Below are 57,671 nucleotides of genomic sequence, written 5' to 3' on the forward strand. Positions count from 1 at the left end.
CGCAAAAAGTAGAACCTACAACACAAGCCAGAACGATTAGCAGTCTGAGAAATTTCTTTGCCTACCTATTAATGGAAGATTATCGCAAGGACAACCCTATGGAATTGATTGAGGCACCACGATTGGGCCGCAAGCTACCGGACACCTTGAGCATAGAAGAAATTGACCAGATTATATCTACCATCGATCGATCCACTGCTCATGGTGAGCGCAACCGCGTGATATTGGAAACTTTATATGCCTGCGGTTTGAGAGTTTCAGAACTGGTAGAACTTAAGATAAGTGACCTGTATTTCAATGAAGGAGTAATTCTGGTAACCGGTAAAGGCAACAAGCAACGTTATGTCCCAATAGGAGACTCTACCATAAATCTAATACAAGTCTACATCGACCAGATACGTGTTCATATTCCTGTAAAACCAGACTCTACAAATACATTATTTCTCAACCGTCGTGGTCGTGGCCTTACCAGAGCAATGATTTTTACCATCATCAAGGATTTAAAAACACAGGCTGGGATTCATAAAAGTATAAGTCCGCATACGTTTAGACATTCCTTTGCAACCCATTTACTGGAAAACGGTGCAGACTTGAGATCCATACAAATGATGCTGGGCCATGAAAGTATTACCACTACAGAAATCTATGTCCACGTGGACCGCTCCTACCTTAAGGGAGTGCTGGAAAAATTCCACCCTCGATCGTCCTATTAAAGTTATGGTAAAGTAGTGCCGTTGTTTTGAGCACGCTTTCGCGAAAGCTAACTTTAGGACAAATAAAATAACAATGAAAAAGCTAAAGTTTAAGAACGGCGACGAGATGGACGCCATAGGACTGGGAACGTGGAAATCAGGAAAGGGCGAGGTAGGAAAAGCCATTAAAATGGCACTGGAAGCTGGTTATCGACACATTGATTGCGCAGCGACTTACGGGAATGAAGCTGAAATAGGAGAAGCTTTCAATGAGGTTTTTAGTAAAGGAGACATAAAAAGAGAAGATGTGTGGATCACTTCAAAATTGTGGAACAACGCACACCTCAAGAGTGATGTTAAGCCTGCACTTCAAAAAACATTGAAGGATTTACAACTGGATTATCTAGACCTTTATTTAATCCACTGGCCAGTAGCCTTCAAACCAGACGTTGCTTCACCCGAAAAACCAGAAGATTACCTCACACCTGAAGAGGCACCTATAACTGACACGTGGGAAGCTATGGTTGCTTGCAAAAAGGAAGGTCTTGCTAAACACATAGGAGTTTCAAATTTTTCTATTAAGAAATTAGAGAACCTCATTTCAAAAACGGATGTAGTTCCAGAAATGAATCAAGTGGAATTGCATCCTTTATTGCAACAGAATGACTTGTTCGAATTCTGTAGCAAGCATGGAATTCACCTGACTGGATATTCACCATTAGGTAGCGGTGATCGTTCCCAGGGTATGAAGCAGGATGATGAGCCTAACATGATGGAACTGGATGCGGTAAAAGCTCTTGCTAAAAAGCACAATGTAGAACCAGGTCAGATTTTGATTTCTTGGTCTTATCATAGAGGAAATGCTGTAATTCCTAAATCTACCAGCGAGGGTCATATTAAAGACAATCTAGCAGCTGCAGCAGTGAATCTAGATGAGCAGGATCTAAAAGATCTCGCAAATCTTGACCGTCATTATAGGTATGTCACTGGAAAGTTCTTTGAAGTTCCAGAAAAAGGATATCCCAACATCTATGATGAGTAGGTTTTAGACTTTAACAGTTTTACCTTAAAAATACCCCATAGAGGGTATTTTTTTATACTCAAAACAGTTCGATCTTTACAATGTCTTGTAGAAGTTATTAGGGGTAATATTTTTACAAGACAGTTTTGAGTAAAGGTTGCTGTAGTTCTAGAATGAATCTCTAAAGAGGATTTCAAAATTTCAGAAACCGAAAATAGTTTCTGATATTAGGGACATTAGAAACAAAAAAGCCGCCTTTCAGGCGGCTTTTTAGTGTTATAAAATTTCTAGATTTGAGTTGGAATCGGGAGATTCCAACTCAAATCTAAAATGTAATTAGTTATTCCTCTTCTTCAGCAACAGAAGCGAGCAGGTCATTTTCCTGTAAGATGTTATACCACTGCAAGACCTTTTTAATATCACTTGCGTACACACGCTCCTCATCATAATCAGGAAGAACCTCCTTAAAATAATCAGCTAGTTCTTTTTTATCTGCCTTGTGGCTTATTGCTGCTCCCTTATCTTCCTTTGCGGCTATCTTACTAAAAACTTCCTTCAAGGGCATTTCTGCTTCATGAGTGTAAATGGAAATATCTTTAAGGACACTTACATTGTGATTCATTCCTATGATAGATGTTTTATTATCAATCAATGACTCTACTACAAAGCCACTTCTAGCTTTCGTTTTTAATTTATACAATCCAGGTTTTCCTGTGATGGATAAAATGCTATCTAAACTCATATTTATATTTTAAGCGGTCGCAAATATATAAAACCGCAATTATCTGCGTCCTTTTACATCAGGAAAACGCATGCGATAATCCACATTAGTTTTTCCCTTTGAAATATTACTCAATTTACTTTTAATCAAACGTTTCTTAAGAGATGAAATTTTATCGGTAAATAAAATTCCCTCAATATGATCATATTCATGCTGCACCACTCTAGCTATTAAACCGGTATAGGTATCTTGATGCTCGACAAAATTTTCATCTACGTATTTGATCGTGACCGTTTCTGGTCTAAAAACATCTTCACGCACGTTAGGAATGCTCAAACAACCTTCATTAAACGACCATTCTTCACCGGTCTCTTCAACTACTTGCGCATTGATGAATGCTTGTTTGAAGCCAGCAAGTTCCTTTTGCTCATCACTAGATAAATCTGGATCATCACTAAAAGGTTCTGTATCCACCATAAACATGCGTATGGGAAGACCTACTTGTGGTGCGGCAAGACCTACTCCAGCAGCATTATACATGGTTTCCCACATATTATCAATGACTTCCTTTAACTTAGGATAATCGGTTGTAATGTCTTCAGCTTCTTTTCTCAGTACGGGATCACCGTATGCAACTATAGGTAAAATCATATAAAATGATTGGTGTTTTTAATTAAAACTTTCGGTCCATATAGGACTGCAATATAATGGTCGCGGCAATCTCATCCACCAGCGCTTTATTGCGGCGCTGTTTTTTATTCAAACCGCTATCAATCATGGTTTGAAACGCCATTTTTGAGGTAAATCTCTCGTCCACGCGTTCCACTTTTATACTGGGGTATTGTAGGTGTAACGCTTTCGCGAAAGCGGTAATCACGCCACCCAGCTCACTATCTGTATAATCCATTTGCTTAGGCTCCCCTACAACGATCGTTTCCACAGATTCCTTGCTCAAATAATCTTTCAACCAGTCTCCCAAAGTCTTAGTTTCTACCGTGCACAGGCCTGAGGCGATGATTTGCATAGGGTCAGTAACGGCAATGCCGGTTCTTTTCTTCCCATAATCGATAGCCATGATCCGTCCCATAATTTGCAAAAATAGGAATAAAGGATCAGTCATCAAGTAGAAAGCGCTCTAGCCTGGATAATGAACCCCTAATTCCGATTTTAGGTTTTATCTTTGAGATTCAAAAATCAGGAAATTGGAACAAATAAAGAATGTCATAGAGAACGCTTGGGAGGACCGTAGTTTGTTAGAAAACTCTGTTACGCAAAGTGCAATTCGCAATGTTATTGACTTGCTTGATACTGGTGAGTTGCGCGTGGCAGAACCTACTGATAAAGGATGGCAGGTGAATGAGTGGGTAAAGAAAGCAGTGGTTCTATATTTCCCGATTCAGAAAATGGAAACCCTGGAATGCGGTCCCCTAGAATTCCATGATAAGATTCCGCTTAAAAAAGGCTATAAGGAGCGTGGCATTCGTGTGGTTCCTCATGCAGTTGCACGACACGGATCCTATATTTCTAAAGGAGTAATTTTGATGCCTAGTTTTGTAAACATAGGCGCTTATATAGGAGAAGGAACCATGGTTGATACCTGGGCCACAGTGGGAAGTTGCGCACAAATAGGATCAAATGTCCACTTGAGCGGTGGTGTGGGAATAGGTGGTGTTTTAGAACCGTTGCAAGCGGCTCCTGTGATTATAGAAGACAATGCTTTTATAGGTTCTAGATGTATTGTTGTTGAAGGCGTGCGAGTAGAGCGAGAAGCCGTATTAGGCGCTAACGTTGTTTTGACAGGTAGTACTAAGATTATTGATGTAACAGGTGATGAGCCTAAAGAAATGAAAGGTATAGTGCCCGCAAGATCTGTAGTGATTCCAGGAAGTTATGCTAAAAAGTTTCCTTCTGGAACTTATAATGTCCCTTGTGCCTTAATTATAGGAACTCGCAAGGAAAGTACCAATAAGAAAACGTCACTCAATGAAGCGTTGAGGGAATATGATGTAGCGGTGTAGTGAAGATTTTGCTGATTCAATATAAAATGTTAGGTGATGTTCTGACCACTAGCGTTCTTCTTGAACCTTTAAAGCAAAAGTATCCCACAGCCACTATCGATTATTTGATTGATGAACCTGCACTCCAGGTCATGAAGGGAAATCCTTTTGTAAGTAATTACATAATCACTGCAAAGGATTTCAACGATTCCACACTCGCTGTTTTTAAATTAGCAATGCAGCTGAGAAAGTCAAATTATGATGTCGTCATAGATGTCTATGGCAAACTGCGCAGTCAGATTATAGTCGCTTTTTCTAGCGCGTCCCGTAAAATCGCCTGGAAGAAAAGCGCCACCTCATGGCTTTACACCCACAATATTACTCGGAATGTAGCATCTAAAAATGGGTGGAGTCTTGCGATTGAAAACCGGATGAGGCTTTTAGCGCCATTAGATATTTCTACAAATCCTAAATCTCCTGAAATCTATTTAACGGAGGATGAGAAAATCAATGGAGCTAAAATCTTAACCCATCACGGGATTGATCAGGAAAAGCCTGTTTATATGATTTCAGCTTTGGGCAGTAGTATGGAGAAGACCTACCCTCTGGATTACATGGCACAATTAATAGATTTCATAGTACAGGAAAAGCCAGAGTCTCAAATACTATTTAACTACTTGCCCAGCCAATCTGATGATGCTTTAAATTTGTATGAATCTTTAAGCGAGGTGACAAAAAAACAAGTGTTTTTTGATATTTACGCCGATAGCTTGAGGTCGTTTTTATCAATAACCTCGCAATGTGATGCGATGATAGGCAATGAAGGTGGCGCTGTGAATATGGCAAAAGCCTTGAATATTAAAAGTTTTATTTTGTTTGCTCCTTATCTACAAAAGAAGAATTGGTTTAGTGAAAAGGAATTAAATCATAAAGCAGTTCACTTAGCAGATTACATCACTTATGGACCTGAGGATTATGTAGAAGCTAAAAAGAATTCCCAAACATATTACCGCAATTTTGAGCCTAGTCTTATCTTTAGCGATTTGAGAAACTTTCTTGCATCACTTTAATGCCCTATAGATTCCTGATTTATTTTTCTTATACCTATGCGATTCCTATCGCAGAACCTTTGGAACGGGAGATTGAAAGATTGGGTTATGAAGTAAAATGGTTTGCAGATCATAAAGAAGGTCAGGAGGGGATTTTGCAAAAAGAAAACGTCCTCCACACTATAGAGAGTGCTCTAGAGTATGCGCCTCATGTAATTCTTTGTATCACAGACAGCTGTCCCGATTTTTTCAATTCTCTCAAGGTTCAAGTCTTTCATGGATTTAATGCAGAGAAACGAAAATCAACTATAGATCATTTTAATATTAGAGGTCTTTTTGACCTTTATTGTACACAAGGCCCATCCACCACCAGCATTTTTAAAGAGTTAAAGAAACAATACAATCACTTTAACGTCATAGAAACAGGCTGGTCTAAGGTAGATCCCATGTTTCCTTTACAAAAGGACAACAACAATCCAGTCCCTAGAATATTTGTTGCGTCTACTTTTTCTTCTAGACTTAGCATGGCGCTAGATCCAGAGGTTTTTTCAGAGATTAAAAAACTTTCTCTAACCGGTAAATACCATTTTGACATGGTGCTTCACCCTAAATTAGAGGAATCTGTTAAAGAAAAATGGAAAACTTTAGAAGGAGCTTTTTTTACATATCATGATACCACATCATTTATCCCTCTTATGAAAAGAGCAGATATGATGATGTGCGATACGACTTCTGTAGTACAGGAATTCGGTTTGTTAGAAAAGCCTATTGTTACTTTCAGACATAGAGTTCCTAGACCACATCATATTAATGTAACAATAATTCAGGATATAGAACCAGCTTTGGACAGAGCGCTTACTAAATCTCAAGACCTTGTTGAAAATCTAAAAATATTCAACGCTGCATTACATCCTTACCAGGATGGTAAATCGAGCGGTAGAGTTATTCAAGTTTGCATCAACCAGCTGCATGCCACAAAAAACGACCTGAAAAAGAAGCCTCTCAATCTGGTTAGAAAGTGGAAGGTTAGAAAAACGCTTCAATACTTTACCTTAAAGAGTTACAATAAACCATTTCATCTTCCCGACTGGAGCAATAGACAGCCCTTGACTGCCATATTACCCGTAGGCAATGAAATAGACAATATTCAAGAGGTCATCGATTCGGTTTCTTTTGCAGATGAGATTCTGGTCATCGATAGTATGAGTACTGATGGTACTCATGACATTGCGCAGACTAAGAACGTGAGAATTATAAGAAGACCTTATGAATACAGTTCTTCCCAGAAAAATTTTGCGATCCCATTAGCTTCTCATGAATGGGTTTTACTAGTGGATGCTGATGAGCGAGTCACTCCTAAATTAAAGGATGAAATTTTGATCAAGCTCATCAACCCTAGTGTTAATGGAAATGTAGCTTACTGGATAGGTCGTACAAACCACTTTATGAATAAAAGAATACGTCATAGTGGTTTGCGCAATGATAAGGTAATACGCTTATTCATGCGTGATAAATGCAGGTACGAGGATAAAATGGTTCATGCAGAGATCGTTGCAGACGGCAAAGTGGGTACATTGAAAAATAAATTCTATCATAATACCTATCGAGGAATTGATGAATTTATTGAAAAGATGAATCGTTATTCGGGATGGCAAGCGGTAGATTATGACAAAACTACAGGAACCTTAACTCCGTTTCATTTTGTATTGAAGCCTATTTATAGATTTACTAAGCATTATGTGATTCAACTAGGTTTTCTAGACGGAATGGTAGGACTTTTCATAGCGTACTTGCACGCTTATATGGTTTATATGCGCTATCTAAAACTGTGGTTGCTGCGTAGAAACTTGAAATAAATCATCAAGATTTACCCATTAATTCGCGGACTTTCTTTTTCAGCCGTTTCTTTTTGTGAAATTTTTCTTGGAATTTTTGGGTATAGCTCCACATGGCATCTATTGTCGTTTCAGAATCTTTATCCATAAGTGAGGCATATTCTGCTCCCATAATGTCATACATCCACTTCTCTGGTGATAAACGTTCAAAGTTTTTCAATCGATCTTCGAAAGGAATATCATAAAATTTCATTCGGTTCAAATCAACCAAATAAAAATCATACGATCCAGCCGTTTTGGAAATCAAAGTGTTGCCGGGCGAGTTATCTAGAAAATAAATATTTGCTTCATGCAGCTTAAATATGAATCTGGTAAAATGTATTAGGATTTTTTCTTTATCAGTTAATTCCTCATCATTTATAATCTCGCGGTAGGTAAAATCGTGTTCTACATAGTCACTTATATAATAACTTTCCTGAAACTCAACGGCAGTCATTTTCTCCAAATAACCTAATGGCGCTGGGGTTCCTATACCATTTTCAATTAAATATTTAGCGTTTTCATAAGAGCGTTGAGCCTTAGAAGGCCTAAAAAACCGATAGACTAATTTGTTAATAAGATTAGGTGATCTAAACGATTTAACCACCAGCTTTTTGTTTTCAAAGTTGACCACCTTAATGGTATTGCGCGGATTGCCCAAAGTCATCTCAGAAGCATGGAATAGATCAAGAATGTTTTGAAACCGCTTTCGCGAAAGCGAACCACTCACAAATTTTTCACTACTCATAACTCTTGATAAATTGAATTGCAAAGTAACAATTTTAAAACAATGGAAAGGTGATGGTAACATAGTAGATTGTCCGGTTTCTCCATCTAAAGCGAAAATTAATTTCTATCATTGCAATCATTTCACTCGTTAAAAACTGAGAATTGGATATCACCTGTAGTCTTATTATCCCCACCTATAACTGGCCAGAGGCATTAGAACTGGTATTATTGAGTGTTTTGGAACAAACGGTGATGCCACAAGAAATAATTATAGGTGATGACGGTTCAACCATAGCTACTAAAGAATTAATTGAGTCCTATAGAGGTAAGTTTTCCATTCCATTGACTCATTTATGGCAAGAAGATCAAGGAAACCGCAAGGCTACAATGATGAATAAATCAATTGCCGTAGCCTCCCATCCATACATCATTGAAATTGATGGCGACGTAATTCTTCATCCAGATTTTGTCAAAGACCACCTTTCACAAGCTGAGCAAGGAAACTATCTCTACGGCAGTAGGGTAAATATTCAGAAATCGGCATTGACCCACTTATTTAATAAGAAGCAAATTAAATTTAATTACTTCTCTAGTGGAATTAAAAAACGCAATCGGACGTTGCGTATTCCTTTCTTAGCAAACCAAAAGAAGTCAGTTTTAGGGCTGAGCAAAAAATTACGTGGGTGCAATATGTCGTTTTGGAAGACTGATTTTATTAAGGTAAATGGATACAATGAAGAATTTACCGGGTGGGGAATGGAGGACAGCGAGATGATCCTGCGCATGGTGAATGCCGGCATCAAGGGTAAAAGGCTTCACTACCGAGCTATCATCTATCACATTTATCATAAGGAGCAAGATAAATCCAGTGTAAAACGCAATCGTTCATTAGAAGCTCAGACTAAGGATGATGGTTTGATACGCTCAAAAATGGGTGTCGACCAATATTTGTGATTCACCTGTTCAAGAACCTTCTTAATTTGATTAAGACCATTGATCTAACGCTCATATGCTAAAATACCTCGATTGTTTCTATCGATCAAATAGGGGTTAGTAGAATTTAGTAATTCTCCATTTAAAACCTTTTCATATAACTTTAAGTAATTCTTTGTCATCACCTCTGAATTAAAAAGATCTCGTGCATATTCGTGACAGTGTTTAGGTGAATAATTAGCTTGATTCACAGCATTTATAAGTTCGTTTTCATGAAAACTAGTAAATCCTACATCTTCATTTATTAGTTCTTTTAAAGCACCATAAGGGGTTGCAAAGACTGGACTCCCGCAGTAAAAACTTTCTATGACTGCCAGACCAAAAGGCTCATGCCACCTCACAGGAAAAATAAGACCTTTAGATTTGCTGCATATATTCATTTTCTGATCATTATCTACCATGCCTAAAAATTCAATCTTAGAATTAAATAAATATTTGAATCCTTTTTTGAGGTTGTATTCACTCCATTTCTTTCCACCTAAAACTTTAAGATTCAAATTACCTTTATGAGCGATGGAGTAAGCTCCAAGCGCATTTTTTACTTTCCAGGTCGCTTTCCCCAAGAAATGATAGTGCTCCCTATCAAGATTAAGATTCACCTTAGGATAGTCGTCCCAATCAAGCCCGTTATAGACGAAAACATTTGAATTGTTGCGGGCTGCATGATCTTTTGATAAGAATACTGATTGTTTATCAAAAGGTTCTTCATCATCATAATTACCGTGAATAGTGATCAAGTAAGGTTTTGATATGTTTTCTTTTAACTTGAAATGCACATGGACTAAATCAACATCTTGTGGTATTTGTTCATCAAGTGATTTGAGCGGGTCGTAAAACAAGACCTCCGCAAAATCGCAGTAAGAACCTTCTGGAACAAGAAATATTACGGTATGATTTAAACTGGAAAGCATTTTTCCCAACCCCCATATAACGCGCTCTGTACCACCGTACTTTATCGCAGGAATTTTTCCTCCATTATCAACTAAAACTATTTTCATGATCTCAGGATTTGCACTTTGATTTGAGTAGTAGAACTATATCAGAATATACATCGCTCCACTTTACAACTGGATTATAATATTCTTTCTGTTTTTTACTCGTAAAAATAACTTGTTTATTTTAGCACTTACCAACCCAACCAGTAAGATTCCTATGAATTTAATGAACGGATTAGCAAACGGTTTTACAGCAATAAGCCGAAAATTGCCAAAACACCGGAAAATCAATCAAATTTACAAGCATTTTAATTGGCTGTTTCTAACATTAGGTACGCAACCCATTGTTATGGCTACAATGGATGACGGTACGAGGATCAAAGTTGATTTGACAACCAGAACCGAAAGAATGGCTTATTATTCTGGAGGTTATGATTCTGAATTACTAGAAATTATTATTAAATTACTGAAGCCTGATAACGTTTTTTTAGATGTAGGAGCAAATATTGGGTTTTATTCCGTTGCTGTTTCTGAGGTTTTTAGAAAAATGAAAAGCAAAGGAAAGGTTGTTTCTTTTGAGCCTTTTAAGGGTAATTATGAACGACTTAAATTCAATATAAAGACAAACGGGTTAGAGGATTATTGTTTGATAAACACCTATGGATTATCTGATGAAGCTGGAACAAATGTTATCACGTTGAGAGAGGATTTTAAACATGGATCCAGTACTGGGAATGCGGCTATTCCTACGAGTGAATCCATGGATGAAGGTTTTAAAAAATCTACTATTGATCTCAAAAAATTAGATGACGTCTGGAATACTGACTTTAACCAACTTGGCAAAATTGAAATCATTAAAATGGACATTGAAGGACACGAGGATTTCTGTTTAAAAGGTGGATTAAAAACCATTGAAGAGAGCAGGCCTACCCTATTAATGGAAGTTAATAAGCCTTATTATAAATCACGTGGAGTCGATCTTGACAATACATTTTTTCCATTGATACCTGTTGACTATAAAGTATTCAGAAAGGTAAACAATGAATGGATGGAGTTATCATCGCTCGAAGAATGTCGTAAACTTGACAACGTATTCATAATACCCGTGGAGAAATTAAGTACGAGCGCATATGCTATGTTTAAAGCTTCCATTTGATAAAAGGTTTTATCACGCCATAACTTCAAAACTATAAAGAGACGAGAAACTAGGAATTTCTTTTATCCTCCTCTAATATTATGATTCCAGACTCTAGATAGTTAGTCGTCATAGAATTTCTCAAGATTAGAATCCCTAATTTTGCACTATGAGTAAAAGCGATAGAAGTACTAATAGAAAAGATCAGGTTAGAGGTCGCCCTTCTAAGAAAAGAGAAGAGGCACCACTACAGGTACCTAAATCCTTTGTCATAGAGGCTGTAGCCCAATTGAAAAAAGGCAATACCATTCTCTATCCTACTGATACCATTTATGGGATAGGTTGTGACGCCACTAATTTTGAAGCGGTAGAAAAGATTTATGCAATAAAGGAACGCGATCCTTCAAAATCATTACTGATTTTAGTGGATAGTTTCCCTATGCTAGATCAATACATTGAAGAAATACCAGAGATGGCATGGGAAGTTTTAAAACTCAATAAAAACCCCTTAACCATCATTTTTGACCGTCCTAAAGGTGTAGCAGAAAACCTAATTGCCAGCGATAATTCCCTAGCTATTAGAGTGACAAACGATCCTTTGTGTCGGGAAATCATACGTGGATTGCGCAAACCCATTGTTTCTACAAGTGCTAATATTAGCGGGCAGCCATCCCCAGTTCACTTTGAGGATATTTCTAAAGATTTGATCAGTCGCATTGATCATGTAGTGGACTTGCCACTCCCCTCAAAAAATGTCAAACCCAGTGCCATTATGAAAATTTCAAATGATGGTATTATTAAGATTATTAGAAAATAAACCCATGGCCGATTCCTTTTTTAAAGAAGCCCTGAAATCAAGCGTATTTAAAACATTGAGTCAAGCGGCACGAGAAATCGATGTGGATGCTTATGTAATAGGTGGGTTTGTTCGTGATTTTCTCTTGGAAAGAGGCAACAAACAAGACATTGATATTGTTGCTGTTGGTAGCGGCATAGCCCTTGCTCAAAAAACAAAAGATCTCCTCGCTCAAAGCACAAAAATCAGCATTTTCAAGAACTATGGTACTGCCATGATCAAAACTAATGATCTGGAACTTGAATTTGTGGGCGCGAGAAAAGAAAGCTATGATCGCGACAGCCGCAATCCCATTGTTGAGGACGGTTCTCTTGAGGACGATCAGAATAGGCGTGATTTCACTATTAACGCCATGGCTTTTTCACTTCAAGATAGTGATTATGGAAGATTGTTAGATCCTTTCAATGGCATGGAAGATCTTGAAAAAAAGATCATACGCACGCCCTTAGATCCAGATATTACCTATAGTGACGATCCATTGCGCATGTTGCGAGCGATACGATTTGCAAGCCAGCTGGGTTTTGTAATTGAGCCAGAATCATTTGCAAGCATTAAGAAAAACGCCTACCGAATCAATATTATCTCTATCGAGAGAATCGTTACTGAATTAAATAAAATAATGATCTGCGATCAACCATCGCAAGGATTTTTATTGTTGGAAACCTCTGGATTATTAGAACTTATTTTACCAGAACTAACCGCACTGAAAGGAATTGAAGAAGTTGAGGGACAAACGCACAAGGATAATTTCTATCACACCCTAGAAGTCGTTGACAATATATCTAAAAATACAGATGATCTATGGTTACGCTGGGCGGCCATGTTTCATGATATAGGCAAGGCACCTACAAAAAAATTCAGTCAAAAAGTGGGGTGGACATTTCATGGACATGAATTCAAAGGTTCTAAAATGGTGTATCATATTTTCAAACGACTGCGCATGCCGTTAAATGAAAAAATGAAATTTGTGCAAAAAATGGTACGCATGTCCTCGCGTCCCATTGCTGTTATTGATGAGGCTGCCACAGACAGTGCGGTGAGACGACTAGTCCACGATGCTGGCGATCACATAGAGGATTTAATGACCTTGTGTGAGGCAGATATAACCACTAAGAACCCTAAACGCTTCAAGAAATACCATAGTAATTTCCAAAAGGTTAGAGATAAAATTGTAGAGGTAGAAGAACGCGATCAAGTGCGTAATTTCCAGCCGCCAGTTACTGGTGAGGAGATTATGGAAACCTTTAATTTGAAGCCTTGCCGAGAGATAGGCATCATAAAATCTGCCATTAAGGAAGCCATTTTAGATGGAGATATTCCTAACGAACATGATGCCGCCTATGCATTAATGGTGGATAAAGGGAAGAAATTGGGGTTGAAGCCTTTTAATTCATAGAAATTCGCTTTCGCGAAAGCGAACAATTTTATAAACCCTGTAGCAATTTTAAGATCTTGCTAATAATAAGGGTAAGTTGATTTGCTATCTTTCCATATGCGTCGGAAACTTCTCTTTTGCCTAGTCATCTTTACGGGAGCATTGGGATTTTCCCAAATAGTCCCCATAAATAACATTTCATCAGATTCTTTGAATTTTCAAAATCAGGGTTTGATTTTGAACAAGATCATTCCACTGAGCAAATCTGTATTTTTAGATGTTGCAGCAAAGAGTTACAAAATTGATCTCGCTTATCGCCCTGAGTATAAAGTTCAACAATCCATTTTGAATTACGATATAAAGCCGATTCCAGAAAAACCCTATTTTGACTTTAGCGATCGCAATAATTTTGAAGCTATCTATAAAACAAAAAATCGCGCTTTTTATGAAGCGGTAAAGAATACAGCACTTTCACAACTATACAACCCATTTTCTCTACACAAACAATTATGACTCCACAAGAAATAACCGACAGATTTATAAGTTACATTACCATTGACACAGAGTCAGACGCAGCCAGTGACACCACTCCCAGCACAGAAAAACAATGGGATCTTGCTAGAAAACTACATCAACAATTAATTGATTTTGGAATGCAGGATGTGACTATTGATAAAAATTCTTATGTGATGGCAACCCTGCCCAGCAATGTAGATCACGAGGTTCCCGTCATAGGTTTTGTCTCTCATTTTGACAGTACGCCAGATTTTACCGGTAAGGATATCAAGCCTCAAATTATAAAAGATTACGATGGTGGAGATATTCCATTAAAGGGAAGCGATCTCATTTTATCACCAGATTATTTTGAAGATTTAAAACAATACAAGGGTCAAACGATTATAACAACAGACGGCACAACGTTGCTTGCTGCTGACGATAAAGCGGGAATTACTGAGATCATGACCGCAATGAAGCATTTAATCGACAACCCTCAAATCAAACACGGTACTATTAAAGTAGGCTTTACACCGGATGAAGAAATAGGTCGTGGCGCGCATAAGTTTGACGTTAAAAAATTTGGTGCAGATTGGGCTTATACAATGGATGGCAGCCAGATAGGCGAGCTGGAATATGAAAATTTCAATGCCGCAGGAGCAGTGGTTACTTTTCATGGGAAGATAGTTCACCCAGGATATGCTAAAGGTAAAATGGTCAACTCTATGTATATCGCCACTAGCTTTGTTGAATCTTTACCCAGATTAGAAACACCAGAACATACGGAAGGGTACCAGGGGTTCTTTCATTTACATAATATGAATGGAGCTGTTGAAAAAACCGAATTGCACTACATCATTAGAGACCATGATAAAGATCACTTTCAAGCCCGAAAAGAAGTAATGCACAAACTTGTTGCAGACATGAATGCACAATTTGAAAGTGAGATCGTGACTATTGAAATCAAAGATCAGTATTTCAATATGAAAGAAAAAGTGGAGCCTGTCATGCATATTGTTGATTTTGCAGAACAAGCTATGAAAGATGTAGGCATTGAACCGTTGATCAAACCTATTAGAGGAGGAACGGATGGTGCTCAATTGAGTTACATGGGATTACCTTGCCCCAACATTTTTGCAGGAGGGCATAACTTCCACGGTCCCTACGAATATGTGCCGGTTGAAAATATGGTCGCCGCGACTAAAGTTATTGTTAGAATAGCTGAATTAGTAGCATTACCAAAATAATTGACCCTGCTATCAAGTTATAATATCTGGACGGATAAATAGAAAGGTGATTTATCAATAAAATTTTAGCGTTTCAGTTTTTCGTATATATTTGTGAGACAGTCCGTTTAATTTTAACTGACTGGTTTTTTTGTTTTAACGCAACCATTGGGTTAAAACGGTATCTATAAACAAACCACCTATCATGAATAAATTATTCATTACCGCAGCGGCACTTTTAGTAGCTGCCACCTCCTATTCTCAAGAGGAAAGTCTAACAGATAGCCAGCAAAGGCTCGATAAGTTCAACGAGGTCAAAAAACATGAGGTAAGTATTGATGTGGTGGCGGGTATTGCAGGCCTGGGAATTAACCCTAGATATGAATATGTTTTAGGACGCTATTCTGGTGTGGGAGTTGACATCAACATAGGAATCGCTGACGATGATGAATTTGATGATATCGAAAAATTTAGCATCACACCTTATTACCGTCAGTACTTTTTTTCCAAAGAAGATTATGGCGCAAAGGGATTCTATGGAGAGGGATTTTTAAAAGTTCATTCCTTTGATTATGATAGCTATTCATATAACTCAAACGACCCCACTTTTAGTAGCGATACGTATACTGATGTTGCTTTGGGTGTAGGAATAGGATGGAAATGGGTAAGTGACAGCGGGTTTCTAATTGATGTAGGATTTGGTGTAGGCCGTAATCTAGGATTAGCAGATGAACCTGCAGACCGGTCGTTGCCAGCGGTGGTAGGTCGTGGTGGTGTAAATTTCGGATGGAGATTTTAAATACTATATTTTGTTACGATGTAAAAAAAAGCGAGCCTTTGGCTCGCTTTTTTACTATCAAAATTCCAGATTTCCTAAGCCATTGCTATTCGCGATCCTCTCTATCTCGAGCTTGATAAGTGGAGACCTCATCAGCATCTTTATCAGTGTATACTTTCTCTTCATCATCTTTATTAACCACAACCTTCTCTTTTTCATCATCCTTTAATAGTTCTGCTTTAGACCTATCTGCTCTTTTTTGAGCTTGTTTTACATCATAAGCATCCCTTACTTGAACTGTAGTTGGGAATGGAAGGTTTATTCCCGCATCGTCAAGCGCATGTTGTGTCTTTCCTATGACCTCGCTAAAGGTTTTTACTACATTACCGCGCTTAGAATCTGTCCACCAGCGTATTCTTATCGTCAACCAGCTATCTGCTTGATCCCAATTTAAAACATCAATAGGCTTATCGTGCGCGATTCCTTCAATACTATCGAGAGTTTCTCTAATTACTTTAACCGCTTCATTATAGGGTTGATCATAACCCAATCCTATATCATATTGAGACCTGATAAATTCATGAGCCGTGATCACCTTCACCGCATTTGTATAGATATCATTGTTAGGCACCACAATATCAACTCCATCGTAGGTAGTAATTACTGTTGCTCGCGTTTCAATACGATCCACCCTACCTTTCATTCCATTAACTTCGATTTCATCTCCTATTTTAAAAGGCTGTCTCGTCAGAATAAGTATACCGGCTAACCAGTTTTGTAATATATCTTGAAATGCAAAACCTATAGCAACACTACTCACTCCCAGACCGCCTATCAAATCGCCAAAACTCAAACTAGGTGCGATTATCGTGATACAAACTGCAAACCCAAAGATGATCATGATCCATTTTGTGAAGCTGCCTAGAACTTCGCCGAAATTTGACCTGTTTCGTTTTTTAAGTTGTTTACGTATCGTTTTGCCCAACCATCCTGCAACATAAAAAATCAGTATAAAAATTCCAATGGCAATTAGAACATTTGGAAGGATTTTTACAAATCCGTCCAGCCAGGAATCAATTTTTTCTAAGAAATTTTTCGGATTGATATCAATCTCGCCTTGCACATCCGGTTTCATTTCTAAAATATCTTGTAATAGTGCTATCATCTATGGAATTTTTGCACAAAAAATATCCTACTGATTCCTAAAACGTTAAGAGCAATGGAATAAACATTATTTTAACTCTGTCTTTGAGGTAAGTGATACCATGAAATGTTGTGTAACACTCATGTGAGATATTAAAATATTTACCGCTTTCGCGAAAGCGAAATATATCAAGAACTCGCTATTTATCAATTATCTGGTGATCTGAAGATTTAAACATCAAACGTACTCTCTTGAAATCAAAGCATAAAAAAAGCCGGTAGAATAAACTACCGACTTCCTAATGAGTTCATGTACTTCAATTATTAATCAAGGGGTATTCTTCAAAAATGGCGTTGACTAAATTAGTTAAAGCCACGGTGTCGCCACTATTATAAATGCTGGTACTACTAATTCCCTTCCATACGGTTTTCTTAGAATTACGATCTACCAACTGTACTATTAATGTACCATCCTTATAATTATAAGTGTCCGTATCATAACCTACAACATTAGAATAAGAAGCATATCCATTGTAGTAATAATTATTATAATAAGGATTTATTTGCAAACCTGGACGGTTATAGTTACCATAAGTTGCATAAACCGGTTCTGTTGAAGTTTCGGTCTCCTTCTCAATTTTAGTACTTACTAGGACTAAAAGATCTGGTTGAGAACGATCCAATTTATAACCGGCAGTTATCATTTTATCATTGATTTGCTGTATGACCATAGTATTTACGGTATCTGAACTAAATGATTTATTAGGCATTTCAATCGTGGAATTAGGCAAATACGAAAATGTTGAATATTTGTTCAGGTTATCTGTCGTAGGTTTTGTAGTTGTGACTGCCGGGCCACAACTGTAAATACTGACGGATAAAGCTAGCAATACCACTATTTTTAAATTTCTCATAACTTCTCTTTTCCATGAATATACCTTGAGGAAGCAGAGTTTTATCTTACAACAACGCCAATTTATAGAACCTTAACATTGTGAGAAGTACTCTGATAACAACTGATTAAATTCAAAATTTTGTACAGTATAGAAGATTTTATTTGAGATGATTTTATAAAAAAAGCCCGCCAGGTGGCGGGCTTTTGTAACCTAATAATCAGTTTTAAATCGCTCCAGCACCAGCAGATGCAACGATATGATCATTTTCCACAGAACTACCACTCACGCCTATCGCTCCTATGATATTCCCTTCTGAATCTTTTAGAGGAATTCCTCCTGGAAAGGATATTAAGCCACCGTTTGAATGTTCAATATTAAATAGGGATTCTCCGGGTTGCGATAATTTTCCGATCTCACCGGAAGGCATATCAAAATACCTTGCTGTTTTAGCTTTTTTCAGAGCTATGTCTGCACTTCCTAACCATGCACCATCCATACGGACAAATGCAACTTGGTTTGCACCGGCATCAACAACGCTGATGTTCATTTTTGTATCTATTTCATTTGCTTTCGCCTTTGCTTTTTCTATTATGGTTTCGGCTTGTTGTAGTGTAATGTTCATTGTTATTTATCTTTTGATTTTATTTAGCTGATAATATGTCGATTTTCTTAATATCTGGAGCTTGAGTTAATAGCTCGTCTGCCTTACCCATCAAGGCTTTGGCAATTTCTCCATTCAAGTGAGCTTCACGACCAGACTCATCTTCAAACGTGTCGAAGATCCCAAAAGTAGTTTCATCCATTTGAAAGCTATACCAGGTCAGTGTCTTTTCTTCTTTCTTAGCTAGATCGATTGCTCCTCTAATAAAGTCGGATACCGTTTTTGCTTGTTCTGGTTTTGCGTGTAATATCGCTAATAAGCCTAGCTTTTTCATTTTGTATGTTTTTTCTAAGGTAATTAATTGTGCTAGTTCGTTAGGAATGCTTGTGCGAAGTTTAACGTGGAACATGATTGGTAGATTGATAAGATCAAAGTAGATTTCAAAAATGCACTCACGGAGCAGTCCTAATTTAAAAAGGGAAATTGGTAGAGAGCTGGATCTCTATCATGAAGCATTGCCTTTGACTTAGGAACCAAGTATTATACAAAGATTATCCATAAATCATTTAGGCATTGTTATTTTATTTACGCAACTAATTAAGGTAGCAACAATGCACTACTTCAATTCGCTTTACCTTTATAAAAAAAGTAGTGCCTGAAATCATTTTACATACAACCATAAATGCACCTATTGAATTAGTCTTTGATCTCGCACGCAGTATTGACTTGCATCAAAGCTCGCTAAAACACACTAAGGAAAAAGCAATTGCAGGACGTGTTTCAGGACTAGTAGAAGAGGGTGAAACAGTAACTTGGCAAGCACGGCATTTTATGATCACCCAACATTTGACCAGTTTGATAACCGACGTGAAACCACCACATTTTTTTGCGGATGAGATGGTTAGTGGTGCTTTTAAAAGATTCCGTCATGAACATCATTTTTCGGGATCAGAACCAGGTGTTACAACCATGAAAGACATTTTTGATTATGATTCTCCACTAGGAATATTAGGAAAGCTAGCAGATAGGCTTTTTCTGAAAAGATACATGACTTCACTATTAGAACACCGAAATAAAGTGCTCAAGAAAACCGCGGAAGATGGAAGCTGGCGGGAATTACCGGGACTTCGACTGCGCTCAGCCACCTTATTACCATGATAAAAACTTGAGTCTAGAAGTCAAAGCACACTTCTTAATTGAGAAGAGAAAATTTTTTTAGTAGCTATTTAGTCAATGGAATCATCAACCGTAGAATTCTGAATTATACGCTTATGAGAGGTTTGATTGAAGCATTAAGACAATCTTTTCAAATTGTCTGTGAGCCCTTGTATAAGAGCTTCTTTTTTGACCCTAGACCAATCTTGAATTTGTTTTTCTCGATAAAATGCCAAATGAATTCTTTCAAATTCTTCAAAATATAGTAAAGTAACGGGTAACCTTTGTTTAGTATGATTTGCACCTAGTCCAGATTGATGCTCAATCAATCTCTTCTCTAAGTTATTGGTGCTGCCTGTATAATAACTTTCATCGGAACACAATAATATATACATCCAACCTTTCATAATCTTAAGGTAGTTGAAATAACTTAGAATAACCTAAACGCCCTGATGGTTATATTAAGACAACGAGATATTCATCTTTACATCAATCAGAACTGCGGTGGCTGAGCGCAGTCGAAGCCACAAAAAAACCCTTGATCGCTCAAGGGTTTTGTATTAAAAAGATAATTAATCTATTTCTTAACTTCTACTGGTGCATTAATCTTTTTGGTCATTTCTGCTGAAATTGCAGAACGTTCAAAAAGCATTTTACCTGCTCCTGTTTCTACCATCACAGTTCCTTTGTCACCGTTAATCTGGTTGACTTTCCCGTGAATACCGCTACTCATGATTACACGGTCTCCTACTTTCAAGGATTCTGCAAACTGTTTTTCTTCTTTGCGACGTTTAGACTGTGGTCTGATAATCAAAAAGTAGAAAATCACAATAATTAATATATAAGGCGCAAACCCTATAAGCTGATTCATGTCCATAATAATTAATTAAGCGTTAGGAACTGCTCCTGACTTTCCAGAAACAAAACCTTTAATTACGATTATTTCCTGACCAGATTCTGTATTGGTTTTAATAGTCACAGATTTACTTTGAGCATCTGGCTTACCACTGGTGTTAAATTTCACAAGTAATGTACCTTCTTCTCCTGGCGCTACTGGCTCTTTTGTCCATGTAGGAACAGTACAACCACAACTACCTTTAGCATTTACAATAATAAGTGGTGCTTTTCCCGTATTGGTAAAAGAATATTCTTTCTCCACAACAGTTCCTTCAGAAACAGTACCGAAGTCATACTCTGCTTCATTAAAAGTCATTACCGGGAAGTCAGCTTTTACAGATTCTCTATTTGCAGCTGCAGTAAGGTTCGCCTCATCAATTTTAGCTGATGCGTTTTCATTGCAACTTGTTAGCGATATTGCAGCAACTGCTGCAAATAATAATACGATTTTTTTCATTTTCTTGATATTTTTAAGCTTTGCAAAGATAACCAAACCCACTGTCCAAAACAAAGTTAACGCTAGGACTCTATTGTTCCTCTTCCTATCTTATTAATCATATCGTCCTTCTGGAACTGCTTGAGTAGATTGTCTAAAATTCCATTGATAAACACACTACTTTTAGGAGAGCTGTAGTCTTTAGAAATCTCTAAATATTCGTTCAAACTTGCTTTAACGGGAATGCTGGGAAAGTAAAGAAATTCACACTGCGCCATTACAATCATAACACTGTCAATCTGTGCGATGCGTTCAGAATCCCAGTTGGGCGTTTTACCATCCACACGCGCCCATAGTTCTTCATGATTTAAAACAGTTCTTCTAAAAAGATCCATGGCAAACTTAATATCGTCCGGTTCTTTTACCAGTTCTGGCAATTTAATTTCCTTATCAACTTTAATTTTCCGGATAAATTTGATCATTTCCGTATTAACCAGTGGATAATCATCCACCCAGGTAATATTTTCATCCTCTAGAAAGTCAAGTAGTTCATCGCTAGGTGCAATGATTTCTGCAAAAATGTTATTTATGAATGACTGATCCTTTTTAATAGAATCAGAATCTACACTTGCATAGGTTATAAATTCCTTACTGTTGATGATCTTATCATAAAGCCGCTCTACATATGCAGAATCTAAATGCCATGGATTCAAATTACGCTTTTGAAGGGCTTCTTTAATCAAAGGGCTTTTGGCCAGTTCAACAAGCACTTTATTTTCAATGAGCGCTCGACTGGGGTTTTTGACAGCCTCAGATCCAGTGAATCTCACTTGCGCGAGATTATAGCGTTTTTCAGCAAGTTTGTGAATTTCAATGAGCAATTGAACCATATAAAGGAACAATACAAACGTTTGCGTCATGCTGGTGTTCAGGAATTTTTCTAATTCCTTAAGATCGTCAGGGCGTTGTCTTTGAAAAGCAAAAACGGCCTGCATAACCTTAATGCGCAAATGTCGACGGGTAAGCATAAGAACTATTTTTCTAAGTGCTGCGCGAGCTGTGGTTGAGTCAGCTTTCGCGAAAGCGAAATTATTATAAACCCTATTGCTACAAAGCAGCTTTTAGGGATGGCAAAAATACTTTTTTCCTAGCTATTATCCTTGCTGTTCTGCACGTCTTGCATCGATGCGCGCCTGAGCGATCTGCAATGCCGCAGAATGTGTGGTAATACCATTTTGTTGAGCCTTGTTCAATATCTCAATGGTAGTGGTATAGATATTTTCTGTCTTACGCATGATTTCTGCACGGTCATAACCTTCTAACTCTGCATAAACATTAATGATTCCACCGGCATTGATCAAGAAATCGGGAGCGTAAACAATACCTCGCTGTTGCAACAACATACCATGTTTGTTTTCATCTGCAAGTTGGTTATTTGCAGCCCCAGCAATAATACTTGCCTGTAATTTACTAAGCGTATTATCGTTAATGGTAGCACCCAGAGCACAAGGAGCATAAATGTCCATAGGCTCTGCATGAAGATCTGAACCTTCATAGATTTTAGCGCCGTATTTAGCACTTACTTCTTCCAGGCGGTCGCGGTTAATGTCAGCAATAGTAACCTTTGCTCCTTCTTGAGTAAGGTATTCCACTAGCGCTTCTCCTACATTTCCTATTCCTTCTACAAAAATAACCTTGTCTTCCAGAACATCACTTCCATACTTAAAATGTGCTGCGGCTTTCATACCATTGAAAACACCATAAGCGGTAATAGGAGATGGATTTCCTGCGCCACCCTTGCTTTCTGAAATTCCAGTAACATATGGCGTCACTTCCCGAACGGTGTCCATATCTTCTGTAGTCATCCCCACATCTTCTGCAGTGATGTATTTACCACTCAAGCTATGAACAAATTCACCGAATTTGCGCATCATCTCTGGAGTTTTCTGGGTTTTTGCATCACCTAGAATAACGGCCTTTCCACCGCCCAAATTCAATCCAGTAATAGCACTTTTATAGGTCATTCCACGGGAAAGACGCAATGCATCATTCAATGCAGACCACTCGTTACCATAGTTCCACATTCTAGTACCACCTAATGCTGGTCCCAATACAGTATTGTGGATACTGATGATGGCCTTTAAACCTGTATCTTTGTCGTTGCAAAAAACAACCTGTTCATGGTCGTTAAATGACAGTTGCCCGAATACCGGATCTTGATTTATTAACTGCTCTATAGCATTCAATTCTTTAGACATATGATAATCATTTGTGCCGTTTTAGGGCTTAAAAAACGTGCAAAAGTAGCGTGATTTTACATACCGAACAACGACTTGCAACAAATAGTATATCGCTCTTAAAAAATACCAAGCGACCGCAACATTTATGAAAGAACTCAAGAAGCTTAACAGACTGTTTATTAAATACAAATGGCAGCTAATAGGCGGCATCATTGTCACCATTATCTCCAGATATCTTTCTCTTTACTTGCCTAAATATGTAGGTAAGATCATAAATCTACTAAATGATTACAGTAATGGCGAGCGCACGGACATTGATGTGGTTCAAGATGAATTGCTACTTTATATAGGTATAATTATAGGATCAACCTTGCTAGCGGCTGGATTGACCTTTATTATGAGACAGTTGATAATTGTGGTTTCACGCCACCTGGAATACGATTTAAAGAATATTATTTACGTCCAGTATCAAAAATTGTCCTTAGGCTTTTATAAGAAAAATCGCACCGGTGATTTGATGAACCGCATAAGTGAGGATGTTTCTAAGGTGCGCATGTATATGGGACCAGCTATAATGTATACTATTAATATGGTTACTTTGTTTGCAGTCGTGATTCCCGCAATGATTGAAACGGCCCCTACTCTAGCGCTTTACACATTATTGCCATTGCCTTTTTTATCGATTGCTATTTATGTGGTGAGTCGCGAGATTCACAAAAGATCCACGTTAGTACAGCAGTATTTATCCAACCTCAACACGATATCTCAAGAAGCTTTTAGCGGTATTTCTGTAATAAAGGCTTACAACCTTGCGCCGCAAATGAACACTCAGTTTGCCCAAGTAGCAAATGATAGCAAAGAAAAAAACATTGATCTTGCCCGCATACAGGCCCTGTTTTTCCCTATGATGGTTCTATTAATAGGATTGAGTAATATTCTGGTCATATATATAGGTGGGCGTCAGGTTATCGCTGGTGAGATTGAAGTAGGTGCGATTCCTGAATTTCTTATTTATGTAAATATGTTGACGTGGCCGGTAGCAGTCGTGGGCTGGGTAACTAATATGATCCAACAGGCTGAAGCTTCCCAAAAACGCATCAATCAATTTCTGGATATTGAGCCAGAAATCCAGAATCTTATGGAAGCGCACACACCTGTTTCTGGTAGTATTGAATTCAATAAGGTCAATTTTACCTATGAAGACACTAACATTCATGCCCTTAAAGACCTTTCTTTTAAAATTAACGCAGGCCAAACTCTAGCGATTTTAGGTAAAACGGGCAGCGGTAAATCCACTATTTTAGAATTGATAGGGAGATTGTACGATGTAACAGATGGTACTGTCTTGATAGATGGAACGCCTATACGAGATTTGAATTTAGATGATTTACGCAAGTCTATAGGTTATGTACCACAAGACGCATTTTTATTTTCCGATACTATAGGAAATAATATCTCTTTTGGTAAAAAAGATGCGAGCGAGGAAGAAATCAAAGCTGCCGCAATAAACGCTGTAGTTCACAAAAACATAGAAAACTTCACATTAGGTTATCAAACAGTGCTGGGTGAACGCGGTATTACATTGAGTGGTGGTCAGAAACAACGAGTTTCCATTGCACGAGCCATTATAAAGAAACCTAACATTTTACTGTTTGATGATTGTTTAAGTGCTGTTGATACAGAAACAGAAGAGCAAATCCTGAACAACCTTAAAAAGGTAACTCAAAACTCTACGACCATAATTGTAAGCCATCGCGTCAGTTCTGCAAAAAATGCAGATCAAATTATCGTTCTTGACGATGGTAGAATTATTGAAAATGGCAGCCATCAATCACTTATGGAAGCAAACGGTTATTATGCAGATTTGTATGCAAACCAGATGCTGGAACAGTAAGCGTAAAAAGTGGGTCTGCTTCTTAAGTTTTTTCCTATTTTTGATTGTTTACTAATTCCAATCAACGATCATGAGCGATAGAGACTATCAAGAGCAGGAAGAGATTTATTCCAAAGTAGTTAGAGCAGGCAGACGGACTTATTTTTTTGACGTACGTTCTACCAAAGCAGACGACTACTATCTTACCATTACAGAAAGTAAAAAATTTACCAACGATGATGGTAGTTTTCACTTCAAGAAACACAAAATTTACTTATACAAGGAAGATTTTGTAGAATTCGGTGAGACACTTAAAGAAGTTACGGATTACATTATCGATAAAAAGGGCGACGAGGTCATTTCTGACCGCCATCAAACCGATTTTAAAAAGGATGAGCCTGCACCACCAGCAGAGGCTGATGCAGCAGAACCCAACCATCCCGCGAGTTTTACTAATATAGATTTTGACGACATTTAGATCGCTCACATACTTATTAAAAGCCTTTCGACATGAAGGGCTTTTTAGTTTAGCACATTTAATTCCAGCACTATGAAATATAGCTACCTACTGATTATTGTATTTTTCGCTTTCGCGAAAGCGATGACCGCACAAGTTACCGTGGATCCTCAAATGGATTACTACTTACCGAGCGATGTCACTTATGATTCCTCCATCCCTACACCAGAAGAAGTTATAGGCTACGTCCCGGGAAAATGGCACGTCACGCATGATAAATTAGTTCAATATATGACGGCGCTTGCAGCAGCTAGTGACCGCATCACCATTGAAACTCGAGGAAAAACCTTTGAAGACCGCCCGCTGATTCTCCTCACCGTAACTTCTTCAAAAAACCAGGGGAATCTAGAGTCCATACGTCAATCTCATCAAGATAGAATTGACGGGAATGGTTCCAGCGATGGAGCTCCTATTGTAATATATCAAGGTTTTTCCATACACGGTAATGAACCCAGTGGCTCAAATGCTTCCTTGCTTTATGCCTATTATCTTGCAGCAGCACAAGGACCTGAAATTGAACAACAACTACAAAATACCATCATCCTACTAGACCCTAGTTTCAATCCAGATGGTTTGCAACGTTTTGCGGGATGGGTAAATCAACATAAAAATAAGAATATCACGACAGATGGAAACGATCGTGAATATGATGAAGCCTGGCCGGGTGGACGTACAAATCACTACTGGTTTGATATGAATCGCGACTGGTTGCCAGTACAATTGCCAGAATCTCGCGCTCGTATCGCATCTTTTAATAAGTGGATGCCTAATATTCTAACGGATCATCATGAGATGGGAACCAACTCTAGTTTCTTTTTCCAACCAGGAATTCCATCCAGAACGAACCCCTTGACACCACAAATGAATCAAGATCTAACTAAGGAAATAGGAACTTATCATGCTGCGGCGCTGGATAAAATAGGTTCGTTTTATTATTCTGAAGAAAGTTTTGATGACTTCTATTACGGTAAGGGATCAACTTTTCCAGATGTGAATGGTGGTATAGGCATTCTGTTTGAGCAAGCCAGCTCCCGTGGTCACGCTCAGGAATCAGTTAATGGTGTTTTGACTTTTCCATTTACTATTAGAAATCAGTTTACTGCTGCTATGAGTACTCTAGCAGCAGCAAACGGCATGCGTTCTACCATTCTTAATTATCAAGCTAAGTTTTATAAAGACGCTGCTAAAGAATCAAAGAATGGCTCTATTATTTTTGGAGATTCAAAAGACGCTGGAAAAACTGATGCATTTGCAGAGGTTTTATTAAGGCATGAAATTGAATTGAAAGAACTTACAGAAGACGTCAAAGTGGATGGTAAACAATACACGAAAGGACATGCATACATCATTCCAACAGCTCAAAAGAAAAGCCGACTCATTAACGCAATGTTTCAAAAGACGACGACGTTTACGGACAGTTTATTTTACGACATCAGCGCCTGGACGTTTCCTTTAGCTTTCAACATGGATTATTCCATGAGCGCTGGGTCTGGCATATCAAGTTCGCCGGTAACTTCCTCGATGATCGATGGTAAATTCAAGATTCAAAAGAGTAACCAGACTAAAAATACTTTAACTGAATCTTCCTATGCCTATTTAATGGAGTGGAATGAATATTATGCTCCTAAGGTTTTAAATGATTTATTGAAAGATAACATTATTGCTAAAGTAGCCATGCAGCCTTTTGAACTTAATGGGAAATCCTATGACTATGGAACGATAATGATTCCAGTGTCAAGACAGCCTTTTACACCAGCAGAATTAAGAGATCGTTTGAACAAACATCAAATGGATACAGGCGTTATTATCGATGCCGTAAACACTGGTGCCACCATGGGAATCGATTTAGGTTCTAATTCTTTTGTGCCATTAAAAGATCCGAAGATTGCTTTAGTAATAGGTAATGGTATTGATCCATACGATGCAGGAGAGATCTGGCACTTAATGGATCAACGTTACGATATTTCAATTACTAAAATTGAACTGGATCGCATGAGTCGTGCAGACCTTTCAAAATACAACACCATTATATTTCCTAATACTTATGGTAGTCCCAATAAAAACGTAGTGGAAAGCCTTAAGACCTGGACGAGATCTGGCGGAACTCTTATCGGTTATGGAAATGCATTGCGATGGATGTCTAGTGAGAAAATGTTGCCTGTGACTTTCAAGTCCACTGAGAACCCAGCCAAGAATGTCACTTTCGAGCAACGAAGTGATTTTAGCGGTGCTCAAGTGATCGGTGGATCCATATTTGAAACTAAGCTAGACCGCTCGCACCCGGTTGCATTCGGTTACAAGAATAGCACACTACCTATTTTCAGAAATTCAACCATGTTTATAGAAGCAGATAGCACCTCTTACAAGAATCCAATCAGATATACGGACGAGCCATTGATGGCAGGTTATAGCTCTAAAATTAATCTTGACGCCATTAAAAATACAGTGCCTTTCCAGCATAATAATTATGGCCGCGGTGAGGTTATTGGATTTACCGATAACACCAACTTCCGTGCATTCTGGTATGGAACCAATAAGTTGATGATGAATGCCATTTTCTTTGGGAAGGCAATGTAGCCAGCGGAGCTGGCAAAAAACAAATTACAAATTACAAATCCCAATTTAAGGAATTAGATGGATCAAAAAAAAATGCTGGACCTACGTCCAGCATTTTTTTTTGATTTAGGTATTACAAAGAATTTTATTCTTAATTTCTTGACTCACGCACAAGCTGAATTAAGGAATGGATTGCTCAATCTATTTTGAAAACGCCATAATCACGAGTTGGGTTTTGAGATTTTTAAAAGTTGAAACAAATCAACTGGCTCATATTAAATCTATATTTTTACTGAACCATTATCCTACTCTATCACCATTTTGTGCACTGCGCTCTGGCTGTAGCAAAATAACCTTATGATCTGCATCAACCGATCCTAGCACAAGACATTCACTCATAAAATTACCGATCTGCTTTTTGGGGAAATTGATTACAGCAATAATTTGTTTGCCCTTAAGATCTTCTAGCTTATAATGATCTGTAATCTGCGCGCTTGTCTTTTTAATCCCGATTTCTGAACCAAAATCTATTTCCATTTTATATGCTGGACATCTGGCTTCTGGAAATGAAAACGCGTCGACAATAGTGCCGACGCGCATATCTACTTTAGTAAATTCGTCCCAGGTGAGATTACTGGTCATTCATTCTAAGCTTTTCAATCATCTTTGGAGAAATGTAAACATCAGCTCCATAAGCATCAACTAACAACCCTTTATTACCATCATTACATTCAATAACAAATAGTATGGTATTGTCTCCTGGATCTGAAACACCTTCAAATCTGTAAAACTTTACGACCTCAAGTTCTTCAGCGTTCCATTTTTTCTTTAGGTTTTTAGATTTTAGCCCATCCTCTACTAGATCATAGTCTACGTTATAGCCCATGGATTGTAAATCTTCTATAGCTGTGGATAATGTATCGTATCCGTTTTTGAAATCAGTCATTATGGTTGTTTTGATTAAAGTTAATCAAGTAAGAAAAACCAACTGCTAGCATTTTCAAAACTTTAGTAATTACAAACGTTGTGTATCACATTAATGGCAGACTAAGAGAATGGTTTGTATCTTGTTACTTCAATTTAAAAAATCGTTTATGTCTTTGACTTCTTCTACCATGTTAGCTTTAGGAACCAAGGCTCCTGCATTTAGGTTACTAGATACTGTGGACGAGGAAATGTTATCCTTTGAAGATGTGAAGGGATCAAAAGGCACTGTGGTAATGTTTATTTGCAATCACTGTCCTTTTGTGATGCATATAAATCCTGAAATTGTACGCCTAGCAAATGATTACCGAGCGACTGGTTTTGGTTTTGTAGCAATTTCCAGTAATGATGTTGAGAAATATCCACAAGATGGACCGCAGTTGATGCAGCAAACAGCTTATGAAAATGCGTATCCTTTCCCGTATTTATACGATCAGAGTCAGGATGTCGCAAGAGCTTATCAAGCTGCCTGTACTCCCGATTTTTATCTCTTTGACAGCGAAGACAAGCTTATTTACCGTGGTCAGCTGGATAATTCCAGGCCTAGCAATGGAATCCCATTAACAGGAAGATCCATGCGAGAAGCCATTGATGCTTTATTAGGCAATAAGGAAGTAATGAAAAATCAGAAGCCTAGTGTAGGTTGTGGAATTAAATGGAAAAGTTAGGTGGGATAAGGTATGCGGTAAAACAAAAAATAGGCAATTGGCAATCACTATTTGCGACAGCAAATCAAGAATTAATAATCAACCTTTAAGCTTCCTCTCCGCTGCAGAGGGCTGGGGTGAGGTAAACTGCGTTCAGATCTCACTTCTTTATCGCATTTTTCACAGCACTTATGTTATCACCATTATAAAACACAATTTAAGCTTGTGTTGATCTAGATAGGCTAGATAAACGATTCCAGATCTAGTAATGGAATCCCATTAACAGGAAGATCCATGCGAGAAGCTATCGATGCATTACTGGGAAACAAAAAGGTTCCTGAAAATCAGAAACCCAGTATGGGTAGTGGGATTAAGTGGAAATTATAGTTTGAGCCATTACTTAGTTTTAATCTAATTAGCATAGCTAGGGACGCTTAACCGTAAATAATTGATTTGCTTTTCCTAAAATTGGGAAATATTTTGACATTCCATCACAGGGTCCTGTGGTTGCAGGTTCATATTCCAAACCTCCAACTCTTCCTGTGTAAAAATAAAATCCCAATCTATCGGGATTTTCAACATTGATTACTTCACCACCATTCAAATAAGAAGGTTCCATCATTGCAGTGATTCCACCAGAGCAAGAATCTTTCATACTAAACTCATGCTCTCCACGTTCATTAATACCTATCCATACCATGTCACTGGATTTGTTCGAAACATCACTGGTTAATAAAACTGCGCCAGATGAATTTCTAATCACAAATTTTATATTTAAGTTGTCAGTAGTTATCGATGTATAGCTGTTATAATAATCTTCAACAGTAACAGTCAACTCGTAACGATAATTTTTATACTCTCCTACCCAGGATCCTAAAAACTTATCCAATGAATTATTTAAATCTCGAACTTCCCTTACGGTGCTAGGGAAATTTTGATTGGCTCTAAACTCTGTTTGCTGCTCTATAGAAATCACTCTTTGAGATAGGCAGGTTATAGACAAAAACATTATTATAAATAAAATTTTCATTTTTAAATATTTTGTTAACATGGTGATACAATTTTTAGGCCGTTTTGGGTTTTTTGAATTTTTGTAGTCGTATCGTTTTCATTTAGTTTGTACAGACCAACATTTTTAATTTGAAACTCTTTGTCTAAAAAGTTCAACAGACCAAGTTCTGTATCGTTTTCAAGTGCTTTTTTATATCTTATTAGCATATCCTCATCCTTAGAATCAAAATTGCGAGGAAAACCCATTAGCATTTGTTGCACATTTTCTATTTGTAATAAATAATTCCCTAAATCTGTAACTACCATTACAAAACATTGTTGAATATCAAGTTCATTTTCCCATTCTGTTCTACCGTAATCATATTTCTTTCTTGCTAAGCTAAATAGCCATTTTACATCTGTGGGAGAAAACATTTTAATAGTATTACGAGTGGGCGTTCTTCCAAAATTTGCATTATTTGGGTCAGTAATTGGTGGTAATGAGTATAAATTCCAATGTGTGTGTATTGCACCATAAGTGTCTGCGTCATGTGGAATTGGTGTGCTCGCATCTGTTCCTTGAACAAAATTATAACTAGTACCATTTGCATTTTGGTTAACTTGATAACCTGTCTCATCTGGTTCGCTCAACTTAGCTACCAAATTTGAAACTTTCATTTGTAACGTGTTATTATTGGTTCGTTCTTTAGCTCTTTCACAATTAGAATCATCACTAAACACGCAAACTCCATTAACATCCTCAACTTTACCACTAGGACAATCGCAATCTCCATTAGAATTTAATACTTTACCTGTGTTCGGCGGACATTTAGGAGCTGAACCACCACCGCCACCAGCAATAGGATCTTCAGGATCATACAAATTCTCCGTTGGAATCATATGATCTCCAAAATCATGTAGAATAAAAGACCAATTGATAATAGTTCTAGGAGGATAAGCTATTACCACTAAATCGTCTAGCTCTCCTAAATCCCACAAAATATCACCTTCATCTTGAAATATTAAGGTCGTCATAAAGGCAAACCCAGCTTGTGTCGTTTCAACCTTACGATTTATTTTATGAGTAATTCGTTTATCCTTTAATTTATAGCCTCCCATTAAAACGCCATTAAAGTCTACATAATATAAATCTCCATCCATCATATCACCATTGGCATCTTCTTTAATGGGGTTCCTTGCCTCTATCGCTCCAAAATACGAATTACCTTCTTTTAGGAATACCATTTTAAATAGCAAATCTGATTCTACGTTTATCGTTGCCTTTACGGTAGCTAGTTGTGCTTGAGACAACTCAATATCTGCAAGATCATAAGTTTCCCAATCCGGAACCACAAGTAGCGTCTGACTGCTTTTTTTAAAAAAACTTCCTATACGGGAAGAAGTGCGAGTAGTAGTAACGTGAGTGAAAAGACCTTTAGCCTCGTCAATAGATACAGTCTCTAATTTTTCCGACACTGGTAGGCGAGGATAATCATCCACCACACAACTGCTTAATAAAAATAACGGAAATAAATAAAAAAACTTAAATATTTGATAGTGAAGCTTCTTCATTTCTTAAAGTTTTGTCAAAAAAAAACAAATGAAGATTAAAACCTAATTTAAGTGAATAAATAAAAACTAAAGTCCAAAGAATTCGGAATTTGACAGATTCCTAGCCTTACCTCAAGAGACCCTGAAATGAATTCAGGGTGACAACAAGGAATAGGGTTTTATAAAACTGAGGAATTTAAATAATTGGTAATCGCGATTTGCACAGCATATCAATAATTGGTGATATTGTTCAAAAAGACACTAATTAGATTATTACTACACAACACAACTGTTCTCGGCCGCCCCTTCGGCTGCGCTCAGGGAACAGCTCGAACTGACATGGCAAATTTCAGTTTGAGATTTGAGGTTTGAGGTTTGGAATTTGACGCCTAAGCGTCTAGGTGTATCATCGCAAAAATCGCATAATTGATCATATCCTGATAATTAGCATCCAGACCTTCTGATACGATGGTTTTACCGGCGTTGTTCTCAATTTGCTTGACGCGAAGGAGTTTTTGGAGAATTAGATCTGTTAGCGAACTCACTCTCATTTCTCTCCAGGCCTCGCCATAGTCGTGGTTTTTGTCCATCATTAACTGCTTTGTGATGGCGATGTGTTTGTCGTACAATTCCGTGGCTTGCTGGGTGTTGAGATCTGGCTGTTCTGCAATTCCGTTTTCCAGTTGGATCAATGCCATGATGGAATAATTGATTATGCCTATGAATTCGCTTTCTTGACCTTCATCAACTTTGGATTCCGTTAGAGTTTGAAGTCCGCGTATGCGCTGCGCTTTTATTAAGATCTGATCGGTAAGCGATGGCAACCTCAAGATGCGCCATGCACTGCCATAATCACTCATTTTATTGATGAACAGATCGCGACAGGTCTGGATTACTTGATCGTATTGCTGGCTGGTATCAGGCATGGAAACTGGGAGTTTTTTTCAAAGCTATATAAATATTTAATTTTTCATTAATAGAGATCTTTTCAATGAATAGTGAGTGTTTAAATAACTTCAATGTAAATTTCGGGCACAAATTACGATATACCTACCTTATGACCACGATAAATTGCGCTGGGAAACTTATTGACCTCACCCATCCCAAGGTTATGGGGATTATAAACGTCACTCCTGACTCCTTTTACGACGGTGGTGCCTTGAAAACCGATAATGACGTGTTGCATCAAGTGGAAAATATGCTTCAGGAAGGTGCCACTTTTATTGATGTAGGCGGTTACAGCAGCCGGCCTGATGGCACTCATATCTCAGTGTATGAAGAGCTCCAGCGTGTCATTCCTATTATTGATTTGATCAAAAACTCTTTTGATAACGTGATATTGAGTTGTGACAGCTTTCGCGAAAGCGTAATTTCCACAGCCATCCAGCACGGCATTGACATCGTGAATGACATCAGCGCTGGGAAACTGGATGATAAAATGCTGGAAACCGTCGGAAAAGCTAGTATTCCCTATATCATGATGCACATGCGTGGCACGCCTCAAACCATGAAATCATTAAATGCGTACGAAAACCTCATCATCGAGATGAATACTTATTTTGCAGAGCGCATCGCTTCTGCAAGAGCCGCAGGAATCAAAGATATCATTATCGATCCAGGATTTGGTTTTGCTAAAAACATACCTCAGAACTTTCATTTATTAAAAAATATGGAGCTTCTTAAAGCTCATGAATCGCCTATTCTTGCAGGGATTTCCAGGAAATCAACCATTTACAAAACCCTGGGAATCACCGCAGCGCAATCGCTTAATGGAACTACCGCATTACATATGGTCTGTCTTCAAAACGGAGCCAAAATCCTGCGTGTCCATGATGTAAAAGAAGCTATGGAAGTCGTAGCATTGCATCAGGCGATTCAAAAAAATTAATCCTATTTTTACGAGTAATGGAGCTACCCGACTTTAGAATAATTGACCTGATTGACATTGTCCTTTTTGCGGCATTGATTTTTTATCTCTACAGACTGGTTAAAGGAACCGCTGCAATCAATATCTTTATTGGGATCGTGATCATTTATCTGATCTATCAAGTCACCGTTTTCTTGAAAATGGAAATGCTTTCCAGAGCTTTGGGAGCCTTTACCGGCGCTGGAGTTTTTGCGTTGATCGTAGTTTTCCAACAAGAAATACGCCGATTCCTGCTCATGATAGGATCCACAAATTTTACTTCAAAGCGGCGGTTACTGCGGCAATTACGCATTTTCAAAGCAGATGTTGATAATCATAACAGTGTGGTGGACGAGATTGTAACGGCCTGTAAACGAATGAGTGCGACTAAAACAGGAGCCCTCATCGCCATTAAGCGCGATGGATCTCTGGACTTTTTAAAAAGTAGTGGTGACACCATGGACATTGTCGTTAATGCCCCTATTATTCAGAGTATTTTCTACAAGAATAGCACGCTACATGACGGTGCCATGATCATAGAGGAAAATAAAATTACAGCCACCCGGGTAATTCTTCCCGTATCTGATAACCGGAAGATCCCACAGCGTTTTGGTTTAAGGCATAGAGCTGCATTAGGACTGACAGAGCGTAGCAATGCCCTCGCTATCATTGTAAGTGAAGAAACAGGGCAGGTTTCATTAGTCATTAACGGCGAGTTTGAAAGCTATGAAGACATGGATGACCTGTCTGATAAAATAAAATCCCATCTCGCTTAATGGAACGCCACTGTAAAAATTGCGATAATATGCTTTACAGCGGCCACACGCACTGTGCCAGTTGTGGTGCAAAATGGATCGAGAACAGGATCACGATGCGACAGGTAGGAACAGATTTTACAGATATGTATCTGGGCGTGGATACAAAGTTTGTGCGCACATTTGTGGATCTTTTTAGAAAACCTGGTGTAGTAATCAATGGTTATATATCTGGTCGCCGCCAGTATTATGTGGATGCCATTAGGTATACTTTACTAACCATATTAATCTCAGGACTTTATACCTTTTTGATGCGCTCTGGAGGTTTCTTTGATGTATACTTAACAGAGATTCAAGCGATGACCCCTTCCGGATCTGAGTCTCCCGAAGCGCAAGAATTCGGGACGAAATTTGGCCTAAAAATGGTGAATTTTATTTTCGATTTTCAAGGATTAATACATTTCACGACAATTCCTTTGCTTGCTTTAGTAGGAAGGATAACTTTTTGGGGTAAACGCTATTACAATTTTACCGAGCATATCGTATTTTACTTATATACCTACGCCCACAGCATGATAGTGACAACGCCTATCACTATTATTCTGATGTATCTATCTTTCGATCTATATATGTACTGGAGTTTTTCAGTATTTCCAGCAATGTTCCTTTATAATGCTTACTGTTATAAAAGATGTTTTAATCTTGACTTTCAAACTACGGTGCTTAGAAGTTTGATATCCATTATTGTATTAATAACGATCCTCATTTTAGCCTTTTTATTTTTAATGATCATCATCTTTTTAACGGCATTGATCGCAAGTAAATTAGGCTTTGATGTTGAAAGTTTTATAACTGGATAATCATCCTTTATTTAAGCTACTTCCTGTTGTAAGAACTGCACCTCATACAAATTTTTGTAATAACCACCTTCTTTTTCCAGAAGCTCATTGTGAGTTCCCATTTCTACAATTTCTCCGGCATCCATGACGATAATCTTATCGGCTTTTTTGATGGTGGCGAGACGGTGAGCAATGACGATAGACGTGCGGTCTTTCGTTATGATGTCAGTCGCACCCTGGATTAATTGCTCGCTGTAGGCATCTACAGAACTGGTAGCCTCATCAAGGACGAGAATACTAGGGTTTGAAACGTACGCTCTCAAGAATGCGATCAATTGCCGCTGCCCAGAACTAAGCATCACACCACGTTCTTTCACATTGTAATGGTATCCTTGAGGAAGTGACATAATAAACTTGTGCACCCCTATTGTTTTTGCTGCGGCGATGACATCATCTTCTGTAATATCAGGATTTTTAAGAGTAATGTTATTCAATATGGTATCTGCAAACAGGAAAACGTCTTGAAGCACTACTGCTATTTGTGACCTAAGGGATTCTAGATTGTATGCTTTCGCGGAAGCGGAATCCACTAGAATCTCTCCTGCATTAATTTCATAAAACCTAGAAAGAAGGTTGATGATCGTGGATTTACCGGCACCTGTTGAACCTACGATTGCGACAGTCTGGCCTGCTTCTACCTTAAAGCTAAGATTTTTCAAGACCAACTCATTATCTACATAACCGAAATCTACCTTTTTGAATTCGATATCTCCTTTTAAATTTGATGCGATGATACTGCCGGTATCCTCAATCCTGGAATCTGTATCCAATATTTTGAAAACGCGGTTTGCAGCTACCATACCCATTTGTAACGTATTGAACTTATCTGCAATCTGACGCAGTGGACGGAATAGCTTTTGGGACAAATCGATAAACATCACGATCGTACCTATTTCTATGGCGCTCACCTCAGCGTCTAAATTCATAACTACTCCTATGTAAACGATCAAGCCTATAACGATGCTGGAAGCCATCTCTGCAATTGGGAAAAATATGCTGTTGTACCATACCGTTTTTACCCAGGCAACACGATGCTTATCATTAATCTCTTTAAATTGCTCATATTCTACCTTTTCACGATTGAATATCTGAACGATTTTCATTCCAGTCACACGTTCCTGAACAAAGGAATTAAGATTACTCACCTGGTTACGCACATCTTCAAAAGCGACTTTCATGGCTTTTTGAAATACACGCGTTGCATATAGAATAAAAGGCATCACGATAAGCGCAATAAGGGTCAATTGCCAACTAGAATAGGCCATAAACCCTAAAACGACTACCATTTTTAATAAGTCTGAAATGATCACAAAAAGACCTTCAGAAAAAATACTGGCAATGGTTTCAATATCACTTACAGCACGAGTCACGAGTTTTCCCACAGCGCTCTGATCAAAATATTTCATTTTGAAACCTAGCATGTGATCAAATAATTTTACCCTTAAATCTCGAATAACCTGCTGACCTAGCCAGTTTGCATAAAATATGAATCCCAGCTGCAGCAAAACGTCTGCGGTTAGCACCCCTATCATCATATAAATAACCGTATCAAAGCCCTCGAACTGCTGTGTTGTAATGTGCTCATCGATTGCAACCTTGATCAAATAGGGCATTCCTATAGCCACTACAGAAAGTAGAATAGCACTGATAGCTACAAAATAATAGGTTTTGCGATAAGGTTTAGTATAGGAAAGCAGTCGCTTAAAAAGCGAAAGGTTGAATGCGTTACCTGTAGTTGATCCCATAAATTATTTGAGCAAATGCGCGATGCTAGATCGCAATTCTTCTTCTTTTTGTGAACCGATCACGTATTCTTTTGAGTCGGTTTTTATGTGTAAACCTTTTGACCCTTTAATATTATAAACCGTTCCCATTCCCGTCCACAATCTTATTCCCCAACCACCGACAAAGCCATAGTCAATAACTTTTGCCATTTTGAGATCGCTCCAGTTCCATTCTCTCTTTAAAATTGGATAAAATTGGACGCTTATTTTTTCCCGAGTAATAATTGTCGTCAATTTCATGATATAGAACAACACGATCATACCCATAACACCGAATAAGCTACAAACAATTACGATCGTTGAAATTGTGCTAGGATATTCTACAGCAGCTGCAACGGCGGAAATTATGATAATTATAGAGGTGAAAATTATGATCAACCACAACCACCATTGCTTGAACTTTTGCGATTCCTGAAAGATGATTTCATTCATTGTTCCAAATTTCTTGAGGATACCTCACTTTAGTCAGATATAATCCCTGTGCTTGAGCACTAGCACCGGCTTCTCCTCTGTCTTTAGAGGCAATAATGCGATGCATGTCCTCAATATCTAACTTCCCGTAACCTACTTGCAATAATGTTCCCACTATCGCCCGTACCATATTCCTTAAAAAACGGTTTGCTGTGACATGAAATACTAGCTCAAAACCTTGAGTTTCAAAACGTGCCTCGCTAACATCACAAAGATAAGTCTTTACCTCTGTGTTGGTTCTGGAGAAACATTCGAAATCTTTGTATTGCAGTAGTATATCAGCAGCGGCTTGCATGCGCTCTATATCTGGAATTCTATATAATATATAACTCGATCTATTTTTAAATGGATCAGGTCTCAAGTTGAATCTGTATTCGTAAGAACGGTGTGTTGCGTGAAATCTCGCATGAGCTTTCTCTGTTACCTTCCTAATTTCAAAAACGCTTATGTCTTTTGGAAACCAGCGGTTAAGTCGGTATGTGAGTTGGATCTCGTCTATAGGTTCGTCAAAGTCAAAATGGGCAAACATTTGAGTAGCATGAACTCCGGTGTCCGTTCTTCCTGCACCCGTTACGTATATTTTAGTCCGCAACATTTTAGACAATCCCTCTTCTATAACTTCTTGTACCGTAATGCTTTGTGGCTGTCGTTGCCAGCCGTGATAAGCGGTTCCATCGTAAGCAAGTTCTATGAAGTAGCGTTGTTTTTCCATTTTGTGCAAAGGTAAATGCTTGAGTCGGAATTTGGACGAACGACTTGCTCGGTTTTTAGCAGGCTTAAAAGCTTGCTAAAGAATGATGACAGACTACTTCTTTCCTAAGAGTAGACTTTAAGTCTATCCTTAGGAAAAACTTTGTTCACTCGGGCGCTTGTCTCATTGTCCTTCAGAGATTTCTCCGGAGGAGAAAGCAAATTGTTTTGAACGTTGTAACAAAGGTGGTGTAAAACCAATAAAATCATTTGTAATGCTTGTAGCTCCTCGACTAGAATTAGGCCCAGAACAGATGATTTCACTGTGTACAGCGATGCAATCAAGAATGGTTGAAGTTCCGCAAAATCTTGTTTAAATTTAGATTCAAATTCAAGTTTACTGGAACTTCAACCTATCCGTCTTCTGATCTGCTATCGCAGAGCAGAATCCACCTTTCCGTTTTCTCGGAAAGGAGTTTTTTTACGCGGGTGCTGACCTCATTTTCCTGTCGGACATTTCTCCAGCGGAGAAAACAAGTTTTTTCGAACATTATAACAAGGGTAGTATAAAGCAAATAAGATCATTCATAATGCTTGTAACTCCTTGCCTAGAATCAGGCGAGGACAGATTGTTTTTGCTGTGTACGGCGACGCAATTGGATGTCGTTGAAGTTTTACAAATACGAATCATTTCTAGAGCCTAATTTTAAGCTCTGCGGAACTTCAACCTATCCGTCTTCTGATCTGCTATCGCAGATCCAGAATCCACCTTTCCGTTTTCCCGGAAAGGAGTTTTTGTACTTGGGTGTAATATTCTGTGGAAATATCCCAGAAGGAAAATTATCCCGGTTCAATAACAGAATAATCGGCAATTAATAATCACGTTTTGCGACAGCAACACAACAGTTGAAAATTTGGGATTTGGGATTTGGGATTTAAAGATTGTAGAATCAACCTTGCCTCCTACCTTTGCGTTATGAAAATATTGCTCTTATCAGATACCCACAGTCATTATGACGAATTCATGGAAAAATATATTCTTCAAGCAGATGAGGTTTGGCATGCTGGCGATATAGGGAATCTAGAAGTAACTGATAAAATAACGGCGCTGAAACCACTGCGCGCTGTTTACGGGAATATTGATGATGATAAAGCCAGAATGCAATATCCATTAAATAACCGCTTTGATTGCGAAGGAATGGATGTCTGGATCACGCACATAGGAGGATATCCCGGGCGATACAATCCCAACATCAGACAAGAAATAAATGCGAAGCCGCCAAACATCTTCATTTGCGGACACAGCCACATTCTTAAAGTGATGAATGACAAAAAGCTCGATTGTCTGCACATGAATCCGGGTGCAGTAGGAACACATGGATTTCATCAAAAACGCACAATGTTGCGCTTTGAGATCAATGACGGTAAAATTTCAAATTTAGAGGTTGTGGAGAAGGATCGGTAGATCAGGCCGCAGTCTCAATTTCCAGTTTCCAGTTTCCAGTTTCCAGTTTTTACCTGATGAATGATTAGATATTAATTCGGTGACTTTAAAGTTAATACGGAAAGATCCTTCTCAGAAGTTACCTGCAGTTCTCATATTCGAGTGAGCCTCCCTCTGATTTGATGGTTTTACAACTTTAGTTTAGAAACAAGTCGCGCTCTTAAATCTCGTTTCTAAGGATCTGTTTGTAGCTTTCCTGTACTAAGGTACTTCCATACGTTCGCTCCAGTCGCTTTACTATAAAATGACCTTTGGCCATATCTTGAAAGTGGTCAATGAAAACTGTATTTATAGCAGCTCCGCCCAGTGCGCCTATTGCTGGAATAGCCTGAGCGGCAACTTTCTCTGAAACCTGAATGCTAAATCGTTGAGCGATTTTTGAAATGAGATTGATTACCGCTGGCGCCGCTTCCTTGGCAGCCGCTTTACCCGTGGTAAATTGTAAGGCTTCTGAAACTGATTTGGCTAACGCGGCTCTAACAATAAGGTATCCACTTTCTGTTGCATCGTCTGAATCTTTATTTCCTCCCAGCGCAAAAACTTCTAAACAAGCGAGTTTAGTTTCCATAGCACTAATCGATTCACCTTCACTTCTAGCAACGTCTGCTATGGATCTAAGCATTATTCCAGTAGATATAGGTAGCTCTACCGCCAAGCCAGCAAAACCAAAAAATCCTCCAACGCCACCAGAAACAGCAGCACCCGTTTTATGCCACAAGTTAGAGGCTTTTCTCTTTGGGGTATCTTTCATGGTAAAAATTGCAGCATCGGCTACTTTTAATAATGCGATTTGAGTAATATCACCGATTTTTGATTGTACAGAACTAGGCAACATTTCAAGTCCTTTTTCTATAGGAGAGCCTATGAAGTTTGTAATTCTTGCTGCTATACCTGGATTTTCTAAAATAATTACAGCTTTTTTTAAATCGCTGAGGTCTCTGTTGTTTAATTCCATATAAGATTTGAAAATTAAGGTAAATGGGATGAACCAGAAGTTCTGCACTTCCCGCTGAAATATAATTAATATCTCGTTTTAAAACAAAGTTCTATAATTCGGGATGTTGGGCAACTATACATGAATGACTTGAAATATTGTTGAAGATCCTGCTCTAAAACAATTGAGCCAAGGCTTCAGATTTGTTTGCGGCTAAATAATAATTTCACATCTATTTTTGGTAGCATCTCAAATTATAACACATAAAAAAACTGGAAGCTATACTTCCAGTTTTTGTCTAATTAAGTACTCGATATCATTCCCCCAAACTTTACCGAGTCACCTTATTATATTGATTCAAACATACTCAAAGAATGAATTAGTTTTGGGAAGATTCCATAAGTGATAGTGATTTTAGGATAAGTGTTCTTGCTCTAACTCTAGTGTAACTATCGTTCCTACAGCGGTATGTGTTATCTCTAGTGCCGTTGTAGGGTTATATCCTAAAAAGGATAAGCGTTCCCTGACTAATTGTGTTCCCTTTGAAATATGACGCTTGTTTTTTTGGCTTGCGTTTCCTATCCCATTGTCTGTAACGGTGCAGCGATAGTAGAAATGATCAATGATTTTAGTTTGATCATGTTTCCTGTCAGGCTCTTCATTTGTTATTTTCGCGAAAGCGATATTTAGACGTGGCGATTCGATCCGGGAAGGAAACGCGTGCACGAATGCATTTTCTACAAAAGGCTGCAACATCATGGTAGGAATACTGGTCTGAGAAAGGGATAATTCTGGATCGATGGTAAAAGTAACATCTATACGGTCTGAAAATCTTGCGTTTTCTAGGGCACTATACTTTTTTAGGTAATCGATTTCCTCTTCTAGCGTTAAATAAGGTCGTGTAGTGTTGTTCAAATTAGCTCGCATAAGGTCAGAAAAAGTTCTTAAGTAACGCATCGCTTTTTCATTCTCGTTATTGCTAATCAAGTACTGGACGGAATTAAGTGAATTAAATACAAAATGAGGATTCATTTGTGAAAGCAACGCCTCCATTTTAACTTCCTCGTTGCGCTTAATCGCAGCCTCTTTTTCTAGGGCTCTCTTTTTTGCGCGTTTCCATTTTATATGTATATAAAACGCGATTAGACCAAAAGATATGCAAAAACACAGCACGATAAACCATAGGCTTTTATAGAACGGGATCGCAATACTGAAATCTAGAATCTGTTTATCCAGCGTCATTCCAGTAGAGGCATCTTTGACTCTGACAAACAAATTGTATTTACCCGATTCTAAAAATGGCAAACTTAAAACGGCATCTTCCAACGGAGTCCATTCCTGAGATGGGTCTAACCGATAACTGTATTTTAACTTCCCTGGGTATGGGTGTTTATTAGTTGTTAACTGTAACTCTAGTGAATTCTCATCAGAAGCTAATTTTAGTTTATCGCTTGTTTTCCAGTCTCTAGAAATACCATTTACAATAATTGAACTTACTGCAATTCCTGTAAGCCGGTTATTTTGATCAATGATATCTGCAAGCTTTAATTTATAACTGCCATTATCGCTCCCCAACATTAATAGGTTACCATCCATGAAGCCGGTGTATATCTTTTCATCAATCCCCTGTTCCCGATCTAAAAATATCTCCCGTTTGCCGTTATGTAATACAATACCTTTAGGTGTTCCTATAATGACAAAGTCCTTATAGGAATTCAAAAATGTAATTGTGCTTCCATAATCGGTATTCCTTTCCAACTTTGCAGCTGTAAAATTCTTTTTATCATCATTTAAAATGAAGACGTCACCATCCTCATTTGAAACCGCAATCTGATCCCTATTATATTTCGTAATGAATCGCAACCGGTTCTCTTTCCATAAATCACTCTCTTTGTAAGAAGTGAACTTACCTTCTTCATAAGCGTACAGCCCATAAAAAATAGAAGTCATGTAAGTTTTAGCACCTACTTGTAAGCACCCTACTACATATCGCGGGTTCTGTTGTGTTTCCTGTTGATCATAGTAGGTGTATTCTATGGGATCAACCGATTCATAAATTCTAGTACCATGAAAAAAATTAGTTTCCAGTAGCTGGTCTGACGCTGTAAAACTAAATTCTAAGGCATGCACAGGAAGATAGTTCTTCAATGTACCTGTCGTGTCAAATTGATAGATCCCTATTGACGTGTTCACCCAGAAATGACCTGCTCGATCTTTTACACTATAAAAAGCGATGTCTCGGGCGTTCGTATCGTATTCTAATTCATAAAAATGATCCTCATATTGAGGAAGATTATTTTTATATTTATTGACATACTCCACTTGCCAGGTCTTGAAATCACTAGCGGTAATCAATGTTTGGCCTATCTGTAAACCATCATTATACAAAGTCGCCGTCATTTCATTAATACGAGAAAATCCCTGGATTTTTTTGTGATTTGAGGGTAGGAACTGAAGTTTTTCATCCATTTTTATGGCAAACAATCCCTTATCTAAAGTTCCCGCATACAGTAGTCCTAGATCCTTATCAAAGGCTAGACTGGTAACCTGAGTACTTTCAATGCCGAAATCTTCATTGCGCAACTTCATCCCTGTCCCAGTAAGTTCATACAACCCGCCGTCATTTGTATAAATCCCCCAGGCAGCGCCATACATCTGATTATTAACTTTTTGGTAATCCCATATGATCGAGTTTCCCAAAGGGTTTAATTCTTTGTGCTCATCTAGATTTTCTAATTGTGATGTAGGGATTTTCTTGAAAAATTGTTTGCCACTTAAATAAATGGAGTCCTTAAAGGTTTGTGTGGCATACAAATTCTTTTCTGCTGAGATCATTTTTAAATGGAGGTCATTTTGAGTTCTCTCTATTCTGTAGATTCCGTTTGTGTAGGTAACGGCAAATACATCCTCCATTGCTATAAAACCACTTACGATGAACTTCTCATCTTTGATACTTTTCGGTTTAATAGAATTGATATTCTTAGGTTCCTTCAAATCGATAACGGCAACACCATCGCTGGTGCCTGCATACAAGATATTTTTATCGATAAAAAGTTCGGTAATTTCTTGATTCGGTAGTTTGTCGTTATTAGGATAAGCCACTAGTTGATTGTTGTAATAACTAGTAAGTCCTTTACCATAACTGCCTATCCAGATGCGTCCCGTATCATCTTGGGCTAGTGCCCAGATATTATTTTGAGTAAGGCCATCTTCCTTATAAAACGTGGTGATCTGGTTATTATATTTACGCACTAGGCCATTGTTAGTGCCTATCCACAACGCACCATCTGCAGCCATAAATAAAGTTCGCACGGTATTATTAGGCAGTATATCTCGATCTGTATAATTAGTGGATGGGAATTGTTGAGCTATGGCTACATAGCCCAACAGCCATACAAATAAGAAGTTATGCCATCTCACCCATCCTGCTTTTAAAGAATTTAAGTTTGCGCTCTGCCACTTTTAATAACTTACCGTTACATAACTTCACTTCCTTGTCTGCATTGACGAAACAATTCACCTCGTTCAAATTAACAATATAAGAGTGGTGAATCCTGCAAAAACTATTAATAGGTAAACATTCTTCAATAGCTTTCATGGAACTAGTGACGAGCTTTATCGTTTTATCTTTAAAGTGAATCTGGCAATAATTACCCGCAGACTCAACATAAATAATATCCTTAAGAATTACAACGTCAAAACCGGACACCGTGTCAAAAACAATACGCTCCTTTTCCTGTTTGCTTTCTATATACTCGGCAAAAACGTCAAATTTCTGAAGAACGGCTTTTTTATGAATCGTTGATTTTGTGAATCGGTCGATGGCTTGTTTTACTTTTTCAGGATCTAATGGTTTGAGCAGGTAATGTAAAGCGCTACAATCAAATGCTTTAATAGCATATCGATCAAATGCAGTCACAAAAATAATTTCAAAATCAATCTCTTCAAAATAGCTCATCAATTGAAAACCATCTTCTTCTGGCATTTGAATGTCTAGGAAAACAAGATCAACTTTATTGTTGCGTATTGCAAGAACGCCCTCGCTCACTGATGCACAACTATCCACCAAATGAAATTTATCATCCAGTTCCTTTTCCAGCAAACTGGCTAGGAAGGACCGAGCATTTGATTCATCATCTATTATTACAATATTTACCATGCTTTAAAAGTAGCAAAACTTTTAACAGATGTCAGAAATATAATAAATAGGATAGAATTTGAACGGATTCCGCTTTCGCGAAAGCAGACTAGCACATCCTCTCAGGGAAAGAACTTGATATCAAAAATGGACATAAAAAAAACCTGCGAGGTGGCGCCTCACAGGTTTTCACACTAATAGTACTAAGATTCTTGTGTTTAACGTAAACGATCCACAGATTTTACAAGCTGTTCATCCTTTCTTATTGCCCTGTTAGCCAGGACGAGTAAAACGATAGATAGGATAGGAATGAACATCCCAATGCCTTTCTCTGCAACCGCCGTCGCTCCAGACATCGTTAGGGCTCGTGTTACGAAAACTCCTAGTAGAATGAGATTTAACATAATATTCAAACGGTTGATGACCGTCTGTAATTTTCTATTATTATATAAAAATATGGCAAACAATGATAAAACAGTACTTGCTGCAAATGCTCCAAAATAGGCGTTGTCATCCATAGCCACTACTTCATTACCCTCGCCATCAACCCATAGGCTAACTAAAAACACGAGCCCACCACTACATGCTGCAGCAAGTATTAACCAGATGGTTTGTATTCTTTGGATCATAAGTAGAAAGCTTAATTTTTCTTTAAAGCTTGACAAAAATACATTTTACAACCAAAAAACAAAGGTTCATAAACTTTTTTTACCGTATCATTGTAACATAATAATGTTAACCACCTCTTTATAGGTTAACTAGAGGCTGATAATTTTTCTGATAAATTCCAGTCTTCAAATTACCTTAGAAAATTTACACACACTTTTCCATATTTACATGTTTCAAATAGCTGATTTAAAATCAAAGAAACTTCCTGAACTACAGGAAATTGCTCAAGGATTGAACGTCCCAAAATTTCGCACTATGCGCAAACTGGATCTGGTTTACAAGATTCTAGATTTGCAAGCAGCAAACCCAGACGTAGTTAAAAAACTGGACAGTGACACTACATCAACTCCAGATACTACAACTAAAGCGCAAGACCCGAAAGAACGCAAACCTAGACCCGCTCCCAAAAAGCGAGAGCCTAAAGCTAAAAAGCCCAACCCTCGCAATCAAAAAGATTCCAAAGAAGCGGATCCAGACCATAAAGGAGGTGATACCACTAAAAAGCCTGAGGTGAACAAACCTAACCCACGGCCTGCAAAATCTTCTGAAAGCCGCCAGGATTCTAATGATAAGCCTAAGCCACGTCACAACAATCAACGCGACAAAAAAGAATCCGACAATAAAAGTGATAAGAGCGGTACTGATAACCGCAATGATAATCGTCGGGATAGTAAGAATGATAAAGACGGTAATGATAACCGCAGCGATAATAAGCGTGATAATAAGAGCGACAAGGACGGCAACGACAATCGTAATGATAACCGTCGCAACGATAAAAATGATACGGATGGCAATGACAACCGCAATCCTCGTCAAAAAAATCAGCGCCAAAGCAATCAAAATAACGTTCCTAAAGGAAATAAAGACACCCGCAACCGCTACCGCGATCCAGAGTTTGAATTTGACGGGATCATAGAAAGTGAAGGTGTTCTAGACATGATGCCTGACGGTTATGGATTCCTGCGCAGCAGTGATTATAACTATCTAGCCTCACCAGATGATATTTACGTTTCTCAGTCTCAAGTTCGTTTATTCGGTTTAAAGACGGGAGATACTGTTTTAGGAATGGTACGTCCACCTAAAGAAGGCGAGAAATATTTCCCGCTAATCAAGATCTCACAGATCAACGGACTGGATCCTAGCGTCGTGCGCGACCGGGTTTCTTTTGAACACTTGACTCCATTGTTCCCAGATGAGAAATTTAATCTAGCAGACAGACGCTCTAGTGTTTCAACCCGTGTGATGGATCTTTTCTCTCCCATAGGTAAAGGCCAGCGTGGAATGATCGTTGCCCAGCCTAAAACGGGTAAGACGATGTTGTTGAAAGATATCGCAAATGCTATTGCAGCAAATCATCCAGAAGTTTATCAATTAATTTTATTGATCGATGAGCGTCCTGAGGAAGTTACAGACATGCAACGTCATGTTGATGGAGAGGTAATCGCTTCTACATTTGATAAAGAAGCACACGATCACGTGCGAGTGGCAAACATTGTACTTGAAAAAGCAAAACGTATGGTAGAATGTGGTCACGATGTCGTGATCCTGCTCGATTCCATTACCCGTCTTGCGAGAGCTTACAACACTGTGCAGCCCGCAAGTGGTAAAGTGTTGTCAGGTGGTGTGGATGCAAATGCATTACACAAGCCTAAACGTTTCTTTGGAGCTGCCCGTAACATTGAAGGTGGTGGATCGCTTACCATTATAGCAACCGCATTGACAGAAACCGGATCTAAAATGGACGAGGTGATTTTTGAGGAATTCAAGGGAACCGGTAACATGGAACTGCAACTGGATCGCAATATTTCCAACCGTCGCATCTTCCCAGCCATTGACCTTACTTCTTCTTCTACCCGTCGTGATGACTTGTTATTAGATAAAGAAACGGTACAACGCATGTGGATCTTAAGAAAGCACCTGGCAGATATGAATCCCGTGGAGGCCATGGAATTTATGTCCCAGCGCATCAAGCAAACTCGTAATAATGAGGAGTTTCTAGCCACCATGAACGGTTAATTAGACCCTTTGATAAATCACTAAGCCTCGCACCTGTTGTGGGGCTTTTTTTATAACGCTTTCGCGAAAGCGGAAACATATCAAATTTTCTACCTACTCACATAATCTGAACTCATTTTATGCGTTGTTCAAAGAACTAATCAGTACAAACCCTAATCCTCACCCTAGTAAAACTGAACTATCATGAAAAAAATAGTCCTCGCTGGCCTGCTCATAAGCGCGCTGGGATATTCACAAGAAAATTCAACACCTGAGTCTTCAAACCGAATTAATACCGAATTTGAAAGCATTATTGAAAATTCCAATAACTTCAAGGAGTATAAGGTCGTTAAAGAAAGCGATCTAAGAAAATTAAAGTCTAATACGGAAGCGTATATAAAAGAGCTGGACCAGCGCATCACAGAGTTAGAAAACAGTGTTGCAGATGAACGGGAAGCACAACGTCCTTTACAACAGCAATTGAGTGCTGCAAATGCTAATGTGGAACAGCTTAATAATGAAAAGGATTCCGTTTCACTTCTAGGTATCCAGCTCAACAAATCTCTATATCATATTATAGTTTGGTCAATTGTAGCTGTACTTGCCATTGTTCTTATCGTTGTCTATATGCAGTTTAAAAGAAGCCACGCTGTCACAAGTCATGCTAAATCAGAACTGTCCATTGTAGAAGCAGAACTTGAGGAGCTTAGAAGTAAGTCTATAGAAGAAAAGCAACGCTTAGGAAGACAATTGCAGGATGAGCGCAATAAACTATCCAGACTAAAAACACCTAATTAAATAAGAGCAGGATGCTATTAAGTAGCCTTATTTACCCTTGCGATAAAGCCATCTCCCCAACATAATGTTGTGGAGATGGCTTTCTAATTAACGATATAAAAAGTATAAATATATTTTAAAAGTGAGGATGCTGATAAAGCTTCATCCCTAGGTTTTCCAAATGCAAAAAAGCCTCTCGTTGGAGAGGCTTTTGAAATAAAATATTCTAAAGTCTTAGATGGAAGCTACATGCTTTGCCAACTGAGATTTCAAGTTACTCGCCTTATTCCAGTGAATAACGTTTTTCTTTGCAAGCTTATCGATCATTGAAGTAAGTTCAACGAACAACTTTTCAGCCGTAGTCTTATCTTCCGTCTCCTTCAACTTCTTTATAGCGTTACGCGTAGTCTTGTGCTGGTACTTGTTACGTACTCTAGCTGCTTCATTTCTACGAATTCTCTTTAAAGCACTTTTGTGATTTGCCATATCTTTTTACACTAGGTTTCAAATGAAACCGATTAAGTTATTGTAGCCCGTAGGGGAGTCGAACCCCTCTTACATGGATGAAAACCATGCGTCCTAGCCGATAGACGAACGGGCCATATGTTTTGCTCGTTTAGCGGATGCAAAAATAAACACTTTTTTTAATCCTGCAAACGTCTGTGACAAAATTATTCAATTAATATGCTTTTGCAAATAAAACTCTTTGGCTGGATTCTGCACCTGTCAAGATACATTTTCCAACTTCCATGTTGTTTTCCATTGGAATACAACGAATTGTAGCTTTAGTCATCTCCTTGATCTTGTCTTCTGTCTCTGAAGTACCATCCCAATGAGCGGACAAAAATCCTCCTTTATTTTTTAAAACTTTTTTGAATTCGTCAAAAGAATCGACTTCTGTGATATGTTCATCTCTATAATTCCTGGCCTTATCAAACAATGATTGCTGGATTTCTTCCAATAAATCTTTAATGTGCTGCTCTAACCCCTCTAAGGCAACTGACTCTTTGGTCAGTGTATCTCTACGAGCCAGTTCTACAGTACCATTTGCAAGATCCCTAGCTCCTATTGCAATCCGTAACGGAACGCCTTGTAGTTCATGCTGTGCAAATTTAGCTCCTGGTCTGTAGGTATCTCGGTCATCATATTTCACAGTCACACCTAAATGTCTTAAACTCTTCATGATTTCTTTGACAGTTCCAGAAAGCTCTTCTAATTGATCCTCACCTTTATAAATAGGGACAATGATCACCTGGTTAGGTGCTAAATTAGGTGGCAATACCAATCCTTGATCATCACTATGAGTCATAATGAGCGCACCCATTAATCTTGTTGAAACCCCCCACGAGGTAGCCCATACATATTCTTGAGTCCCTTCCTTTGTAGCAAATTTTACATCAAAAGCTTTGGCGAAATTCTGACCTAAAAAGTGACTGGTTCCCGCTTGAAGAGCTTTACCATCCTGCATTAAAGCCTCAATACAATAGGTTTCGTCTGCTCCCGCAAAACGTTCGCTTTCAGTTTTGGTTCCTTTTATTACCGGTATAGCCATAAAGTTTTCTGCAAACTCTGCATATACGTTATTCATCAACTCAGCTTCTGTTATTGCTTCAGCTTTGGTAGCGTGGGCCGTATGGCCTTCTTGCCATAAAAACTCAGCCGTTCTTAAAAACAAACGCGTTCTCATTTCCCATCTTACTACGTTTGCCCACTGATTGATTAATAGTGGAAGGTCTCGATACGACTGGATCCAACCCTTGTAAGTACTCCAGATAATTGCCTCACTAGTTGGACGAACAACTAATTCCTCTTCTAATTTTGCTTCTGGATCTACTCTTAATTTTCCGGGATTGTCTGGATCATTTTGTAAACGGTAGTGAGTTACAACGGCACATTCCTTTGCAAATCCTTCTGCATTCTTTTCCTCTGCTTCAAAAAGACTTTTTGGAACAAAAAGTGGAAAATAAGCATTTTGATGACCGGTTTCTTTAAACATTCGATCCAGCTCTGCCTGCATTTTTTCCCAGATTGCATATCCATATGGTTTGATCACCATGCAGCCACGAACGGCACTATTTTGGGCTAGGTCTGCTTTGACTACCAATTCATTATACCATTTTGAATAGTCCTCTGATCTACTTGTTAGGTTTTTGCTCATATATAGGATTTGGCACAAAACTTGCACCTCAATTAGTGTTCTGTTAAAAGCTTTAAGCTCTAGGCAAAACTACTTATTTTTATCAACTACGTTCTAAAATACACATCATGAAAAACAATATACTTAAAGGGATGACAATTCCCAGGATTTTATGTCTTACCCTGTTTACGGGAATTTTTGTTGCTTGTGGATCATATTCAGATGTTTCATATAGTGACGGGATCTATGGTAGTGATAATAATCGCAGCGATTATGAAGTAGAACCACAACCACAAACCTATCAACAAAACACTTCTGGCTATTACGAGCAGATGTTTGCTGAGGAGCTTGACAGAACAGGTGTTCAACAGGCAGACGATGCTGTTTTTACAGATGTTGATGGTTATAGACAAGACGATTACAACGAAAGCTCCATTGATTATGCTGCAGACTATCGTGGCGAACCAGCATGGGGGACCAATCCTTCAGAGGTGACTATTAATTTCTACGACACTGGTTACGCCTATGGCGGCTTCGGTTACGGAAACTTCGGTTATGGAAATTTCGCTTATGGAGGATTTCCAGGATTTAATAATTATTTTGGGTCTGTAGGTGGTTTCAGTAATTTTGGTTTTAATGGTACTTTTGGTCTTGGTGGTTTTCATTACAATAATAGATGGAGAGATCCTGCCTTTGGCTACGGTCCCAATCTTTATTTTGGAGGGTTTGCTTTCAGACATTGGTATGGTAACTATTACGGTTCTTTCTACAATAATTATTATGGAAACAATCGTTATGGGAACGGTTACTACAACAATAATGTAGCTTACAATAATGGATATAGAACCTCAATAAGAAACAATAATAGGGAAACCAATTATAGATCAAATTCACGGAATGCGATTGATTCCTCCACTCGCGGTAGAGCAGTTTCTGCAACAAATGGAAGACCTTCATCAGATTACTCTACAACAAGAAGAACAGCAGTTCGCAGTTCTAATTCAAGATCAACAGCGAGACGAACAACGATCACTAGAACTTCAGACCCTAGATATAGCCCTACAAGAAGCTCATCTTCTTCTAGAAGCTCAAGAAGTTCTTCAAGATCATCTCAAGGTTCCGTCACCCCTAGAAGTAGCTCTAGCGGTAGGTCTTCCGGTTCAGGTCGTTCTTCTGGAGGAGGAAGATCTTCAGGCGGTGGTAGATCAGGTGGAAGAGGATAATTTAATAATCGTTAACAAATGAAAAATATATTTATAACAAGCGCACTTTTGATAGGTGCGTTTTTTTGTGAAGCACAAACGGTAACCGATGGCCTTTTATATGGTCAACAAGATAATCTATACGGTACAGCAAGATACCGGGCACTTAGCGGAGCCTTCGGCGCGTTAGGTGGAGATTTATCAGCTGTAGGAAAAAATCCGGCTGGATCTGTTATTTTTAATAATAATTACGCCAGTTTTACCTTAGCTAATAGTAATAGAAACAATGATTCTAATTACTTCGGAACGCTTTCAGGTTCAGATTCTTCTGATTTTGATATCAATCAAGCAGGTGGTGTTCTGGTTTTTACTACGAATGCAGAGAGCCCTTTAACTAAATTCTCCTTAGGTTTCAATTATGATGCTACTAGATCGTACGACGATAATGTTTATCTAACGGGAACATCTAACACCTCTATATCACAATATTTTTTAAATAATGCTAGAGGCTTTACTCTTGATAACTTTGAAACTAGAGATGGAGAATCAGTGGCAGACTTGTATCAGTTCTTAGGAGAAGATATAGGCTTTGACGCTCAACAAGGACTGTTAGGTTTTCAAGGATTTATAATTGATCCAGTAGCACCAGGTGATGCCTCAAATACACAATACGTTTCAAGCACCGGTACTGGTTCATTTAATCAGGGATATGAGGTCATTAGCTCTGGAACTCAAGGAAAATTCTCTTTCAATATTGCGGGTGAGTTTTATGAACGATTGAGTGTAGGTTTAAATCTTAACTCCCATTTTATCGATTATACACGATTTACTGGATTTAGAGAGTTGAACTCTAATGCTGATGCTACAACAACAGACGTGCAATTCAATAATCGATTAGAAACTACCGGTAATGGATTTTCCTTTCAAGTAGGTGCTATTGGAAAAATAACCGAGGCTTTGAGAATAGGTGCCACCTATGAATCCCCTACTTGGTATGATATTGAGGAAACTTTGATTCAAGAAGTTTTTACCACACAGCAGACTGGTAATCAAGAAACATTCAAAGATGTAGTTCCTAATGTTTTAAACATTTATGCTCCTTATGATTTGAAATCTCCAGGAAGTGTCACAGGAAGTATTGCTTATATTTTTGGAAATAAAGGATTATTAAGTGTGGATTACAGTTCCCGTGATTATGCCAGTCTCAAATTTAGTCCAGAGAACAACAGCACCTTTGCATCTAATAATGATCAGATTGCTAACCAGCTTGAACGTGCGGGAACCTTGCGAATAGGTGGAGAATATCGCATCGATAAATTTACATTGAGAGCAGGGTATCGTATGGTGGAATCTCCTTATGAAGATAAAAGTCTTATGGATGATCTAAATGGATATAGTGCAGGACTAGGTTATTCATGGGGCAGCACAACACTAGACTTATCTTACGATTACTCAAAAAGAGAATACAGTCAACAACTATTCAGCACAGGACTGACTAATAGAAGTTTAATCAACAACGAGAATAATAATATTGTTCTAACCCTAGGGTTTAATTTGTAGATCTATTTTTACACTAATAGTAGTAAATCTAAAAATATCAGTTGCATAAAAAAGCACCTCTTTGAGGTGCTTTTTTATACGACAGATTTACTGATCTATTACATGAATCCAATGCCAATAAGCTACTAAGTTGTAAATTTGCACCCTATTAATTGAATGCCTAAAAAGGCTTGTATTTATGAAAGTTGAAGATTTTTTAGATAATATAGAAGACCAGGATCATTTGTCTGCAAACGAGCAAACCCCATTACGGCCTGACGCCTTTGAGCTAAGTGATGCAGATAAGATAGAGTCCATCAAAAAGAGTATGTATGACATCTTACATACCCTAGGAATGGATATGACAGATGATAGTTTGAAAGGAACGCCTAACCGTGTTGCCAAAATGTTTGTTAATGAGATTTTCGGTGGATTGAAACCTGAGGCTAAACCCAGTGCTTCCACCTTTGAAAACAAGTATAAGTATAACGAGATGCTGGTTGAGAAAAACATCGTCGTCTACTCCACTTGCGAGCACCATTTACTACCTATCGTAGGACGCGCTCATGTTGCTTATATTTCAAATGGAAATGTTGTAGGGCTCTCAAAAATCAACCGGATTGTAGATTATTATGCAAAGCGTCCTCAAGTTCAGGAACGTTTGAACATTCAGATTGTTCGTGAATTGCAAAAGGTGATGAATACAGAAGACGTGGCCTGCGTTATCGATGCAAAACACTTGTGTGTCAACAGTCGTGGCATACGCGATATTGACAGCAGTACAGTTACTGGAGAATTCGGCGGGAAATTTAAGGATCCTCAGGTAAAATCTGAATTCCTGGATTACATAAAGCTGGAAACCAAATTCTAATTTTGGATTAATTCCAGTGCTGCTGTGACAAGTTCGCTTTCGCGAAAGCGAACTTAATTTTAGTACAGGAATTGCCATTAAATAATTTACCCAAAACAGATGCCTTTATATCAAGATGAAAAACTGAGACTTTACAATTCCATAGCTGGTGAAAAGCAGGTTTTCAAACCTATTCACGAGGGTCAAATAGGAATGTATGTTTGTGGACCTACGGTTTACAGCAACGTTCATTTAGGGAATTGCCGCACGTTCATCAGTTTTGATATGATCTACCGGTATTTGACACATTTGGGATACAAAGTACGTTATGTGCGCAACATCACTGATGCCGGTCACTTAACTGATGATGCGGATGAAGGTGAGGATAAAATCTCCAAAAAGGCCCGACTTGAAAAGCTCGAGCCCATGGAAGTTGTCCAGCAATACACGCTCGACTTTCACAACGTGATGCAGCGTTTCAATACCATCCCGCCTAGTATTGAACCTACAGCCACCGGCCACATCGTTGAGCAAATTGAGATCATCAAAACGATTATTGAAAAAGGATATGCTTATCAAATCAATGGATCTGTTTATTTTGACGTGTTGAAATTCAATAAAGACCATCAATATGGGAAGTTGAGCGGTCGCAATATTGAGGATATGATTACCAGCACTCGCGAGCTGGAGTCGCAGAGCGAGAAACAGAGTCCGCAGGATTTTGCTTTGTGGAAAAAAGCATCACCAGCGCATATCATGAGATGGCCTAGCCCATGGGGAGACGGTTTTCCAGGATGGCATCTTGAATGTACCGTAATGAGTTCAAAGTACCTGGGCGAGACTTTTGATATTCACGGTGGCGGCATGGATTTAAAATTCCCACATCATGAGTGTGAAATCGCGCAAGGTGAGGCAGCTCACGGTCACAGTCCTGTCAATTACTGGCTGCATGCAAACATGCTCACGCTGGAAGGAAAAAAAATGTCAAAATCTACAGGAAACTCTATCTTACCTCAAGAGCTTTTTAGTGGCGATAACGACTTTATGGAAAAGGCGTTTTCACCATCCATCGTGCGTTTCTTTATGATGCAAGCGCAGTATAGATCTGTTTTAGATTTTAGTAATGATGCGATACTCGCAGCAGAGAAAGGTTTGACCCGATTGCGCGATGCCATTGCCTTGCTGGATCAATTGCAAGTGAGTTCAAAATCTAGTGTAGATATCAAAGCATGGTCTGATAAAGCTTATGCCGCAATGAACGATGATTTCAATACACCTATCCTGATCGCAGAACTATTTGAAGGTGCTAAAATCATTCATTCTATCAATGAAGAAAAAGAAACCATCAGTCAAAAAGATCTTGATTATTTTGAAACAACGATCAAAGCCTTTTTGTACGATGTACTGGGAATTAAAAATTCTGATGCAGTTGAAGATGTAAAGGGAACACAACACATTGATGCCGCTATGAAATTGATCATTGATTTAAGGGCTACTGCTCGTGCAAGAAAAGATTTTGATACTAGCGATAAAATAAGAGATGAATTGCAAGCTGCGGGAATTCAATTAAAAGATAGCTCTGAAGGTACAACGTATACCACAATCTAAAATGAATACGTCTTGGGCTGCATACCCATTAATCTGGCTAGTTCAATTCTATAGATATGCCATATCGCCATTCACACCCGCAACTTGCAGGTATAGCCCTACATGTTCTCAATATACTCTTGAAGCATTGCAAAAGTACGGGTTTTTTAAGGGAAGCTGGTTAGGGATAAAACGCATCGTCAGTTGTCATCCATGGGGAGGAAAAGGATATGATCCAGTCCCGTAACGTTTGAAAAAATACCAAGACCAACAACCATAACACCATCGCTGATTTAAATGCTAATTTAGCCAACTGAATAAACAACCTACATGTTACCACTTAAAGTCATTTGGAACCCGCTCGAAGGAATTGAATTAGGGTTTTTTACCTTACATTTTTATAGTCTTTCCTATGTAATTGCTTTCGTTTTAGGATGGTACATTATAAAGCCCATTTTTAAAAAGGATGGTATCCACCTTGATAAACTAGACCCTTTATTTATGTACACCGTTGTGGGATGTCTTGCAGGTGCACGATTAGGTCATTATTTATTTTACGAACCAGAAACATTTATTACAGATCCCCTACACGTATTCCTTCCATTTAGAATCAGCCCATTTGAATGGACAGGTTTTGCGGGTATGGCGAGTCATGGTGCTGCAATAGGAATTATGATTGCCATGTATTTCTATAGTAAAAAGCACTTGAAGAAACACATGTTTTATATTCTGGATAGGATTGTGATTCCTACTGCTATAGGTGGCGCGTTTGTTCGTCTGGGCAACTTGATGAACAGTGAGATCGTTGGTAAGATTACAAACGTGGACTGGGCGTTTAAATTTGTGCGTGACACGTCAGATCCTGCAGTTAGGGATGCCTTGTATTCTACTGGAATAAGAGATACAGACAAGGCAATAGATGCTGTGGTGAGTGACCCTCAATTTGCGAGTCTATTAGATTCCATTCCTTGGCGTCACCCTTCTCAGATTTATGAAGCTTTAGGTTACACCTGTCTTTTTGTGATCTTGATGTTGGTCTATTGGAAAACGGATAAGAAGCAAAAAGTGGGTTACATACTTGGCCTATTCTTTGTTTTGTTGTTCGTTATAAGATTCTTTGTGGAGTTTGTGAAGATTAAACAAGTTGAAGGTGGAGAGAATTTCATTTTTGGTTTGAATACGGGTCAGATGTTGAGTATTCCTTTTATAATTTTAGGGTTAGTTCTCATGTTTAGACCGGAAAGCTGGTTGAAACGGGAAGTTTAGATTGTAAGGCTATTGAAGGAATTTAGAGAGTTGCACTGCTCACACCATCCAGCCTCATCTTTATCTAATAATGACTCAAAACATTTAGTGCTTATATTCTCACAAGATTAATTCCTAGATCGCTTTAGAAATTGGTATTGAAATTTGCTACATAACATACGCAGCGAACCATTCATGCTCTTGCGCGTGGGTTTTTGACTCATAGT

At 38.3% G+C, this 57,671-nt stretch carries 57 protein-coding genes and 1 tRNA gene (1 of these 58 running past the window's edge); 29 read left to right on the forward strand and 29 right to left on the reverse strand.

Features of this window, described 5'->3' with window-relative positions; translation table 11 throughout:
- Together xerD and IQ282_RS05145 are read left to right on the forward strand one after the other, a co-directional pair.
- Positions 1 to 713, forward strand: partial view of a site-specific tyrosine recombinase XerD gene (gene xerD, locus IQ282_RS05140; RefSeq protein WP_194850781.1) — the 3' portion only. 190 nt of this gene lie to the left of the window's left edge; only the last 713 of its 903 coding nucleotides appear in the window; its start codon lies beyond the left edge, outside the window; the stop codon is at positions 711 to 713.
- 73 nt (positions 714 to 786) lie between these two features.
- Entirely contained in the window at positions 787 to 1,734 is a 948-nt protein-coding gene (locus IQ282_RS05145) for an aldo/keto reductase (protein WP_194850782.1), read from the forward strand.
- A gap of 319 nt (positions 1,735 to 2,053) precedes the next feature.
- On the opposite strand, the gene IQ282_RS05150 is transcribed toward IQ282_RS05145, so the two are convergent.
- From IQ282_RS05150 to ruvX, 3 genes are read right to left on the reverse strand one after another with little or no spacing between them, the layout of a single operon-like run.
- Complete coding sequence (locus IQ282_RS05150; protein ID WP_194850783.1) at positions 2,054 to 2,455, reverse strand: DUF5606 family protein; 402 nt, start codon at positions 2,453 to 2,455, stop codon at positions 2,054 to 2,056.
- A gap of 39 nt (positions 2,456 to 2,494) precedes the next feature.
- Positions 2,495 to 3,085 (reverse strand): peptide deformylase, encoded by a 591-nt coding sequence (gene def, locus IQ282_RS05155; protein WP_194850784.1) that lies wholly within the window; start codon positions 3,083 to 3,085, stop codon positions 2,495 to 2,497.
- Between the two features lie 22 nt (positions 3,086 to 3,107).
- Positions 3,108 to 3,521, reverse strand: a complete 414-nt coding sequence (gene ruvX / locus IQ282_RS05160; RefSeq protein WP_194850785.1) for a Holliday junction resolvase RuvX — start codon at positions 3,519 to 3,521, stop codon at positions 3,108 to 3,110.
- 115 nt (positions 3,522 to 3,636) lie between these two features.
- Between ruvX and IQ282_RS05165 the strand changes: the two genes are divergently transcribed.
- Genes IQ282_RS05165 through IQ282_RS14960 form a run of 3 tightly spaced genes read left to right on the forward strand, consistent with a single transcriptional unit; the run spans position 3,637 to position 7,336 of the window.
- Positions 3,637 to 4,452 carry a 2,3,4,5-tetrahydropyridine-2,6-dicarboxylate N-succinyltransferase gene (locus IQ282_RS05165; RefSeq protein ID WP_194850786.1) on the forward strand — a complete coding sequence of 272 codons (816 nt, stop codon included), beginning with the start codon at positions 3,637 to 3,639 and terminating at the stop codon, positions 4,450 to 4,452.
- Positions 4,452 to 5,501 carry a glycosyltransferase family 9 protein gene (locus tag IQ282_RS05170; RefSeq protein ID WP_194850787.1) on the forward strand — a complete coding sequence of 350 codons (1,050 nt, stop codon included), beginning with the start codon at positions 4,452 to 4,454 and terminating at the stop codon, positions 5,499 to 5,501. The genes IQ282_RS05165 and IQ282_RS05170 overlap by 1 nt, the downstream gene beginning before the upstream one ends.
- A complete protein-coding gene (locus tag IQ282_RS14960; RefSeq protein WP_228547227.1) occupies positions 5,501 to 7,336 on the forward strand; it encodes a glycosyltransferase in 1,836 nt (611 codons plus the stop codon). Before IQ282_RS05170 ends, IQ282_RS14960 begins: the two co-directional genes overlap by 1 nt.
- Positions 7,337 to 7,340: 4 nt before the next feature.
- Here IQ282_RS14960 and IQ282_RS05185 read toward each other — a convergent pair whose 3' ends face one another.
- On the reverse strand, positions 7,341 to 8,102 hold the full coding sequence (locus tag IQ282_RS05185) for a lipopolysaccharide kinase InaA family protein (protein WP_194850788.1): 762 nt from the start codon (positions 8,100 to 8,102) through the stop codon (positions 7,341 to 7,343).
- 143 nt (positions 8,103 to 8,245) lie between these two features.
- Between IQ282_RS05185 and IQ282_RS05190 the strand changes: the two genes are divergently transcribed.
- On the forward strand, positions 8,246 to 9,037 hold the full coding sequence (locus IQ282_RS05190; RefSeq protein ID WP_228547228.1) for a glycosyltransferase family 2 protein: 792 nt from the start codon (positions 8,246 to 8,248) through the stop codon (positions 9,035 to 9,037).
- 44 nt (positions 9,038 to 9,081) lie between these two features.
- On the opposite strand, the gene IQ282_RS05195 is transcribed toward IQ282_RS05190, so the two are convergent.
- Positions 9,082 to 10,074 carry a glycosyltransferase gene (locus IQ282_RS05195; RefSeq protein WP_194850789.1) on the reverse strand — a complete coding sequence of 331 codons (993 nt, stop codon included), beginning with the start codon at positions 10,072 to 10,074 and terminating at the stop codon, positions 9,082 to 9,084.
- 154 nt (positions 10,075 to 10,228) lie between these two features.
- On the opposite strand from IQ282_RS05195, the gene IQ282_RS05200 reads away from it, so the two are divergent.
- From IQ282_RS05200 to IQ282_RS05225, 6 genes are all read left to right on the forward strand, one after another.
- On the forward strand, positions 10,229 to 11,167 hold the full coding sequence (locus IQ282_RS05200) for an FkbM family methyltransferase (protein ID WP_194850790.1): 939 nt from the start codon (positions 10,229 to 10,231) through the stop codon (positions 11,165 to 11,167).
- A gap of 148 nt (positions 11,168 to 11,315) precedes the next feature.
- Positions 11,316 to 11,963 carry an L-threonylcarbamoyladenylate synthase gene (locus IQ282_RS05205; protein WP_194850791.1) on the forward strand — a complete coding sequence of 216 codons (648 nt, stop codon included), beginning with the start codon at positions 11,316 to 11,318 and terminating at the stop codon, positions 11,961 to 11,963.
- Positions 11,932 to 13,398: a CCA tRNA nucleotidyltransferase gene (locus IQ282_RS05210; RefSeq protein ID WP_228547229.1), complete on the forward strand. Its 1,467-nt coding sequence runs from the start codon at positions 11,932 to 11,934 to the stop codon at positions 13,396 to 13,398. The genes IQ282_RS05205 and IQ282_RS05210 overlap by 32 nt, the downstream gene beginning before the upstream one ends.
- 216 nt (positions 13,399 to 13,614) lie before the next feature.
- Positions 13,615 to 13,890 carry a hypothetical protein gene (locus IQ282_RS05215; RefSeq protein WP_194850792.1) on the forward strand — a complete coding sequence of 92 codons (276 nt, stop codon included), beginning with the start codon at positions 13,615 to 13,617 and terminating at the stop codon, positions 13,888 to 13,890.
- Positions 13,887 to 15,119, forward strand: a complete 1,233-nt coding sequence (pepT, locus tag IQ282_RS05220; RefSeq protein ID WP_228547230.1) for a peptidase T — start codon at positions 13,887 to 13,889, stop codon at positions 15,117 to 15,119. Before IQ282_RS05215 ends, pepT begins: the two co-directional genes overlap by 4 nt.
- 184 nt (positions 15,120 to 15,303) lie before the next feature.
- Positions 15,304 to 15,897 carry a hypothetical protein gene (locus tag IQ282_RS05225; RefSeq protein ID WP_194850793.1) on the forward strand — a complete coding sequence of 198 codons (594 nt, stop codon included), beginning with the start codon at positions 15,304 to 15,306 and terminating at the stop codon, positions 15,895 to 15,897.
- A gap of 85 nt (positions 15,898 to 15,982) precedes the next feature.
- Here the strand turns inward: IQ282_RS05225 and IQ282_RS05230 are convergent, their stop codons facing one another.
- The 4 genes from IQ282_RS05230 to IQ282_RS05245 form a co-directional block, all read right to left on the reverse strand.
- Positions 15,983 to 17,041 carry a mechanosensitive ion channel family protein gene (locus tag IQ282_RS05230; RefSeq protein WP_194850794.1) on the reverse strand — a complete coding sequence of 353 codons (1,059 nt, stop codon included), beginning with the start codon at positions 17,039 to 17,041 and terminating at the stop codon, positions 15,983 to 15,985.
- Between the two features lie 295 nt (positions 17,042 to 17,336).
- The gene (locus tag IQ282_RS05235; protein ID WP_194850795.1) at positions 17,337 to 17,933 is read right to left on the reverse strand and encodes a DUF4136 domain-containing protein; all 597 of its coding nucleotides are present in this window, start codon (positions 17,931 to 17,933) and stop codon (positions 17,337 to 17,339) included.
- A 205-nt stretch (positions 17,934 to 18,138) separates the two neighbouring features.
- Positions 18,139 to 18,537 (reverse strand): GlcG/HbpS family heme-binding protein, encoded by a 399-nt coding sequence (locus IQ282_RS05240; RefSeq protein WP_194850796.1) that lies wholly within the window; start codon positions 18,535 to 18,537, stop codon positions 18,139 to 18,141.
- A 19-nt stretch (positions 18,538 to 18,556) separates the two neighbouring features.
- The gene (locus IQ282_RS05245; RefSeq protein WP_194850797.1) at positions 18,557 to 18,850 is read right to left on the reverse strand and encodes a putative quinol monooxygenase; all 294 of its coding nucleotides are present in this window, start codon (positions 18,848 to 18,850) and stop codon (positions 18,557 to 18,559) included.
- A 317-nt stretch (positions 18,851 to 19,167) separates the two neighbouring features.
- On the opposite strand from IQ282_RS05245, the gene IQ282_RS05250 reads away from it, so the two are divergent.
- Positions 19,168 to 19,674 (forward strand): SRPBCC family protein, encoded by a 507-nt coding sequence (locus tag IQ282_RS05250; RefSeq protein WP_194850798.1) that lies wholly within the window; start codon positions 19,168 to 19,170, stop codon positions 19,672 to 19,674.
- A gap of 134 nt (positions 19,675 to 19,808) precedes the next feature.
- Here the strand turns inward: IQ282_RS05250 and IQ282_RS05255 are convergent, their stop codons facing one another.
- From IQ282_RS05255 to IQ282_RS05275, 5 genes are all read right to left on the reverse strand, one after another.
- Positions 19,809 to 20,078, reverse strand: coding sequence for a GIY-YIG nuclease family protein (locus IQ282_RS05255; protein ID WP_194850799.1), 270 nt, complete (start codon positions 20,076 to 20,078; stop codon positions 19,809 to 19,811).
- Positions 20,079 to 20,248: 170 nt separating this feature from the next.
- A complete protein-coding gene (gene yajC / locus IQ282_RS05260) occupies positions 20,249 to 20,542 on the reverse strand; it encodes a preprotein translocase subunit YajC (protein ID WP_194850800.1) in 294 nt (97 codons plus the stop codon).
- A gap of 15 nt (positions 20,543 to 20,557) precedes the next feature.
- Positions 20,558 to 21,025, reverse strand: coding sequence for a DUF1573 domain-containing protein (locus tag IQ282_RS05265; RefSeq protein ID WP_194850801.1), 468 nt, complete (start codon positions 21,023 to 21,025; stop codon positions 20,558 to 20,560).
- Positions 21,026 to 21,087: 62 nt separating this feature from the next.
- Positions 21,088 to 22,032, reverse strand: coding sequence for a transcription antitermination protein NusB (locus IQ282_RS05270; RefSeq protein WP_194850802.1), 945 nt, complete (start codon positions 22,030 to 22,032; stop codon positions 21,088 to 21,090).
- Between the two features lie 126 nt (positions 22,033 to 22,158).
- A complete protein-coding gene (locus IQ282_RS05275) occupies positions 22,159 to 23,262 on the reverse strand; it encodes a Glu/Leu/Phe/Val family dehydrogenase (RefSeq protein ID WP_194850803.1) in 1,104 nt (367 codons plus the stop codon).
- Between the two features lie 127 nt (positions 23,263 to 23,389).
- Between IQ282_RS05275 and IQ282_RS05280 the strand changes: the two genes are divergently transcribed.
- From IQ282_RS05280 to IQ282_RS05290, 3 genes are all read left to right on the forward strand, one after another.
- The gene (locus IQ282_RS05280) at positions 23,390 to 25,138 is read left to right on the forward strand and encodes an ABC transporter ATP-binding protein (protein WP_194850804.1); all 1,749 of its coding nucleotides are present in this window, start codon (positions 23,390 to 23,392) and stop codon (positions 25,136 to 25,138) included.
- Positions 25,139 to 25,208: 70 nt separating this feature from the next.
- On the forward strand, positions 25,209 to 25,595 hold the full coding sequence (locus IQ282_RS05285) for a PUR family DNA/RNA-binding protein (protein WP_194850805.1): 387 nt from the start codon (positions 25,209 to 25,211) through the stop codon (positions 25,593 to 25,595).
- A gap of 72 nt (positions 25,596 to 25,667) precedes the next feature.
- Positions 25,668 to 28,211, forward strand: a complete 2,544-nt coding sequence (locus IQ282_RS05290; RefSeq protein WP_194850806.1) for a M14 family zinc carboxypeptidase — start codon at positions 25,668 to 25,670, stop codon at positions 28,209 to 28,211.
- A gap of 279 nt (positions 28,212 to 28,490) precedes the next feature.
- Here IQ282_RS05290 and IQ282_RS05295 read toward each other — a convergent pair whose 3' ends face one another.
- Positions 28,491 to 28,832, reverse strand: a complete 342-nt coding sequence (locus tag IQ282_RS05295; RefSeq protein ID WP_194850807.1) for a tRNA-binding protein — start codon at positions 28,830 to 28,832, stop codon at positions 28,491 to 28,493.
- Positions 28,822 to 29,136, reverse strand: coding sequence for a phosphoribosylpyrophosphate synthetase (locus IQ282_RS05300; RefSeq protein ID WP_194850808.1), 315 nt, complete (start codon positions 29,134 to 29,136; stop codon positions 28,822 to 28,824). The genes IQ282_RS05295 and IQ282_RS05300 overlap by 11 nt, the downstream gene beginning before the upstream one ends.
- 148 nt (positions 29,137 to 29,284) lie before the next feature.
- Here IQ282_RS05300 and IQ282_RS05305 point away from each other — a divergent pair, with 148 nt between their 5' ends.
- A complete protein-coding gene (locus tag IQ282_RS05305; protein ID WP_194850809.1) occupies positions 29,285 to 29,842 on the forward strand; it encodes a thioredoxin family protein in 558 nt (185 codons plus the stop codon).
- 403 nt (positions 29,843 to 30,245) lie between these two features.
- On the opposite strand, the gene IQ282_RS05310 is transcribed toward IQ282_RS05305, so the two are convergent.
- The 3 genes from IQ282_RS05310 to IQ282_RS05320 form a co-directional block, all read right to left on the reverse strand.
- Positions 30,246 to 30,851: a hypothetical protein gene (locus tag IQ282_RS05310; protein ID WP_194850810.1), complete on the reverse strand. Its 606-nt coding sequence runs from the start codon at positions 30,849 to 30,851 to the stop codon at positions 30,246 to 30,248.
- A gap of 14 nt (positions 30,852 to 30,865) precedes the next feature.
- Complete coding sequence (locus tag IQ282_RS05315; RefSeq protein ID WP_194850811.1) at positions 30,866 to 32,383, reverse strand: hypothetical protein; 1,518 nt, start codon at positions 32,381 to 32,383, stop codon at positions 30,866 to 30,868.
- 368 nt (positions 32,384 to 32,751) lie between these two features.
- A complete protein-coding gene (locus IQ282_RS05320) occupies positions 32,752 to 33,288 on the reverse strand; it encodes a DUF1599 domain-containing protein (protein ID WP_194850812.1) in 537 nt (178 codons plus the stop codon).
- A gap of 131 nt (positions 33,289 to 33,419) precedes the next feature.
- Here IQ282_RS05320 and folP point away from each other — a divergent pair, with 131 nt between their 5' ends.
- From folP to IQ282_RS05335, 3 genes are read left to right on the forward strand one after another with little or no spacing between them, the layout of a single operon-like run.
- Positions 33,420 to 34,250: a dihydropteroate synthase gene (gene folP / locus IQ282_RS05325; RefSeq protein WP_194850813.1), complete on the forward strand. Its 831-nt coding sequence runs from the start codon at positions 33,420 to 33,422 to the stop codon at positions 34,248 to 34,250.
- Positions 34,251 to 34,267: 17 nt separating this feature from the next.
- Entirely contained in the window at positions 34,268 to 35,044 is a 777-nt protein-coding gene (gene cdaA / locus IQ282_RS05330) for a diadenylate cyclase CdaA (protein WP_194850814.1), read from the forward strand.
- Entirely contained in the window at positions 35,044 to 35,883 is an 840-nt protein-coding gene (locus IQ282_RS05335; RefSeq protein WP_194850815.1) for a DUF3667 domain-containing protein, read from the forward strand. Before cdaA ends, IQ282_RS05335 begins: the two co-directional genes overlap by 1 nt.
- An 11-nt stretch (positions 35,884 to 35,894) precedes the next feature.
- Here the strand turns inward: IQ282_RS05335 and IQ282_RS05340 are convergent, their stop codons facing one another.
- Genes IQ282_RS05340 through truA form a run of 3 tightly spaced genes read right to left on the reverse strand, consistent with a single transcriptional unit; the run spans position 35,895 to position 38,889 of the window.
- The gene (locus IQ282_RS05340; RefSeq protein ID WP_194850816.1) at positions 35,895 to 37,667 is read right to left on the reverse strand and encodes an ABC transporter ATP-binding protein; all 1,773 of its coding nucleotides are present in this window, start codon (positions 37,665 to 37,667) and stop codon (positions 35,895 to 35,897) included.
- Between the two features lie 3 nt (positions 37,668 to 37,670).
- Entirely contained in the window at positions 37,671 to 38,138 is a 468-nt protein-coding gene (locus IQ282_RS05345; RefSeq protein WP_194850817.1) for a hypothetical protein, read from the reverse strand.
- Positions 38,131 to 38,889, reverse strand: coding sequence for a tRNA pseudouridine(38-40) synthase TruA (gene truA, locus IQ282_RS05350; RefSeq protein WP_194850818.1), 759 nt, complete (start codon positions 38,887 to 38,889; stop codon positions 38,131 to 38,133). Before truA ends, IQ282_RS05345 begins: the two co-directional genes overlap by 8 nt.
- A 954-nt stretch (positions 38,890 to 39,843) precedes the next feature.
- Here truA and IQ282_RS05355 point away from each other — a divergent pair.
- A complete protein-coding gene (locus tag IQ282_RS05355) occupies positions 39,844 to 40,332 on the forward strand; it encodes a metallophosphoesterase family protein (protein ID WP_194850819.1) in 489 nt (162 codons plus the stop codon).
- Between the two features lie 199 nt (positions 40,333 to 40,531).
- Here IQ282_RS05355 and IQ282_RS05360 read toward each other — a convergent pair whose 3' ends face one another.
- The 4 genes from IQ282_RS05360 to IQ282_RS05375 form a co-directional block, all read right to left on the reverse strand.
- Complete coding sequence (locus IQ282_RS05360; protein WP_194850820.1) at positions 40,532 to 41,326, reverse strand: EcsC family protein; 795 nt, start codon at positions 41,324 to 41,326, stop codon at positions 40,532 to 40,534.
- 393 nt (positions 41,327 to 41,719) lie between these two features.
- Positions 41,720 to 44,725 (reverse strand): sensor histidine kinase, encoded by a 3,006-nt coding sequence (locus tag IQ282_RS05365; protein WP_194850821.1) that lies wholly within the window; start codon positions 44,723 to 44,725, stop codon positions 41,720 to 41,722.
- Positions 44,712 to 45,464, reverse strand: a complete 753-nt coding sequence (locus tag IQ282_RS05370) for a LytR/AlgR family response regulator transcription factor (protein WP_194850822.1) — start codon at positions 45,462 to 45,464, stop codon at positions 44,712 to 44,714. Before IQ282_RS05370 ends, IQ282_RS05365 begins: the two co-directional genes overlap by 14 nt.
- 197 nt (positions 45,465 to 45,661) lie before the next feature.
- Positions 45,662 to 46,072, reverse strand: a complete 411-nt coding sequence (locus tag IQ282_RS05375; RefSeq protein WP_194850823.1) for a DUF4293 domain-containing protein — start codon at positions 46,070 to 46,072, stop codon at positions 45,662 to 45,664.
- 208 nt (positions 46,073 to 46,280) lie between these two features.
- On the opposite strand from IQ282_RS05375, the gene rho reads away from it, so the two are divergent.
- Together rho and IQ282_RS05385 are read left to right on the forward strand one after the other, a co-directional pair.
- Complete coding sequence (gene rho, locus IQ282_RS05380; RefSeq protein ID WP_194850824.1) at positions 46,281 to 48,128, forward strand: transcription termination factor Rho; 1,848 nt, start codon at positions 46,281 to 46,283, stop codon at positions 48,126 to 48,128.
- 183 nt (positions 48,129 to 48,311) lie between these two features.
- Entirely contained in the window at positions 48,312 to 48,905 is a 594-nt protein-coding gene (locus IQ282_RS05385; RefSeq protein WP_194850825.1) for a hypothetical protein, read from the forward strand.
- 213 nt (positions 48,906 to 49,118) lie between these two features.
- Here IQ282_RS05385 and rpsT read toward each other — a convergent pair whose 3' ends face one another.
- From rpsT to proS, 3 genes are all read right to left on the reverse strand, one after another.
- Positions 49,119 to 49,370 (reverse strand): 30S ribosomal protein S20, encoded by a 252-nt coding sequence (rpsT, locus tag IQ282_RS05390; protein ID WP_194850826.1) that lies wholly within the window; start codon positions 49,368 to 49,370, stop codon positions 49,119 to 49,121.
- 43 nt (positions 49,371 to 49,413) lie between these two features.
- Positions 49,414 to 49,485, reverse strand: a tRNA-Glu gene (locus IQ282_RS05395).
- 78 nt (positions 49,486 to 49,563) lie between these two features.
- The gene (proS, locus tag IQ282_RS05400; RefSeq protein ID WP_194850827.1) at positions 49,564 to 51,042 is read right to left on the reverse strand and encodes a proline--tRNA ligase; all 1,479 of its coding nucleotides are present in this window, start codon (positions 51,040 to 51,042) and stop codon (positions 49,564 to 49,566) included.
- Positions 51,043 to 51,149: 107 nt separating this feature from the next.
- Here proS and IQ282_RS05405 point away from each other — a divergent pair, with 107 nt between their 5' ends.
- From IQ282_RS05405 to lgt, 6 genes are all read left to right on the forward strand, one after another.
- Positions 51,150 to 52,244 carry a hypothetical protein gene (locus IQ282_RS05405; RefSeq protein WP_194850828.1) on the forward strand — a complete coding sequence of 365 codons (1,095 nt, stop codon included), beginning with the start codon at positions 51,150 to 51,152 and terminating at the stop codon, positions 52,242 to 52,244.
- A gap of 18 nt (positions 52,245 to 52,262) precedes the next feature.
- The gene (locus tag IQ282_RS05410) at positions 52,263 to 53,783 is read left to right on the forward strand and encodes an OmpP1/FadL family transporter (RefSeq protein WP_194850829.1); all 1,521 of its coding nucleotides are present in this window, start codon (positions 52,263 to 52,265) and stop codon (positions 53,781 to 53,783) included.
- 178 nt (positions 53,784 to 53,961) lie between these two features.
- A complete protein-coding gene (folE, locus tag IQ282_RS05415) occupies positions 53,962 to 54,633 on the forward strand; it encodes a GTP cyclohydrolase I FolE (protein WP_194850830.1) in 672 nt (223 codons plus the stop codon).
- A 99-nt stretch (positions 54,634 to 54,732) separates the two neighbouring features.
- Complete coding sequence (cysS, locus tag IQ282_RS05420) at positions 54,733 to 56,220, forward strand: cysteine--tRNA ligase (protein ID WP_194850831.1); 1,488 nt, start codon at positions 54,733 to 54,735, stop codon at positions 56,218 to 56,220.
- Between the two features lies 1 nt (position 56,221).
- The gene (gene yidD, locus IQ282_RS05425) at positions 56,222 to 56,446 is read left to right on the forward strand and encodes a membrane protein insertion efficiency factor YidD (RefSeq protein ID WP_194850832.1); all 225 of its coding nucleotides are present in this window, start codon (positions 56,222 to 56,224) and stop codon (positions 56,444 to 56,446) included.
- Positions 56,447 to 56,529: 83 nt separating this feature from the next.
- Positions 56,530 to 57,465 (forward strand): prolipoprotein diacylglyceryl transferase, encoded by a 936-nt coding sequence (gene lgt / locus IQ282_RS05430; protein ID WP_194850833.1) that lies wholly within the window; start codon positions 56,530 to 56,532, stop codon positions 57,463 to 57,465.
- Positions 57,466 to 57,671 lie beyond the last annotated feature (206 nt).

This window comes from Nonlabens antarcticus, assembly GCF_015356755.1.
GTDB classification, from domain to species: Bacteria; Bacteroidota; Bacteroidia; order Flavobacteriales; family Flavobacteriaceae; genus Nonlabens; species Nonlabens antarcticus.

What these genes read in the sequence shown, in the direction of transcription:
- IQ282_RS05145 (WP_194850782.1), top strand. Translation starts at nt 787, where the DNA reads ATGAAAAAGCTAAAGTTTAAGAACGGCGACGAGATGGACGCCATAGGA.
- IQ282_RS05150 (WP_194850783.1), bottom strand. Translation starts at nt 2,455, where the DNA reads ATGAGTTTAGATAGCATTTTATCCATCACAGGAAAACCTGGATTGTAT.
- def (WP_194850784.1), bottom strand. Translation starts at nt 3,085, where the DNA reads ATGATTTTACCTATAGTTGCATACGGTGATCCCGTACTGAGAAAAGAA.
- ruvX (WP_194850785.1), bottom strand. Translation starts at nt 3,521, where the DNA reads ATGGGACGGATCATGGCTATCGATTATGGGAAGAAAAGAACCGGCATT.
- IQ282_RS14960 (WP_228547227.1), top strand. Translation starts at nt 5,501, where the DNA reads ATGCCCTATAGATTCCTGATTTATTTTTCTTATACCTATGCGATTCCT.
- IQ282_RS05185 (WP_194850788.1), bottom strand. Translation starts at nt 8,102, where the DNA reads ATGAGTAGTGAAAAATTTGTGAGTGGTTCGCTTTCGCGAAAGCGGTTT.
- IQ282_RS05195 (WP_194850789.1), bottom strand. Translation starts at nt 10,074, where the DNA reads ATGAAAATAGTTTTAGTTGATAATGGAGGAAAAATTCCTGCGATAAAG.
- IQ282_RS05200 (WP_194850790.1), top strand. Translation starts at nt 10,229, where the DNA reads ATGAATTTAATGAACGGATTAGCAAACGGTTTTACAGCAATAAGCCGA.
- IQ282_RS05205 (WP_194850791.1), top strand. Translation starts at nt 11,316, where the DNA reads ATGAGTAAAAGCGATAGAAGTACTAATAGAAAAGATCAGGTTAGAGGT.
- IQ282_RS05210 (WP_228547229.1), top strand. Translation starts at nt 11,932, where the DNA reads ATGATGGTATTATTAAGATTATTAGAAAATAAACCCATGGCCGATTCC.
- pepT (WP_228547230.1), top strand. Translation starts at nt 13,887, where the DNA reads ATGACTCCACAAGAAATAACCGACAGATTTATAAGTTACATTACCATT.
- IQ282_RS05225 (WP_194850793.1), top strand. Translation starts at nt 15,304, where the DNA reads ATGAATAAATTATTCATTACCGCAGCGGCACTTTTAGTAGCTGCCACC.
- IQ282_RS05230 (WP_194850794.1), bottom strand. Translation starts at nt 17,041, where the DNA reads ATGATAGCACTATTACAAGATATTTTAGAAATGAAACCGGATGTGCAA.
- IQ282_RS05235 (WP_194850795.1), bottom strand. Translation starts at nt 17,933, where the DNA reads ATGAGAAATTTAAAAATAGTGGTATTGCTAGCTTTATCCGTCAGTATT.
- IQ282_RS05240 (WP_194850796.1), bottom strand. Translation starts at nt 18,537, where the DNA reads ATGAACATTACACTACAACAAGCCGAAACCATAATAGAAAAAGCAAAG.
- IQ282_RS05245 (WP_194850797.1), bottom strand. Translation starts at nt 18,850, where the DNA reads ATGAAAAAGCTAGGCTTATTAGCGATATTACACGCAAAACCAGAACAA.
- IQ282_RS05255 (WP_194850799.1), bottom strand. Translation starts at nt 20,078, where the DNA reads ATGAAAGGTTGGATGTATATATTATTGTGTTCCGATGAAAGTTATTAT.
- yajC (WP_194850800.1), bottom strand. Translation starts at nt 20,542, where the DNA reads ATGAATCAGCTTATAGGGTTTGCGCCTTATATATTAATTATTGTGATT.
- IQ282_RS05265 (WP_194850801.1), bottom strand. Translation starts at nt 21,025, where the DNA reads ATGAAAAAAATCGTATTATTATTTGCAGCAGTTGCTGCAATATCGCTA.
- IQ282_RS05270 (WP_194850802.1), bottom strand. Translation starts at nt 22,032, where the DNA reads ATGCTTACCCGTCGACATTTGCGCATTAAGGTTATGCAGGCCGTTTTT.
- IQ282_RS05275 (WP_194850803.1), bottom strand. Translation starts at nt 23,262, where the DNA reads ATGTCTAAAGAATTGAATGCTATAGAGCAGTTAATAAATCAAGATCCG.
- IQ282_RS05280 (WP_194850804.1), top strand. Translation starts at nt 23,390, where the DNA reads ATGAAAGAACTCAAGAAGCTTAACAGACTGTTTATTAAATACAAATGG.
- IQ282_RS05285 (WP_194850805.1), top strand. Translation starts at nt 25,209, where the DNA reads ATGAGCGATAGAGACTATCAAGAGCAGGAAGAGATTTATTCCAAAGTA.
- IQ282_RS05290 (WP_194850806.1), top strand. Translation starts at nt 25,668, where the DNA reads ATGAAATATAGCTACCTACTGATTATTGTATTTTTCGCTTTCGCGAAA.
- IQ282_RS05295 (WP_194850807.1), bottom strand. Translation starts at nt 28,832, where the DNA reads ATGACCAGTAATCTCACCTGGGACGAATTTACTAAAGTAGATATGCGC.
- IQ282_RS05300 (WP_194850808.1), bottom strand. Translation starts at nt 29,136, where the DNA reads ATGACTGATTTCAAAAACGGATACGATACATTATCCACAGCTATAGAA.
- IQ282_RS05305 (WP_194850809.1), top strand. Translation starts at nt 29,285, where the DNA reads ATGTCTTTGACTTCTTCTACCATGTTAGCTTTAGGAACCAAGGCTCCT.
- IQ282_RS05310 (WP_194850810.1), bottom strand. Translation starts at nt 30,851, where the DNA reads ATGAAAATTTTATTTATAATAATGTTTTTGTCTATAACCTGCCTATCT.
- IQ282_RS05315 (WP_194850811.1), bottom strand. Translation starts at nt 32,383, where the DNA reads ATGAAGAAGCTTCACTATCAAATATTTAAGTTTTTTTATTTATTTCCG.
- IQ282_RS05320 (WP_194850812.1), bottom strand. Translation starts at nt 33,288, where the DNA reads ATGCCTGATACCAGCCAGCAATACGATCAAGTAATCCAGACCTGTCGC.
- folP (WP_194850813.1), top strand. Translation starts at nt 33,420, where the DNA reads ATGACCACGATAAATTGCGCTGGGAAACTTATTGACCTCACCCATCCC.
- cdaA (WP_194850814.1), top strand. Translation starts at nt 34,268, where the DNA reads ATGGAGCTACCCGACTTTAGAATAATTGACCTGATTGACATTGTCCTT.
- IQ282_RS05335 (WP_194850815.1), top strand. Translation starts at nt 35,044, where the DNA reads ATGGAACGCCACTGTAAAAATTGCGATAATATGCTTTACAGCGGCCAC.
- IQ282_RS05340 (WP_194850816.1), bottom strand. Translation starts at nt 37,667, where the DNA reads ATGGGATCAACTACAGGTAACGCATTCAACCTTTCGCTTTTTAAGCGA.
- IQ282_RS05345 (WP_194850817.1), bottom strand. Translation starts at nt 38,138, where the DNA reads ATGAATGAAATCATCTTTCAGGAATCGCAAAAGTTCAAGCAATGGTGG.
- truA (WP_194850818.1), bottom strand. Translation starts at nt 38,889, where the DNA reads ATGGAAAAACAACGCTACTTCATAGAACTTGCTTACGATGGAACCGCT.
- IQ282_RS05355 (WP_194850819.1), top strand. Translation starts at nt 39,844, where the DNA reads ATGAAAATATTGCTCTTATCAGATACCCACAGTCATTATGACGAATTC.
- IQ282_RS05360 (WP_194850820.1), bottom strand. Translation starts at nt 41,326, where the DNA reads ATGGAATTAAACAACAGAGACCTCAGCGATTTAAAAAAAGCTGTAATT.
- IQ282_RS05370 (WP_194850822.1), bottom strand. Translation starts at nt 45,464, where the DNA reads ATGGTAAATATTGTAATAATAGATGATGAATCAAATGCTCGGTCCTTC.
- IQ282_RS05375 (WP_194850823.1), bottom strand. Translation starts at nt 46,072, where the DNA reads ATGATCCAAAGAATACAAACCATCTGGTTAATACTTGCTGCAGCATGT.
- rho (WP_194850824.1), top strand. Translation starts at nt 46,281, where the DNA reads ATGTTTCAAATAGCTGATTTAAAATCAAAGAAACTTCCTGAACTACAG.
- IQ282_RS05385 (WP_194850825.1), top strand. Translation starts at nt 48,312, where the DNA reads ATGAAAAAAATAGTCCTCGCTGGCCTGCTCATAAGCGCGCTGGGATAT.
- rpsT (WP_194850826.1), bottom strand. Translation starts at nt 49,370, where the DNA reads ATGGCAAATCACAAAAGTGCTTTAAAGAGAATTCGTAGAAATGAAGCA.
- proS (WP_194850827.1), bottom strand. Translation starts at nt 51,042, where the DNA reads ATGAGCAAAAACCTAACAAGTAGATCAGAGGACTATTCAAAATGGTAT.
- IQ282_RS05405 (WP_194850828.1), top strand. Translation starts at nt 51,150, where the DNA reads ATGAAAAACAATATACTTAAAGGGATGACAATTCCCAGGATTTTATGT.
- IQ282_RS05410 (WP_194850829.1), top strand. Translation starts at nt 52,263, where the DNA reads ATGAAAAATATATTTATAACAAGCGCACTTTTGATAGGTGCGTTTTTT.
- folE (WP_194850830.1), top strand. Translation starts at nt 53,962, where the DNA reads ATGAAAGTTGAAGATTTTTTAGATAATATAGAAGACCAGGATCATTTG.
- cysS (WP_194850831.1), top strand. Translation starts at nt 54,733, where the DNA reads ATGCCTTTATATCAAGATGAAAAACTGAGACTTTACAATTCCATAGCT.
- yidD (WP_194850832.1), top strand. Translation starts at nt 56,222, where the DNA reads ATGAATACGTCTTGGGCTGCATACCCATTAATCTGGCTAGTTCAATTC.
- lgt (WP_194850833.1), top strand. Translation starts at nt 56,530, where the DNA reads ATGTTACCACTTAAAGTCATTTGGAACCCGCTCGAAGGAATTGAATTA.